The organism is Xanthomonas sp. (genome assembly GCF_017163755.1).
Lineage (GTDB): Bacteria > Pseudomonadota > Gammaproteobacteria > Xanthomonadales > Xanthomonadaceae > Xanthomonas_A.
Genome location: NZ_JAFIWC010000005.1, coordinates 56,366 through 114,036 on the forward strand (window position 1 = coordinate 56,366; position 57,671 = coordinate 114,036).

General features: G+C 69.2%; 44 protein-coding genes, 2 tRNA genes and 1 pseudogene (2 of these 47 running past the window's edge). 42 read left to right on the plus strand and 5 right to left on the minus strand.

The genetic code is table 11. From position 1 onward, the window contains the following. From aroC to JR065_RS04885, 6 genes are all read left to right on the plus strand, one after another. Window positions 1-842 carry the 3' portion of a chorismate synthase gene (gene aroC, locus JR065_RS04860; RefSeq protein WP_206232623.1) on the plus strand. Its footprint begins 262 nt before the window's first position, so 842 of the gene's 1,104 nt are visible here — the last part of the coding sequence; its start codon lies off the left edge, out of view; its stop codon occupies window positions 840-842. Further along, a complete protein-coding gene (locus JR065_RS04865; protein WP_206232625.1) occupies window positions 835-1,887 on the plus strand; it encodes a 2-hydroxyacid dehydrogenase in 1,053 nt (350 codons plus the stop codon). Before aroC ends, JR065_RS04865 begins: the two co-directional genes overlap by 8 nt. Window positions 1,888-1,987: 100 nt before the next feature. After that, window positions 1,988-3,010 (plus strand): aspartate-semialdehyde dehydrogenase, encoded by a 1,023-nt coding sequence (locus JR065_RS04870; protein ID WP_206232627.1) that lies wholly within the window; start codon window positions 1,988-1,990, stop codon window positions 3,008-3,010. Between the two features lie 392 nt (window positions 3,011-3,402). Further along, window positions 3,403-5,247: a FimV/HubP family polar landmark protein gene (locus JR065_RS04875; protein WP_206232800.1), complete on the plus strand. Its 1,845-nt coding sequence runs from the start codon at window positions 3,403-3,405 to the stop codon at window positions 5,245-5,247. A 325-nt stretch (window positions 5,248-5,572) separates the two neighbouring features. Next, a complete protein-coding gene (gene truA / locus JR065_RS04880) occupies window positions 5,573-6,346 on the plus strand; it encodes a tRNA pseudouridine(38-40) synthase TruA (protein ID WP_206232628.1) in 774 nt (257 codons plus the stop codon). Next, entirely contained in the window at window positions 6,343-7,005 is a 663-nt protein-coding gene (locus JR065_RS04885) for a phosphoribosylanthranilate isomerase (RefSeq protein ID WP_206232630.1), read from the plus strand. Before truA ends, JR065_RS04885 begins: the two co-directional genes overlap by 4 nt. A gap of 556 nt (window positions 7,006-7,561) precedes the next feature. Here JR065_RS04885 and JR065_RS04890 read toward each other — a convergent pair. Next, a complete protein-coding gene (locus tag JR065_RS04890) occupies window positions 7,562-8,455 on the minus strand; it encodes a LysR family transcriptional regulator (protein WP_206232632.1) in 894 nt (297 codons plus the stop codon). 96 nt (window positions 8,456-8,551) lie between these two features. Here JR065_RS04890 and trpB point away from each other — a divergent pair, with 96 nt between their 5' ends. The 6 genes from trpB (at window position 8,552) to JR065_RS04920 (ending at window position 14,773) form a co-directional block, all read left to right on the plus strand. Further along, a complete protein-coding gene (trpB, locus tag JR065_RS04895; protein ID WP_206232633.1) occupies window positions 8,552-9,769 on the plus strand; it encodes a tryptophan synthase subunit beta in 1,218 nt (405 codons plus the stop codon). Window positions 9,770-9,772: 3 nt separating this feature from the next. Beyond that, window positions 9,773-10,006 carry a hypothetical protein gene (locus JR065_RS04900; RefSeq protein WP_206232634.1) on the plus strand — a complete coding sequence of 78 codons (234 nt, stop codon included), beginning with the start codon at window positions 9,773-9,775 and terminating at the stop codon, window positions 10,004-10,006. A 29-nt stretch (window positions 10,007-10,035) separates the two neighbouring features. Beyond that, complete coding sequence (gene trpA, locus JR065_RS04905; RefSeq protein WP_206232636.1) at window positions 10,036-10,839, plus strand: tryptophan synthase subunit alpha; 804 nt, start codon at window positions 10,036-10,038, stop codon at window positions 10,837-10,839. Between the two features lie 466 nt (window positions 10,840-11,305). After that, window positions 11,306-12,196 (plus strand): acetyl-CoA carboxylase, carboxyltransferase subunit beta, encoded by an 891-nt coding sequence (gene accD / locus JR065_RS04910; RefSeq protein ID WP_206232637.1) that lies wholly within the window; start codon window positions 11,306-11,308, stop codon window positions 12,194-12,196. Window positions 12,197-12,374: 178 nt separating this feature from the next. Continuing rightward, on the plus strand, window positions 12,375-13,718 hold the full coding sequence (gene glmM, locus JR065_RS04915; protein WP_206232639.1) for a phosphoglucosamine mutase: 1,344 nt from the start codon (window positions 12,375-12,377) through the stop codon (window positions 13,716-13,718). A 116-nt stretch (window positions 13,719-13,834) separates the two neighbouring features. Beyond that, on the plus strand, window positions 13,835-14,773 hold the full coding sequence (locus JR065_RS04920) for an isopenicillin N synthase family dioxygenase (protein ID WP_206232641.1): 939 nt from the start codon (window positions 13,835-13,837) through the stop codon (window positions 14,771-14,773). A gap of 62 nt (window positions 14,774-14,835) precedes the next feature. Here JR065_RS04920 and JR065_RS04925 read toward each other — a convergent pair whose 3' ends face one another. After that, window positions 14,836-15,681, minus strand: coding sequence for an SDR family NAD(P)-dependent oxidoreductase (locus JR065_RS04925; RefSeq protein WP_206232643.1), 846 nt, complete (start codon window positions 15,679-15,681; stop codon window positions 14,836-14,838). A 108-nt stretch (window positions 15,682-15,789) separates the two neighbouring features. On the opposite strand from JR065_RS04925, the gene tpiA reads away from it, so the two are divergent. The 25 genes from tpiA to pnp all read left to right on the plus strand — a co-directional run bounded on the left by tpiA (window position 15,790) and on the right by pnp (window position 42,359). Then, a complete protein-coding gene (tpiA, locus tag JR065_RS04930) occupies window positions 15,790-16,542 on the plus strand; it encodes a triose-phosphate isomerase (RefSeq protein ID WP_206232644.1) in 753 nt (250 codons plus the stop codon). Window positions 16,543-16,608: 66 nt separating this feature from the next. After that, on the plus strand, window positions 16,609-17,055 hold the full coding sequence (gene secG / locus JR065_RS04935; protein WP_206232646.1) for a preprotein translocase subunit SecG: 447 nt from the start codon (window positions 16,609-16,611) through the stop codon (window positions 17,053-17,055). Window positions 17,056-17,103: 48 nt separating this feature from the next. Beyond that, window positions 17,104-17,188, plus strand: a tRNA-Leu gene (locus JR065_RS04940). A gap of 113 nt (window positions 17,189-17,301) precedes the next feature. Then, the gene (locus tag JR065_RS04945) at window positions 17,302-17,658 is read left to right on the plus strand and encodes an NADH-quinone oxidoreductase subunit A (RefSeq protein WP_206232648.1); all 357 of its coding nucleotides are present in this window, start codon (window positions 17,302-17,304) and stop codon (window positions 17,656-17,658) included. Then, entirely contained in the window at window positions 17,649-18,203 is a 555-nt protein-coding gene (locus JR065_RS04950) for a NuoB/complex I 20 kDa subunit family protein (RefSeq protein WP_064539336.1), read from the plus strand. Before JR065_RS04945 ends, JR065_RS04950 begins: the two co-directional genes overlap by 10 nt. A gap of 32 nt (window positions 18,204-18,235) precedes the next feature. After that, window positions 18,236-18,985, plus strand: a complete 750-nt coding sequence (locus tag JR065_RS04955; protein WP_206232651.1) for an NADH-quinone oxidoreductase subunit C — start codon at window positions 18,236-18,238, stop codon at window positions 18,983-18,985. Window positions 18,986-19,062: 77 nt separating this feature from the next. Further along, on the plus strand, window positions 19,063-20,292 hold the full coding sequence (locus tag JR065_RS04960) for an NADH-quinone oxidoreductase subunit D (RefSeq protein ID WP_241093395.1): 1,230 nt from the start codon (window positions 19,063-19,065) through the stop codon (window positions 20,290-20,292). A 157-nt stretch (window positions 20,293-20,449) separates the two neighbouring features. After that, window positions 20,450-20,977, plus strand: a complete 528-nt coding sequence (gene nuoE / locus JR065_RS04965; RefSeq protein WP_206232654.1) for an NADH-quinone oxidoreductase subunit NuoE — start codon at window positions 20,450-20,452, stop codon at window positions 20,975-20,977. An 8-nt stretch (window positions 20,978-20,985) separates the two neighbouring features. Beyond that, window positions 20,986-22,323 carry an NADH-quinone oxidoreductase subunit NuoF gene (gene nuoF, locus JR065_RS04970; RefSeq protein ID WP_206232656.1) on the plus strand — a complete coding sequence of 446 codons (1,338 nt, stop codon included), beginning with the start codon at window positions 20,986-20,988 and terminating at the stop codon, window positions 22,321-22,323. Window positions 22,324-22,489: 166 nt separating this feature from the next. Further along, a complete protein-coding gene (gene nuoG / locus JR065_RS04975; RefSeq protein ID WP_206232658.1) occupies window positions 22,490-24,724 on the plus strand; it encodes an NADH-quinone oxidoreductase subunit NuoG in 2,235 nt (744 codons plus the stop codon). Then, entirely contained in the window at window positions 24,721-25,812 is a 1,092-nt protein-coding gene (gene nuoH, locus JR065_RS04980) for an NADH-quinone oxidoreductase subunit NuoH (protein WP_206232659.1), read from the plus strand. The genes nuoG and nuoH overlap by 4 nt, the downstream gene beginning before the upstream one ends. Window positions 25,813-25,815: 3 nt before the next feature. Continuing rightward, window positions 25,816-26,304 (plus strand): NADH-quinone oxidoreductase subunit NuoI, encoded by a 489-nt coding sequence (gene nuoI / locus JR065_RS04985; protein ID WP_206232661.1) that lies wholly within the window; start codon window positions 25,816-25,818, stop codon window positions 26,302-26,304. Between the two features lie 8 nt (window positions 26,305-26,312). Then, window positions 26,313-26,969 carry an NADH-quinone oxidoreductase subunit J gene (locus tag JR065_RS04990; RefSeq protein WP_206232662.1) on the plus strand — a complete coding sequence of 219 codons (657 nt, stop codon included), beginning with the start codon at window positions 26,313-26,315 and terminating at the stop codon, window positions 26,967-26,969. Beyond that, window positions 26,966-27,271 (plus strand): NADH-quinone oxidoreductase subunit NuoK, encoded by a 306-nt coding sequence (gene nuoK / locus JR065_RS04995; protein ID WP_206232664.1) that lies wholly within the window; start codon window positions 26,966-26,968, stop codon window positions 27,269-27,271. Before JR065_RS04990 ends, nuoK begins: the two co-directional genes overlap by 4 nt. Before the next feature lie 7 nt (window positions 27,272-27,278). Next, window positions 27,279-29,450 (plus strand): NADH-quinone oxidoreductase subunit L, encoded by a 2,172-nt coding sequence (gene nuoL / locus JR065_RS05000; protein WP_206232666.1) that lies wholly within the window; start codon window positions 27,279-27,281, stop codon window positions 29,448-29,450. A 20-nt stretch (window positions 29,451-29,470) separates the two neighbouring features. Then, window positions 29,471-30,973, plus strand: coding sequence for an NADH-quinone oxidoreductase subunit M (locus JR065_RS05005; protein ID WP_206232668.1), 1,503 nt, complete (start codon window positions 29,471-29,473; stop codon window positions 30,971-30,973). Window positions 30,974-31,010: 37 nt separating this feature from the next. Then, entirely contained in the window at window positions 31,011-32,486 is a 1,476-nt protein-coding gene (nuoN, locus tag JR065_RS05010) for an NADH-quinone oxidoreductase subunit NuoN (protein WP_206232802.1), read from the plus strand. Between the two features lie 197 nt (window positions 32,487-32,683). Continuing rightward, window positions 32,684-32,760 (plus strand) — tRNA-Met (locus JR065_RS05015). A 207-nt stretch (window positions 32,761-32,967) separates the two neighbouring features. Then, window positions 32,968-33,615 carry a ribosome maturation factor RimP gene (rimP, locus tag JR065_RS05020; protein ID WP_206232670.1) on the plus strand — a complete coding sequence of 216 codons (648 nt, stop codon included), beginning with the start codon at window positions 32,968-32,970 and terminating at the stop codon, window positions 33,613-33,615. Beyond that, window positions 33,612-35,123: a transcription termination factor NusA gene (nusA, locus tag JR065_RS05025; RefSeq protein WP_206232672.1), complete on the plus strand. Its 1,512-nt coding sequence runs from the start codon at window positions 33,612-33,614 to the stop codon at window positions 35,121-35,123. Before rimP ends, nusA begins: the two co-directional genes overlap by 4 nt. Before the next feature lie 92 nt (window positions 35,124-35,215). Continuing rightward, window positions 35,216-37,906 (plus strand): translation initiation factor IF-2, encoded by a 2,691-nt coding sequence (gene infB / locus JR065_RS05030; RefSeq protein WP_206232673.1) that lies wholly within the window; start codon window positions 35,216-35,218, stop codon window positions 37,904-37,906. A 115-nt stretch (window positions 37,907-38,021) separates the two neighbouring features. After that, window positions 38,022-38,429, plus strand: coding sequence for a 30S ribosome-binding factor RbfA (gene rbfA, locus JR065_RS05035; protein WP_206232675.1), 408 nt, complete (start codon window positions 38,022-38,024; stop codon window positions 38,427-38,429). Between the two features lie 244 nt (window positions 38,430-38,673). After that, the gene (gene truB, locus JR065_RS05040) at window positions 38,674-39,600 is read left to right on the plus strand and encodes a tRNA pseudouridine(55) synthase TruB (protein WP_206232677.1); all 927 of its coding nucleotides are present in this window, start codon (window positions 38,674-38,676) and stop codon (window positions 39,598-39,600) included. Window positions 39,601-39,825: 225 nt separating this feature from the next. Beyond that, window positions 39,826-40,086 (plus strand): 30S ribosomal protein S15, encoded by a 261-nt coding sequence (gene rpsO / locus JR065_RS05045; protein ID WP_206232679.1) that lies wholly within the window; start codon window positions 39,826-39,828, stop codon window positions 40,084-40,086. 164 nt (window positions 40,087-40,250) lie between these two features. Next, on the plus strand, window positions 40,251-42,359 hold the full coding sequence (pnp, locus tag JR065_RS05050) for a polyribonucleotide nucleotidyltransferase (RefSeq protein WP_206232680.1): 2,109 nt from the start codon (window positions 40,251-40,253) through the stop codon (window positions 42,357-42,359). Window positions 42,360-42,775: 416 nt separating this feature from the next. Here pnp and JR065_RS05055 read toward each other — a convergent pair whose 3' ends face one another. Together JR065_RS05055 and JR065_RS05060 are read right to left on the minus strand one after the other, a co-directional pair. Next, entirely contained in the window at window positions 42,776-44,146 is a 1,371-nt protein-coding gene (locus JR065_RS05055) for a sensor domain-containing phosphodiesterase (protein WP_206232682.1), read from the minus strand. Window positions 44,147-44,254: 108 nt separating this feature from the next. Continuing rightward, on the minus strand, window positions 44,255-44,584 hold the full coding sequence (locus JR065_RS05060; RefSeq protein WP_206232684.1) for a DUF3175 domain-containing protein: 330 nt from the start codon (window positions 44,582-44,584) through the stop codon (window positions 44,255-44,257). A gap of 592 nt (window positions 44,585-45,176) precedes the next feature. Between JR065_RS05060 and JR065_RS05065 the strand changes: the two are divergent. The 3 genes and pseudogenes from JR065_RS05065 to JR065_RS05075 form a co-directional block, all read left to right on the plus strand. After that, window positions 45,177-49,490: pseudogene (locus JR065_RS05065) on the plus strand (DEAD/DEAH box helicase); the annotation flags it as partial. 575 nt (window positions 49,491-50,065) lie between these two features. Beyond that, window positions 50,066-51,733 (plus strand): methyl-accepting chemotaxis protein, encoded by a 1,668-nt coding sequence (locus JR065_RS05070; protein WP_206232687.1) that lies wholly within the window; start codon window positions 50,066-50,068, stop codon window positions 51,731-51,733. Window positions 51,734-51,743: 10 nt separating this feature from the next. Further along, window positions 51,744-52,286 carry a chemotaxis protein CheW gene (locus JR065_RS05075; RefSeq protein WP_429001840.1) on the plus strand — a complete coding sequence of 181 codons (543 nt, stop codon included), beginning with the start codon at window positions 51,744-51,746 and terminating at the stop codon, window positions 52,284-52,286. Window positions 52,287-52,366: 80 nt separating this feature from the next. Here the strand turns inward: JR065_RS05075 and JR065_RS05080 are convergent, their stop codons facing one another. Next, on the minus strand, window positions 52,367-53,830 hold the full coding sequence (locus JR065_RS05080; protein ID WP_206232689.1) for a glycoside hydrolase family 30 protein: 1,464 nt from the start codon (window positions 53,828-53,830) through the stop codon (window positions 52,367-52,369). A gap of 523 nt (window positions 53,831-54,353) precedes the next feature. On the opposite strand from JR065_RS05080, the gene JR065_RS05085 reads away from it, so the two are divergent. Next, window positions 54,354-57,374: a TonB-dependent receptor gene (locus JR065_RS05085; RefSeq protein WP_206232691.1), complete on the plus strand. Its 3,021-nt coding sequence runs from the start codon at window positions 54,354-54,356 to the stop codon at window positions 57,372-57,374. 97 nt (window positions 57,375-57,471) lie between these two features. Beyond that, window positions 57,472-57,671 carry the beginning of a tryptophan 7-halogenase gene (locus tag JR065_RS05090; RefSeq protein WP_206232693.1) on the plus strand. The gene runs 1,354 nt beyond the window's last position, so only the first 200 of its 1,554 coding nucleotides appear in the window; its start codon is at window positions 57,472-57,474; its stop codon lies beyond the right edge, outside the window.

Below are 57,671 nucleotides of genomic sequence, written 5' to 3' on the forward strand. Positions count from 1 at the left end.
CCGACCAGCGCAGCAAGGACTACACCGACATCGCCCGCCAGTTCCGTCCCGGGCATGCCGACTACACCTACTGGCAGAAGTACGGCATCCGCGACCCGCGCGGCGGCGGCCGCTCGTCCGCGCGCGAGACCACGATGCGCGTGGCCGCCGGCGTGATCGCCAAGAAGTGGCTGGCGCAGCGCCATGGCGTGCGCGTGCGCGGCTACCTGGCCCAGCTCGGGCCGGTGCTGCCGCAGGGCTTCGCCTGGGAGGCGGTGGAGGACAACGCGTTCTTCTGGCCGCACGCGGCGCAGGTGCCGGAGCTGGAAAGCTACATGGACGCGCTGCGCAAGTCCGGCGATTCGATCGGCGCGCGGGTCACCGTGGTCGCCGACGGCGTGCCCCCCGGCTGGGGCGAGCCGATCTACGGCAAGCTCGACGGCGAACTGGCCGCGGCGCTGATGAGCATCAACGCGGTCAAGGGCGTGGAGATCGGCGACGGCTTCGCCGCGGTGACCCAGAAGGGCACCGAGCACCGCGACCTGATCGCGCCCGGCGGCTTCCAGTCCAACCATGCCGGCGGCGTGCTCGGCGGCATCGCCACCGGCCAGCCGGTCGTCGCCTCGCTGGCGTTCAAGCCCACCTCCAGCCTGCGCCTGCCGGGCGCCACCGTCGACGTGGACGGGCAGGCGGTGGACGTGATCACCACCGGCCGCCACGATCCGTGCGTGGGCATTCGCGCCACCCCGATCGCCGAGGCGATGGTGGCGCTGGTGCTGATGGACCAGGCGCTGCGCCACCGCGCGCAGTGCGGCGACGTCGGTGATGTCGCCCCGCGCATCCCCGGCGGTGGCGATGGCTGAGCCGCGGCCACGGGTGTGGGTCAGCCAGCCGCTGTTCGACGACGTCGTCGAACGGCTCGGCGAGCACTTCGCGCTGGCCACCACCGCGGAGGTGACCCGCTATTCGCAGCAGGACCTGGCCGCCGCGCTGGCGCCGCTGGACGGCGCGCTGGTGACCCTCAACGAGAGCATCGGCGCGGCGGAGGTCGCCGGCGCGCCGATGCTGCGCGCGATCGCCAACGTCGGCGTGGGCTACAACAACCTGGACCTGGACGCGCTCAGCGCGGCCGGCATCGTCGCCAGCAACACCCCCGACGTGCTCACCGAGACCACCGCCGACCTCGGCTTCGCGCTGACGATGGCCGCGGCGCGGCGCATCACCGAGTCCGAGCGCTGGCTGCGCGAGGGCCAGTGGCGGCAGTGGTCGTTCCAGGCCATGCTCGGCGTGGACCTGCACGGCAGCACCCTGGGCATCCTCGGCATGGGCCGCATCGGCCAGGCCATCGCGCGGCGCGCGGCCGGGTTCTCGATGCGCGTGCTGTACCACAACCGCAGCCGCGTGCCGGCCGAGGTGGAGCGCGCGCACCGGGCCAAATACGTCGGTTTCGACGAGCTGCTGGCGCGCGCCGACCATCTGCTGCTGGTGCTGCCCTACACCGCGCAGTCGCATCACCTGCTCGACGCCGCGGCGCTGGCGAAGATGAAGCCGACCGCCACCGTGGTGAACATCGCGCGCGGCGGCCTGATCGACGAACTGGCGCTGGCCGACGCGCTGGCCAACGGCCGCCTGGCCGCCGCCGGCCTGGACGTGTACGAGGGCGAGCCGGCGGTGCGCCCGGAGCTGCTGGCGCTGCGCAACGTGGTGCTGACCCCGCATATCGGCAGCGCCAGCGAGGCCACCCGCCGGGCGATGGTGTCGCTGGCAGTGGACAACCTGCTCGCCGCGCTGGGCGTCGGCGCCGATGCCGGGCGCCCGCCGAACGCGCTGAACCTGGAGGCGATCGCCGCTGCGGCGCCACATGGGCGCCGCGGCGCCGAGCGCGCCACCGCGGGCAAAAAACGCTAGGGAACCCCCGGCGGGCTGGTGCGCGCTCGGGCGGTTCCCCGAATCCAGCTTGCGGTGCGGCTGTCCTTCCTCCTCATTCCTACCCGATCGAAAAACTCCCATGAGCAACGAAACCCGTCGTTTCAACATCGCCATCGTCGGTGCCACCGGCGCCGTCGGCGAAACCATGCTGAACATCCTGGCCGAGCGCAATTTCCCGGTCGCCACCCTGTACCCGCTGGCCTCCGAGCGTTCGGCCGGCGGCGAAGTGCAGTTCAACGGGCAGAAGGTCACCGTGCTCGACCTGGCCACGTTCGACCCGACCGGCGTGGACATCGCGCTGTTCTCCGCCGGTGGCGGCATCTCCAAGGAGTACGCGCCGAAGTTCGCCGCCGCCGGCGCGGTGGTGATCGACAACTCCTCGGCGTTCCGCTACGACGACGACGTGCCGCTGGTGGTGTCGGAAGTGAATCCGGAACAGGTCGCCAACCGCCCGCGCGGCATCATCGCCAACCCCAACTGCTCGACCATGCAGATGCTGGTGGCGCTGGCGCCGCTGCACCGCGAATTCGGCATCGAGCGCATCAACGTCGCCACCTACCAGTCGGTGTCCGGTGGCGGCCGCTCGGCGCTGGAGGAGCTGGGCAAGCAGACCGGGCAGCTGCTGAACTTCCAGCAGATCGACCCGCAGCGCTTCCCGGTGCAGATCGCGTTCAACCTGATCCCGCACATCGACGAGTTCCTCGACAACGGCTTCACCAAGGAGGAGATGAAGCTGGTCTGGGAGACGCGCAAGATCCTCGGCGACGACAGCATCATGGTCAATCCCACCGCGGTGCGCGTGCCGGTGTTCTACGGCCATTCCGAGGCGGTGGCGATCGAGACCCGCAAGAAGGTGACCGTGGCGCAGGCGCGCGCGCTGCTGGAAGCGGCGCCGGGCGTGGAAGTGGTCGACGAGCACAAGGCCGGCGGCTATCCGACGCCGGTGACCCACGCCTCGGGCAACGACGCGGTGTACGTGGGCCGCATCCGCGAGGACATCTCGCATCCGCGCGGGCTGAACCTGTGGATCGTCTCGGACAACATCCGCAAGGGCGCCGCGCTCAATGCGGTGCAGCTGGCCGAGCTGGTGGCACGGGAATAGGGACGGGACTCGGGACTCGGGACTCGGGACCTCGGGACCTCGGGACCTCGGGAATCGGGAATCGGGAATCGGGAATCGGCGCGGCTTGGCATCGCCACGTCAAAGCGCGCGCATATCTCGCCCTTCGCCTTTGCTCTTCCGAGTCCCCAGTCCCAGTCCCGGCCTCACGCATCGCACGTCAAAAGCGCGCGCATATCTCGCCCTTCGCTTTTGCCCTTCCGGGTCCCGAGTCCCCAGTCCCCAGTCCCGGCTTCATATATATTGCACGCCATGAAACCTTGGGCAATGGCGTGATGCGCCTACAACCACGCTTGTTCCATCGCCGCCGCCATGGCGCTGGCGGTCTTTCCATCGCCGCCGCTGCCGGCCGCGCCTGGCGCGTGGCATGCGCGGTGCTGTTGCTGGCCTGCAGCCAGGCGGCGCTGGCGCTGGGCCTGGGCGACCTGCGCGTGCTGTCCAAGCCCGGGCAACCGTTCCTCGCCGAGATCCCGGTGATCTCCAACGAGCCGGGCGAACTGGAGAACGCGCGCGTGGCGCTGGCCTCGCCGGCGACTTTCGCCCGGGTCGGGCTGGAGCGCCCGCAGGGCCTGGTCGGCGACCTGCAGTTCCAGTTCGCGCAGGACAGCCGCGGCCGCGCGGTGATCCGCGTGACCAGCCAGCAGCCGGTGCAGGTGCCGTCGCTGAGCTTCCTGATCGAAGTCGACTGGGGCCAGGGGCGCCTGATCCGCGAATACTCCGCGCTGGTCGACGCGCCCAACACCGCCGCGGCGATCGCCGAGCCGGCGATCGATGCGCCTGCCGCCGCCGCCTCCAACGCCATCGCTCCGGCGGCACCGATCCCGGCACCGGCCGAGGAGCGCCCGGCGCCGGTAGCGATGCCCGCGCCGGCGACGCCTGCACCGCGACCGGCGCCCATCGCGCCCACGCCGGCGCCGGCCGCCGGCGACACGCTGGCGCCGGTGCAGCGCGGCCAGACCCTGTCGCACATCGCCGCGCAGCTGGCGCGCGGCAGCGGGCAGAGCCTGGACCAGACCATGGTCGCGCTGCTGCGCGCCAACCCGGACGCGTTCATTCGCGGCAACCTCAACCTGCTCAAGCAGGGCGCGGTGCTGCGCACGCCGCAGCAGGACGCGCTGGCGCAGATCGACGCCGCCGAAGCGGCCGCGATCGTGCGCGAACAGACCGCGCAGTGGCGCCAGGCGCGCGCGCCGGTACCGCAACCGGCACAGGCGCAGACCGCAGCAGCGGACGCCGGCGCCGCACCGCCGCGTGCGGCGGCAGCGCCCAGCGGCGGCGCCCGGCTGGAGATCGCCCCGGCGGTGGCCGCCGACGGACGCAATGCAGGAACCAAGTCCGGCACCGGTGCCGGCGACGAGGGAGACATGGTGGCGAATCAACAACTGCAGCAGACCCGCGAAGACCTGGCGGCGCGCGATGCCGAGGTCCAGGAGCTGCGCGCGCGGGTCGAGGAACTGGAAAAACTCAAGGCCCAGCAGCAGCAACTGATCGCGCTGAAGGACAGCGACCTGGCCGCGGCGCAGAAGCGCCTGGCGCAGACCCAGGCGCCTGCGCCGGCGCCGGCCGGCGAATCCGGCGGCTGGCCGTTGTGGCTGTGGGGCGGGCTGGCGCTGCTGCTGCTCGGCATTGGCGCCTGGCTGCTGTCGCGCCGGCGCAAGCCCTCGCCGCTGCCGCCGCTGTCGCGCGGCGGCTACGACACCGCGGCGCTGGCCGCGGCGGTGCCGGTTACCGCGCATCGCGACGTCGACGCGCCCGACCTGCCGTCGCTGGACGAGCGCGAGGACAGCGTGCACGACCGCGAAGACGCCTACGAAGACGAAGCCAGCTACGAGCAGGCGCGCGATGCCGACCGCTTCCAGGCGCATCTGGACCCGCACACCGCGCCGGCGCCCGCCTTCGACGAGGAAGCCGACGAGCCGTGGCGCCAGCCCGCGCTGATCGATCCGCCGCCGCCCGAACCGGCGCCTCCGGCACCGGCCACGCTGCCGCCCGCATGGCAGGAGCCGGCGTGGCATCCGGCCGACGCATCGGACGTGGACGCCGCCGACGCGCCCGCGGCACCGGCGCCCAGCGCCGGCCGCGAACGCCTGGAGCTGGCGGTGGCCTACATGGACCTGGGCGACAACGAGACCGCGCGGACCCTGCTGACCGAAGTGGCGACCGGCGGCGATCCGGCCGCACGGGCCGAGGCGCTGCAGTTGCTGGCCCGCCTGGGTTGACCGCGGCGCGGGGCCGGGCGCCGGCCTTTCGTGCCGGCGTCCGCCGCGCGCCAGCGCGGCCATCGCCGCTGAAGCGCGACGCCGGCGCCGGCACGCACCGGCGGCGATGGCGAGCATCGGCCCGGTGGCGCTGCGCTTGGCGGCGCCGCTCCCGCACGACCGCCTCACCCTGACCGTGTCAGGGTCGCCGCCGTCGGCCCGCGTCGGTGGCGATGGCGTCCGCGGTGCCTGCAGCCCGCGCGCCGCCGCCGGGCGTGCGCGGTGCCGTTCTTCGAGGCATGGCCGGTCGAGCCGTCCATGCGCGTACTTTCAGGGTAGGTCGACTATGCGTTATGCACTTGGCGTGGAATACGACGGCAGCGACTTCCAGGGCTGGCAGCAGCTCGGCGAGTCCGGCGGACCGAGCGTGCAGGCGGCGCTGCAGGCGGCGCTGTCGTCGGTGGCCGACGCGCCGATCGGCGTGGTCTGCGCCGGGCGCACCGACGCCGGGGTGCATGGCGAGTGCCAGGTCGTGCACTTCGACAGCGCCGCGCCGCGTGCGCCGCGTGGCTGGATGCTCGGCGCCACCGCGCGGCTGCCGGCGTCGGTATGCGTGCGCTGGTGCGTGCCGGTGGCCGACGATTTCCATGCCCGCTTCTCCGCCCGCGCGCGGCGCTACCGCTACCGGCTGCTCAACCGCCAGGTGCGCCCGGCGCTGTACCGGCAGACGCTGAGCTGGGAGCGGCGGCCGCTGCAGGCCGAGACGATGCACGCCGCGGCGCAGGCGCTGCTGGGCGAGCAGGACTTCAGCGCCTTTCGCAGCATCCAGTGCCAGGCGCTGCACGCGCGCCGCGAACTGCAGGCGATCTCGGTGACCCGGCTGGGCGAGGTGGTCGAGGTCCAGGTGCAGGCCAATGCATTCCTTCATCACATGGTGCGCAATATCGTAGGCTCCCTAATCATGGTGGGGACCGGCGAAAAACCCGTCTCCTGGATCGGCGAGCTGCTCGCCGGGCGCGACCGCACCGTCGCCGGCCCGACCGCGCCGCCCCAGGGGCTGGTGTTCGTCGGCCCGCTCTACCCCGACAACTGGCAGCTGCCTGCCGAGGTCACTCAATGAATCGAACCCTGTATCGCACCCGGATCAAGTTCTGTGGCATGACCCGCGCCGGCGACATCCGCCTGGCCGGGGAGCTGGGGGTGGATTCGATCGGGTTCGTGTTCGCCCACGGCAGCTCGCGCCGGGTGGCGCCGGCCGAGGCGCGCGCGATGCGCCAGGCGGCCGCGCCGATGGTGGACGTGGTCGCGCTGTTCCGCGACAACCCCAAGGACGAAGTGCGCGAAGTGCTTCGCACCGTGCGCCCGACCGTGCTGCAGTTCCATGGCGAAGAGGACGACGGCTTCTGCCGCAGCTTCAACCTGCCGTACCTGAAGGCGGTGCCGATGGGCGGCGGCGAGATCAACGCGCGCACCTTGCAGCTGCAGTATCCGAATGCGGCCGGCTTCCTGTTCGACAGCCACGCGCCGGGCGAGAGCGGCGGCTCCGGCAGGACCTTCGACTGGACCCGGCTGCCGACCGGCCTGCACCGGCCGTTCCTGCTCGCCGGCGGCATCACCTCCGACAACGTGTTCGACGCGATCGTCGCGACGCTGCCGTGGGGCGTGGACGTCTCCAGCGGCATCGAGAGCGAGCCGGGGGTCAAGGACGGGCACAAGATGCGCAAGTTCGTCGAGGAAGTGCGCCGCGCCGATTGCCACGAGCTCGCCAACGGCTGCTGAGCCCTCGCTGCCGGCGCCCGCGCCGCGCTCGTTCTTCGCTTCACGTCGCGCGGTCGCTGCGTTCGCCTTGGATGGTCGCGCCGCTGATTCGTGATGCATCCCGGTGCTAGCGGGTTGCTCGATGTTGCCAGCAGCCAACCAGGGCGTGCAGAACGTGCCCATGCATTGGGTTGATCCACACGGCCGTGCGATCGCGTTGCGCGGTCGGAATGCGCAACGCGTCGCAATCGCCGTCCCTGCAGAACTTGAGATGTCTACCGTGGGAGCGGCTCCGGTGGCCTCGGGCCATCGGTCGCGACGCGTTGCCGACAACGCCATCGGCGCGGGTGGCCGCGAGCCGGCTCGTGATCGCTTCCGCGTGCATGTGTTTACGCTGAGAATCCTCGTGTGCCGCTGCAGCCGCTGCCCGTGGCGAGCGCAGCAGCGATGCATCTGTCGACGCCGGTACCACGACTGCGGAGCCATTTCGGGTCCGAAACCAGTCATGCCTGGCACTGGCCGGCGCCTTTTCGTGCCGCCGCGGTCCGTGCGGCGCCAGTGCGCATGGATCGCGCGATCAGCTCAGCTGCCCGCGCAGCCATGCGGCCAGCGCGGCGATGCGGCCGTCGTCGTGGCGATCGGCGGGCGCGCACAGCGCCCATTGCCCGCCGGTGTCGGCGAAGCCCCATGGCGCCAGCAGGCGCCCGCTGGCCAGGTCGTCGGCGACCAGCGGCTGCGGCGCGATCGCCACGCCGATCCCGGCCAGCGCGGCTTCGAGCAGGTAGTACAGGTGTTCGAAGCCGGCGCCGTAGCGCAGCGCGGCCGGGTCCAGCGCATGCGCCTGCGCCCAGGCCGGCCACGCCTGCGGGCGCGATGCGGTATGCAGCAATGCCTGTTCCAGCAACGCGCTTGCCGGGCGCTGCAGCAGCGCCTGCGCCTGCGCCAGCGCCGGGCTCAGCACCGGGCCGATCCGCTCCGGCGCCAGCACGTGCACCCGCCAGCCACCGGGCCAGGGCGCCTGGCCGAGCAGCAGCGCCGCGTCCAGCCCGTCCAGGTCGGGCGCGAATTCGCCCTCGTGCGCGGACAGGTGCAGGGTCAGCTGCGGCAGGTCGCGCTGCAGCGCCTGCAGCCGCGGGATCATCCAGCGCGCCAGGATGCTGCCCGGGCAGCCGAGTACCAGTGCGCTGGCGCGTGGCGGGCGGCGCAGGTCGGCGACCGTGTCCTGCAAGCGGGCGAAGGCGGCGCCGGCCGCCTCGCGCAGGCGCTCGCCGGCGGCGGTCGGGCGGATGCCGCGGCCCTCGCGCCGCAGCAGCGCCACGCCCAGTTCCTCCTCCAGCAAGCGGATCTGGCGGCTGACCGCGCCATGGGTGACATGCAGCTCGGCCGCCGCGCCGCCGACGCTGCGCAGCCTGGCGGCGGCCTCGAAGGCGCGCAGCGCGTTCAGCGAGGGCAGGCGCGAGGCGGGCGACATGTGAGATTTCCTGACGATAAAGGTCAGACTTTATCGATTTTTATGCGCGCACGCGTGCGCTAAAGTGCAGCCCTGTCCGCTGCCGTGCCTTTCGCCATGTCCTCCGTACCCATTAGCGACTTCCACGCCTATCCCGACGCCAGCGGCCATTTCGGCCGTTATGGCGGCCGCTTCGTCGCCGAAACCCTGATCGGTCCGTTGCAGGAACTGGCCGCGGCCTACGACCAGGCGCGCCAGGACCCGGCGTTCATCGCCGCCTACGACAAGGACCTCAAGCACTACGTCGGCCGGCCCAGCCCGATCTACCACGCCGAGCGGCTGAGCCGCGAGGTCGGCGGCGCGCAGATCCTGCTCAAGCGCGAGGACCTGAACCACACCGGCGCGCACAAGATCAACAACACCGTCGGCCAGGCGCTGCTGGCCAGCCGCATGGGCAAGACCCGGATCATCGCCGAGACCGGCGCCGGCCAGCACGGCGTGGCCTCGGCCACGGTCGCCGCGCGGCTGGGCCTGGAATGCGTGGTGTACATGGGCGCCACCGACATCGAGCGGCAGAAGATCAACGTCTACCGGATGAAGCTGCTCGGCGCCACGGTGGTGCCGGTGACCTCCGGCTCGGCCACGCTCAAGGACGCGCTCAACGAAGCGATGCGCGACTGGGTGACCAACGTGCGCGACACCTTCTACATCATCGGCACGGTCGCTGGCCCGGATCCGTACCCGCGCATGGTGCGCGACTTCAACGCCATCGTCGGCCGCGAGGCGCGCGCGCAGATGCTCGAGGACTACGGCCGCCTGCCGGACGCGATCAGCGCCTGCGTCGGCGGCGGCAGCAACGCGATCGGCCTGTTCCATGCCTTCCTCAACGATGCGCAGGTGAAGATCTATGGCGCCGAGGCGGCCGGCGACGGCATCGCCAGCGGCCGCCACGCCGCCTCGATCGCCGCCGGCCGTCCCGGCGTGCTGCACGGCAATCGCACCTACGTGATCTGCGACGACGACGGCCAGATCACCGAGACCCATTCGGTCTCCGCCGGCCTGGACTATCCGGGCGTGGGCCCCGAGCACGCCTTCCTGTCCGACAGCGGCCGCGCGGTCTACCAGGGCATCACCGACGACGAGGCCCTGGCCGCGTTCCACCTGCTGGCGCACACCGAGGGCATCCTGGCCGCGCTGGAGTCCAGCCACGCGGTGGCGCAATCGATCAAGCTGGCGCGCGACCTGCCCAAGGACGCGCTGGTGCTGTGCAACCTGTCCGGGCGCGGCGACAAGGACGTGCACACCATCGCCGCGCGCGAAGGCGTGCAGGTCTGAACGATGCGCTGGGCGCGCGCGACGCTGACCGCCGAGACCGACGCGCCGGGCGAGCAGGACCTGCTGCTCGACTGGCTGGATCGCTGGCGCGGCGAACTGCGCGCCTGTTCCGAGAACGCCGGCTGCGGCTGCTGCGTGGACAGCTTCCAGGTGGAGGCGCCCGAGCACGCGCTGGCGGAACTGCCGCCGCACATGGTGGGCTCCCGCGCCTGGGCCGATCCGCCTTCGACCGATTGATCCCCATCCCCACCCCGCCTGGACCCGACATGCGTCGTATCGACGAAACCTTTGCCCGCCTGCGCACGCAATCGCGCAAGGCCCTGATCCCCTTCCTCACCGCCGGCGATCCTTCGTTGCAGGCGACGGTGCCGGCGATGCACGCGCTGGTCGAGGCCGGCGCCGACGTGATCGAGCTCGGCGTGCCGTTCTCCGACCCGATGGCCGACGGCCCGACCATCCAGCGCAGTTCCGAGCGCGCGCTGGCGCGCGGCGCCGGCCTGGCCTACGTGCTGGAGACGGTCAGTGCGTTCCGCCACGACGACGCGACCACGCCGGTGGTGCTGATGGGCTACCTCAACCCGGTCGAGATCCACGGCACCGCGCGCTTCGCCGAAGAGGCCGTCGCCGCCGGCGTGGACGGGGTGCTGCTGGTCGACCTGCCGCCGGAGGAATCGGCCGAGACCCTGGAGATCTTCACCGCGGCCGGCCTGGACCTGATCGTGCTGGCGTCGCCGACCACCAGCGACGAACGCATCGGCCTGCTGTGCGACGCCGCGCGCGGCTACCTGTACTACGTCAGCTTCGCCGGCGTCACCGGCGCCGACCATCTCGACACCCGTGCCGCCGGCGAGCGCCTGCGCCAGCTGCGCGCGCGCTCGACGGTGCCGGTGGTGGCCGGTTTCGGCATCAAGGACGCGGCCAGCGCCAAGGCCATGGCCGCCGATGCCGACGGCGTGGTGGTCGGCAGCGCGCTGGTCGCGGCACTGGCCGGGGCCGACGGCACGCAGGCGGTACGCGAACGCGCGATCGCGTTCCTGGCGCCGCTGCGCGCGGCACTGGACCAGGCCTGACAAGCGCGGCGGATACGGCCAGTGCGCGGCGGCGCGGAGCCGCGGCCGTCGTGAGGCGGTTCATGGGCGCGACTGCGGCCCGGCGTGCTCAAATGGCGAGGCGCGGCGCCAGCAGGACGTAGCCCCCTGTGAATATGCTCGGCGCGAGGTTCCGCACGCCCCAGCCGGGAAGGGGCCTCAGCCCCGACGCTTCTCTTGTCTCGGGTCGCAGCCGGCGGCGAGGGCGCCACTCTGCGATGCAGCTCGCTTCCGCAGGTGAGGGATCCGCTCGCTGCGGCGTCTCGAAACGGCGAAGCGGCCGTGCCCGGCGCGCGTGCGGCCGCCTCCGGATTGCTGCGGCGCAACGTGTGGCGGCCGCGCCCGCTGCGTCGGCATCCGGGCCTGCCTGCGGCGCCGTTTGCCGCGGCGCGCTAGACTGTCGCCCCTTGGCGGCCCGGTGGGCCGCGCGACTGGATCGTCATTCCGCATGAGTTGGCTCAGCAAATTGATGCCCTCCGGCATCCGCACCGACAACACGCCCAGCAAGAAGCGCAGCGTCCCCGAAGGCCTGTGGGAGAAATGCCCCAACTGCAGCGCCGTGCTGTACCGGCCGGAACTGGAGGAAAACCTGGAGGTGTGCCCGAAGTGCGGCCACCACATGGCGATCCGCGCGCGCGCGCGGCTGGCCTCGCTGTTCGATCCGGACACCACGCCGGTGGAGATCGGCGCGCGCCTGGGCCCGGTCGACGCGCTCAAGTTCAAGGACCAGAAGAAATACGGCGAGCGCATCAAGGCCTCGCAGAAGAACACCGGCGAGTACGACGCGCTGATCGCGATGCAGGGACTGCTCAAGTCCAATCCGCTGGTCGCCGCCTCGTTCGATTTCGCCTTCATGGGCGGCTCGATGGGCTCGGTGGTCGGCGAGCGTTTCGCGCTGGCCGCGGAAACCGCGCTGCAGATCGGCGCGCCGTTCGTGTGCTTCTCCGCCAGCGGCGGCGCGCGCATGCAGGAAGGCCTGTTCTCGCTGATGCAGATGGCCAAGACCTCGGCTGCGCTCGGCCGCCTGCGCGAGGCCGGCCTGCCGTACGTGTCGGTGCTGACCCATCCGACCACCGGCGGCGTGTCGGCCAGCTTCGCGATGCTCGGCGACATCAACATCGCCGAGCCGCACGCGCTGATCGGCTTCGCCGGCCCGCGGGTGATCGAGCAGACCGTGCGCGAGACCCTGCCCGAGGGCTTCCAGCGTTCGGAATTCCTGCTCGAGCACGGCGCGATCGACCAGATCTGCGACCGCCGCGAACTGCGCGACCGCCTGTCCGAGCTGCTGGCGATGATGATGCGCCAGCCGGCGCCGGCCAAGACCGAGGTGGTGGCGTGAGGGCCGGGACTCGGGACTCGGGACTCGGGACTCGGAAAGCCGGGATCCGGGACTCGGGACTCGGGACTCGTGGTCCGGCGCGACGGATGTATTGCGTGGCAAGTGCGCGTTTTTCGGGATCCCTGGGTGTCTCCGGCTTTGACCGGGTCCCGAGTCCCGAGTCCCGAGTCCCGCAGCGATGAGCGCGCGCAAGTATTTCGGCACCGACGGCATCCGCGGCCGGGTCGGGCAGGGCGTGATTTCCGCCGACTTCGTGATGCGCCTGGGCAATGCGCTCGGCCGCGTGCTTGGCGCCGGCGGCGCCGCGCGGCCGACGGTGGTGATCGGCAAGGACACGCGCATCTCCGGCTACATGTTCGAGTCGGCGCTGGAGGCCGGGCTGGTCGCCGCCGGCGCCAACGTGCAGTTGCTGGGGCCGATGCCGACCCCGGCGGTGGCGTTCCTGACCCGCACCCTGGGCGCCGATGCCGGCATCGTGATCAGCGCCTCGCACAACCCGCACTACGACAATGGCATCAAGTTCTTCTCCGCCGAGGGCGAGAAGCTCGACGACGCCACCGAGAGCGCGATCGAGGCCGCGCTCGACGAACCCTTCGCCACGGTGGAATCCGAGCGCCTGGGCAAGGCGATGCGCGCGCGCGACGCGATCGGTCGCTACATCGAATTCTGCAAGGCCAGCGTGCCGCGCGGCTTCGACCTGCGCGGGCTGAAGGTGGTGCTGGATTGCGCGCACGGCGCGACCTACCACATCGCACCGTTGCTGTTCCGCGAGCTCGGTGCCGAGGTGGTCGCCATAGGCGCCGCCCCGGACGGGCTGAACATCAACGCCGGGGTCGGCTCGATGCATATCGACAACCTCGCCGCCAACGTGCGCAGCCACGGCGCGCAGCTGGGCATCGCCTTCGACGGCGACGGCGACCGCGTGCTGATGGCCGACGACCAGGGCGATCCGGTCGATGGCGACGACCTGCTGTACGTGCTGGCGCGCGGCTGGCAGGCCAGCGGCCGGCTGAAGGGCACGGTGGTGGGCACGCTGATGACCAACTACGGCCTGGAAAAGGCGCTGGCCGCGCTGCAGGTGCCGTTCGTGCGGGTCAAGGTCGGCGACCGCTACGTGCACCAGGCGCTGGTCGAGAACGGCGGCGTGCTCGGCGGCGAGGCCTCCGGGCACCTGCTGTGCCTGGACCGCGCCACCACCGGCGATGCCATCGTCAGCGCGCTGCAGGTGCTGGAAGTGCTCAAGCGCTCCGGGCAGACCCTGCGGCAGGCGCTGCAGGGCCTGAACAAGGTCCCGCAGCAGACCGTCAACGTGCGCCTGCACGAAGGCGCGCGCCCGGCCGAGGCGGCCAGCGTGCAGGCCGCGCTGGCCGCGGCGCAGGCGGCGGTGCAGGGGCGCGGCCGCGCGTTCCTGCGTCCGTCCGGCACCGAGCCGGTGGTGCGGGTCACGGTCGAGGCCGACGACGCCGCGCTGATGCAGGCGACCCTGGAAAAGCTCGCCGGGGCGGTGCGTGACGCGGCGTGAGCCGGTGCTGATCGGCATCGCGGTGGTCGCCGCCAAGGCGGCCTCCTTGTATCTGTTGTACCGCCTGCTGGCCTGAGCCGCGGCGTTTCCCTCCATCGAACTTCCGGTTCCAGCCCATGACTGCGCGCATCCCGACCCTCGACATCACCCGTTTCGACAGCGACCGCGACGCCTTCGTCGCCGAGCTCGGCGCGGCCTACCGCGAATGGGGCTTCGCCGGCATCCGCAACCACGGCATCGCCCAGGCGCAGATCGACGCGGCCTACGCGGTGTTCAAGGACTTCTTCGCGCTGCCCGAGCCGGTCAAGCGCAAGTACCTGGTGCCGGGCAGCGGCGGCGCGCGCGGCTATACCGCCTTCGGCGTGGAGACCGCCAAGGACTCCAAGCATTTCGACCTGAAGGAGTTCTGGCACATCGGCCGCGAGATCGCGGACGATTCCAAGTACCGCCCGGTGATGCCGCCGAACCTGTGGCCGAGCGAAGTGCCCGGCTTCCGCGAGCACGGCTACGGCCTGTACCAGGCGCTGGACAAGCTCGGCGCGCGCGTGCTGGCCGCGTTGGCGCTGCACATCGGCCTGCCCGAGCACTACTTCGCCGACAAGACCGACTCGGGCAATTCGATCCTGCGCCCGATCCACTACCCGCCGATCACCGCCGACGACATCCCCAACGTGCGCGCCGGCGCGCACGAGGACATCAACCTGATCACCCTGCTGGTCGGCGCCAGCGCCGCCGGGCTGGAGGTGAAGTCCAAGCAGGGCGAGTGGGTGCCGTTCACTTCCGACGCCGACACCATCGTGGTCAACATCGGCGACATGCTGCAGCGCCTGACCAACCACGTGTACCCGTCGACCACGCACCGGGTGACCAACCCGCCGGGCGAGCAGGCGCGGCAGCCGCGCTACTCGGTGCCGTTCTTCCTGCATCCGAACCCGGACTTCCTGATCGACGTGCTGCCCTCGTGCGTCAGCGCCGACAACCCCAGCCGCTATCCCGAGCCGATCACCGCGCAGGGCTACCTGGAAGAGCGGTTGCGCGAGATCAAGCTGAAATAATCGGGACTCGGGACCCGGGACTCGGGACTCGGAAAAGCAAACTCTTCGCAGCCGACCTGGCTTCAGCTCGAGTGATCCTCGGGTCCCGAGTCCCGAGTCCCGAGTCCCGGCTCCACAGGCCTGATCCGCCGCGAGCCGCGCCGCATCACTGCTAGCAGCAGGGCGTTGGGCAGCAGCGCGACCAGGCCCAGTAGGGCGCGGTAGAACAGCCCCGGTACCACCCGTACCCGGCCGCGTTCGGCGCCGTCGATGCCGGCGCGGGCCACCGCGTCGGCGTGCAGCCAGGCCCAGCGCGGCAGCCTGTCCATCTGCGCGCGGGTGCCGGTGACGTCGTGGAACTCGGACCAGGTGAAGCCCGGGCACAGCGCGGTGACGTGGACGCCGCGGTCCGCGTTCTCCAGCGCCAGCGATTCGCTCAGCCGCAGCATGAAGCCCTTCGCCGCCGCGTACAGGGTCTGCCCGTCCGCGCCCGGCACCAGCGCGGCGAACGAGGCCACGTTGAGGATGCGGCCGTGGCCGCTGGCGCGGATCGACGGCAGCAGCCGCCAGGTCAGCTCACACACCGCGCCGACCATCACCTGCAGGAACGCGGCATGGGTCGCCCAGTCGCTGCCCAGGTAGCGGCCGGGCACGCCGTAGCCGGCGTTGTTGACCAGGATCCGCACCGCCAGGCCGCGGCGCTCGATCTCGGCGGCCAGCGCGGCGGGCGCGCCCGGCTCGGCCAGATCGGCGACCAGCACCTGCACCGGTACCTGCGCGCGCAGTTCGTCGGCCAGGCCGTGCAGCAGCGCCTCGCGTCGCGCGCTGAGGATCAGCGGCACCCCGCGGCGCGCGTACTCGCGCGCGATCTCGCGGCCGATGCCGCTGGAGGCGCCGGTGATCAGGGCGTAGCCGGGCGGATCGGACATGGGGCCTCGCGGTCGCTGGGGAACAGGGTGCGGCGCCGGCGGCGGCAGACCCGGCGGCGACGGCCCATCGGCTATCCTTCCGGCTCTTTACAGCCGGAGAACGCGCCGATGCGTCGCAAGATCGTAGCCGGAAACTGGAAGCTGCACGGCAGCCGCCACTTCGCCACCGGGCTGGTGCAGGAAGTAGCGTCGGGCCTGCCGGCGGGCGTGGAGGTGGTGATCCTGCCGCCGTTGCCGTACCTGGGCGACCTGATCGAGGACTTCGAGGAGCACGCGCTGCATTTCGGCGCCCAGGACGTCAGCAGCAACGAGAAGGGCGCCTATACCGGCGAGGTGTCGGCGGCGATGCTGGTGGACGTCGGCGCCCACTATGGCCTGGTCGGGCACTCGGAGCGGCGTCAGTACCACCACGAGAGCAGCGAGCTGGTCGCGCGCAAGGTCGCCGCCGCGGTGCATGCCGGGCTCAGGCCGATCCTGTGCGTGGGCGAGACCCTGGAGCAGCGCGAGGCCGGGCAGACCGAATCGGTCATCGCCGCGCAGCTGCGGCCGGTGCTGGCGACGGTGGGGGTGCAGGGCCTGGCCACCGCGGTGGTGGCCTACGAGCCGGTCTGGGCGATCGGTACCGGGCGCAACGCCACCCCGGCCCAGGCACAGGCGGTGCACGCCTTCATTCGTGGCGAAGTGGCCGCGCACGATGCTAGAATTGCTGATTCGCTGCCGATCCTGTACGGCGGCAGCGTCAAGCCCGACAACGCCGCGGAACTGTTCGCTCAGCCGGACGTCGATGGAGGGCTGGTAGGCGGCGCCTCGCTGGTCGCCGAAGACTTTCTGGCCATCGCGCGAGCGGCGGCCGCCCGTTAACCGAACGGCCGCCACGCAGGCGGTGCGCTCGCTAAATCAAGCAGTACTGTCCGGACGGATTTCGAAATGCTGATGGTCATCCTCAATGTGGTGTACGTGCTGGTCGCGATCGGAATGATCGCGCTGATCCTGATGCAGCGCGGTTCCGGCGCGGCGGCGGGTTCGGGCTTCGGCGCGGGCGCGTCGGGCACCGTGTTCGGTTCGCGCGGCGCGTCCAACTTCCTGTCCAAGTCCACCAAGTGGCTGGCGGTGGTGTTCTTCGGCATCAGCCTGTTCATGGCCTGGTACGCGGCGCACAACGCGCGTCCGACCGCCGAGGCCGGCCTGGGCGTGATGTCGCAGGCCGCCACCCCGACGCCGACCGCGCCGGCCGGCGAGATGCGGGTACCGCAGGCGCCGTCGGCGACCACGCCGGCCGCGACCGTGCCCGCCGCCGCTCCGGCGGCGACGCAGCCGGTGGAAACGCCGGACGAGGCGCAACAAAAGTCGCCGGTGCCGTCGCAGAAAGACTGAAGACGGTTACAATATGCTGCGCAGCGGGATGCCGCGCACGTAACGCAAGCCCAGGTGGCGGAATTGGTAGACGCACTACCTTGAGGTGGTAGCGACGAGAGTCGTAGGGGTTCGAGTCCCCTCTTGGGCACCATTATTGTTTGGCTGCGGTTTCCCTCACACAGGCGTCTCGCCTGGGTCCGGAAAATCGCCTATCCCATGCCCCCGCCGCGATGGCGCGCGGGCAGAGGCAAGAGAGAATCGCTAGTGCTGGCCGAATATTTGCCGACCCTGCTGTTTCTGATCGTGGCCACCGGTATCGGCATCACGCTGATGCTGGTGGGACGGTTCCTCGGTCCCCGTCGTCCCGACCTGAAGAAGCTCTCGCCTTACGAGTGCGGCTTCGAGGCATTCGAGGACGCGCGCATGAAGTTCGACGTGCGCTACTACCTGATCGCGATCCAGTTCATCGTCTTCGATCTGGAAATCATCTTCATCGTGCCGTGGACGCAGGTGTTCATGGACCTGGGCGCCCGCTCCCTGGTCACCATGGGCCTGTTCGTCGGCATGCTGTTCCTCGGTTTTATCTACGTGTGGAAGAAGGGAGCGCTGGAATGGGAGTGATTCAGACCCTGGATCGCCTGATGACCAACCCGATCCCGGAAGGGCGGGTCGACGACATCCTGCGTCCCGAAGGCGAGAACCCGCTGCTCGACAAGGGCTACGTGACCACCAGCGTCGATGCGCTGCTGAACTGGGCGCGCACCGGCTCGATGTGGCCGATGACCTTCGGCCTGGCCTGCTGCGCGGTGGAGATGATGCACGCCGGTGCCGCGCGCCTGGATCTGGACCGCTACGGCGTGGTGTTCCGCCCGTCGCCGCGCCAGTCCGACGTGATGATCGTCGCCGGCACCCTGGTCAACAAGATGGCCCCGGCGCTGCGCAAGGTCTACGACCAGATGCCCGACCCGAAGTGGGTGATCTCGATGGGCAGCTGCGCCAACGGCGGCGGCTACTACCACTATTCGTATTCGGTGGTGCGCGGCTGCGACCGCATCGTGCCGGTGGACATCTACGTCCCGGGCTGCCCGCCGACCGCCGAGGCGCTGGTCTACGGCATCCTGCAGCTGCAGAAGAAGATCTGGCGAACCCAGACCATCGCGCGCTGATTCCTCATCTTTTCGAGAGCAGCCAAGCCCCCATGGCAGAGCAAGCATCTTCCTTTAGCGATCGACTCGGCGCCCGCTTTGCCGGCGCCCAGGTGTTCGTGGCCTTTCCGCGCGGCGAAGTGACGCTGGAAGTGCCGGCCGACGCCTGGCATGCCACGTGCCTGGCGCTGCGCGACGAGTTCGGTTTCGAACAGTTGTCCGACCTGTGCGGCGTGGACTACCTCGGCTACGGCAGCGACGAGTGGGACACCGACGACGTGTCCTCGCAGGGCTTCAGCCGCGGCGTCGAAGGCAAGGGCATGGGCCGCTTCGGCTGGGGCGAATTTCCCAGCTCCGAGGCGAGCACCCGCACCCAGCCGATGCCGATACCGCTGCAGCGCTACGCGGTGGTGGCCAATCTGATTTCCTACCGGCACAACCAGCGCCTGCGCGTGCGCTGCTATGCGCCCAACGAAGACCTGCCGGTGGTGGCCTCGGTCACCGACATCTGGCCGGGCGCGAACTGGTTCGAGCGCGAGGCGTTCGACCTGTTCGGCGTGGTCTTCGCCGGCCATCCGGACCTGCGCCGCATCCTCACCGACTACGGTTTCGTCGGCCATCCGTTCCGCAAGGATTTCCCGCTGATCGGCAACGTCGAAGTGCGCTACGACGAAGAAAAGCAGCGCGTGATCTACGAGCCGGTGACCTCGGTCGAGCCGCGCGTCAGCGTGCCGCGCGTGATCCGCGACGATGCGCGCTACCAGACCGCCGCGGGCGAAGCACAGAAGGAACCCGCCAAGTGAGCACCCAGTTCCACCAGGCCCATGACGGCTTCGCCAGCGACCTGGCCGAAAGCAAGCAGGAAATCCGCAACTACACGATGAATTTCGGCCCCCAGCATCCGGCCGCGCATGGCGTGTTGCGCCTGATCCTGGAGATGGACGGCGAGACCGTGGTCCGCGCCGATCCGCACATCGGCCTGCTGCATCGCGGCACCGAGAAGCTGGCCGAATCCAAGCCGTTCAACCAGTCGATCGGCTACATGGACCGCCTGGACTACGTGTCGATGATGTGCAACGAGCACGCCTACGTGCGCGCGATCGAGACCTTGATGGGGATCGAGGCGCCGGAGCGCGCGCAGTACATCCGCACGATGTTCGACGAGATCACCCGCATCCTGAACCACCTGATGTGGGTCGGTTCCAACGGCCTGGATCTGGGCGCGATGGCGGTGATGCTGTACGCGTTCCGCGAGCGCGAAGAGCTGATGGACTGCTACGAGGCGGTCTCCGGCGCGCGCATGCATGCCACCTACTACCGTCCCGGCGGCGTGTACCGCGATCTGCCCGACCGCATGCCCAAGTACAAGGAGTCGCGCTGGCACAAGGGCGCGGCGCTGAAGCGCCTGAACGCGGCGCGCGAAGGCTCGCTGCTCGACTTCCTGGAAGACTTCACCAACACCTTCCCGAGCCGCGTCGACGAGTACGAGACGCTGCTCACCGACAACCGCATCTGGAAGCAGCGCACCGTCGGCATCGGCGTGGTCACGCCGGAGCAGGCCTACGCCTGGAGCATGACCGGGGTGATGCTGCGCGGTTCGGGCATCGAGTGGGACCTGCGCAAGAAGCAGCCCTATGCCCGGTACGACGCGGTCGATTTCGACATCCCGGTCGGCACCAACGGCGACTGCTACGACCGTTACCTGGTGCGCATGGCCGAGATGCGCGAATCCAACCGCATCATCCAGCAGTGCGTGAAGTGGCTCAAGGCCAATCCGGGCCCGGTGATGGTCGAGAACTTCAAGGTCGCGCCGCCCAAGCGCGCGGACATGAAGGACGACATGGAAGCGCTGATCCACCACTTCAAGCTGTTCAGCGAAGGCTACTGCGTCCCCGCCGGGGAGACCTACTGCGCGGTCGAAGCGCCGAAGGGCGAGTTCGGCTGCTACCTGGCGTCCGACGGTGCCAACAAGCCGTTCCGCGTGCACCTGCGCGCGCCGGGCTTCGCGCATCTGTCCTCGATGGACGCGATCGTGCGCGGCCACATGCTGGCCGACGTGGTGGCGATGATCGGTACCTACGACCTGGTGTTCGGCGAGGTGGATCGATGAAGCCGGGACTGGGGACTCGGGACTCGGGACTCGCCAACAGCGGGTGCGCGGCTTCCTTTTCGGTAAACACGGTTGTTCTTTTCCACGGTCCGGGAATTGGCGGACGCGGGCTTTTTCGAGTCCCGAGTCCCGAGTCCCGAGTCCCGGAGTTCCACGCATGAAAGCGACAGGTAATTTCGAAGCGGCGCGCGACGTCGATCCGATGGTGGTGCTGAGCGACAAGACGCGCGCCCATATCGAGCATTGGCTGGCCAAGTTCCCGCCGGACCGCAAGCGGTCGGCGGTGCTGCAGGGCCTGCACGCGGCACAGGAGCAGAACGGCGGCTGGCTGACCGACGAGCTGATCGCCGGTGTCGCCAAGTACCTGGACCTGCCGCCGGTGTGGGCCTACGAGGTCGCCAGCTTCTATTCGATGTTCGAGACCGAGAAGGTCGGCCGCCACAACGTGGCGATCTGCACCAACATCAGCTGCTGGCTCAACGGCGCCGAGGACATCGTCGCGCACGCGGAGAAGAAGCTCGGCTGCAAGCTGGGCCAGTCCACCGCGGACGGGCGCGTGTACCTCAAGCGCGAAGAAGAATGCCTGGCCGCGTGCTCGGCGGCGCCGATGATGGTCATCAACGGTCATTACCACGAGCACCTGACCTTGGAAAAGGTCGACGAGCTGCTGGACGGGCTGGAGTAATAACGGCAATGGCACATCATCCCCACGCATCCACCGGCCCGGTCGGCCCGGCGCCGCAGCCGCACCAGGTGGTCTACACCACGCTGCACTACGACACCCCGTGGTCGTACGACAGCTACCTGAAGACCGGCGGCTATGCCGCGTTGCGCAAGATCCTCGAAGAGAAGATCCCGCCGGAGCAGGTCGTAGAAATGGTCAAGCAGTCGAACCTGCGCGGCCGCGGCGGCGCCGGCTTCCCGACCGGCCTGAAGTGGAGCTTCATGCCCAAGGGCACGATGCAGAAGTACATCCTGTGCAACTCCGACGAATCCGAGCCGGGCACCTGCAAGGATCGCGACATCCTGCGCTACAACCCGCATTCGGTGGTGGAGGGCATGGCGATCGCCTGCTACGCCACCGGCAGCACGGTGGGCTACAACTACCTGCGCGGCGAGTTCCACCACGAGCCGTTCGAGCACTTCGAGCAGGCGCTGGCCGACGCCTACGCCAACGGCTGGCTGGGCAAGGACATCCTCGGCAGCGGCGTGGACATCGACATCTACGGCGCGCTGGGCGCCGGCGCCTACATCTGCGGCGAAGAGACCGCGCTGATGGAATCGCTGGAAGGCAAGAAGGGCCAGCCGCGCTACAAGCCGCCGTTCCCGGCCAATTTCGGCCTGTACGGCAAGCCGACCACGATCAACAACACCGAGACCTACGCCTCGGTGCCGGCGATCATCCGCAACGGCCCGGAATGGTTCCTCGGCCTGAGCAAGACCAAGAACGGCGGCCCGAAGATCTTCTCGGTCTCCGGCTGCGTGCAGAAGGGCGGCAACTTCGAGGTGCCGCTCGGCACCACCTTCGACGAGCTGCTGGAAATGGCCGGCGGACTGCGCCCGGGGCGCAAGCTCAAGGCCGCGGTTCCCGGCGGCGTCTCCATGCCGGTGCTCAAGGCCGACCAGCTGGCCGGCCTGCAGATGGACTACGACACCCTGCGCGCACTGGGCACCGGCCTGGGCTCGGGCGCGATCGTAGTGCTGGACGACAGCGTGTGCTGCGTGCGTTTCGCCTGCCGCATCTCGCAGTTCTTCCACAAGGAATCCTGCGGCCAGTGCACCCCGTGCCGCGAAGGCACCGGCTGGATGCACCGCGTGCTCGAGCGCATCGTCGCCGGCAAGGCGACGATGGACGACCTGCACCAGCTGCGCACCGTCGCCGGGCAGATCGAAGGCCACACCATCTGCGCGTTCGGCGAAGCGGCGGCGTGGCCGATCCAGGGCTTCCTGCGCCAGTTCTGGGACGAATTCGAGTACTACATCGTGAATGGGCGATCCATCGTCGATGCCCGGTTGGGAGTGGCGGCATGAGTGTGTTCAGCGCGGGACTCGGGACTCGGGACTCGGGACTCGAAAACTCGTTCTTGCCGCAGGCGGCGATCATCGCGGTTTATCCCATCATCAACACGGGAAGCGTGCGCACCTTTGTCGCCCGAGTCCCGAGTCCCGAGTCCCGAGTCCCGGCGGGAGCAGCCGCATGAGCGCCCAACCAGTCAATCCCAACGTCCCGCCCGACCACGTCACCGTCGAGATCGACGGCCAGAATCTGGTCGTGCCGAAGGGCTCGATGATCATCCAGGCCGCCGACCGGGCCGGTATTCCGATTCCGCGCTTCTGCTACCACGAGAAGCTGCCGATCGCGGCCAACTGCCGCATGTGCCTGGTGGACGTGGAGAAGTCGCCCAAGCCGGCGCCGGCCTGCGCCACGCCGGTGATGGACGGCATGAAGGTCACCACGCGCAGCGAGAAGGCGCTGAAGTACCAGCGCAGCGTGATGGAATTCCTGCTGATCAACCACCCGCTGGACTGCCCGATCTGCGACCAGGGCGGCGAATGCGAGCTGCAGGACGTGTCGCTGGGCTACGGCCGCTCGGTCAGCCGCTTCAACGAGCGCAAGCGCGTGGTGGCGGACGAGGACATCGGTCCGCTGGTCGCCACCGAGATGACCCGCTGCATCCAGTGCACGCGCTGCGTGCGCTTCACCGCGGACATCGCCGGCACCTACGAGCTGGGCGGCATGTACCGCGGCGAGAACCTGCAGATCGGCACCTACGACGGCAAGCCGCTGACCACCGAGCTGTCCGGCAACGTGGTCGACGTGTGCCCGGTCGGCGCGCTGACCAACAAGGTGTTCCAGTTCCGCGCCCGCCCGTGGGAGCTGGTGGCGCGCGAGTCGGTGGGCTACCACGACGCGATGGGCTCGAACCTGTTCCTGCACGTGCGCCGCGGCGAAGTGCTTCGCACCGTGCCGCGCGAGAACGATGCGGTGAACGAGTGCTGGCTGTCCGATCGCGACCGCTACTCGCACCAGGGCCTGTATGCCGAGGACCGTGCGCTGCGTCCGCTGCGCAAGGTCGACGGGCAATGGCGCGAGGTGCCGTGGGCCGAGGCGCTCGGCGCCGCCGCGGAGATCCTCAAGTCCAATGGCGGCGACGCGCTCGGCGTGCTCGCGCACCCGGCGACCTCGAACGAGGAGGGTGCGCTGCTGGCGCGCCTGGCCGGCGGGCTGGGCAGCGGCAACATCGACCACCGCGTGTACAACCGAGATTTCTCCGACGCCGCGCCGGCCGAGCCGTTCGCCCTGCCGCTGGCCGAGATCGAGCAGGCCGACGTGGTGGTGATCCTGGGCAGCAACCTGCGCCATGAGCTGCCGCTGCTGCATGCGCGCATCCGCAAGGCGCAGCTGCACAAGCGGACCCGGGTGTATTCGATCAACCCGGTCGACTTCGACTTCGCCTTCGACCAGGTCGCGCGCCACACCGTGGCCCCGTCCCGGTTCGCCGAGGCGCTGGCCGACGGCGCGCTGCGCGAAGCGGTGCAGGGCGGCGGACGTGCGGTGCTGATCGTCGGCGCGCTGGTCGAGAACCATCCGCAGGCCGCCACGCTGCGTGCGGCCGCGCGCGAGTTCGCCGCGGCCACCGGCGCGGCGCTGTGCCGCATCCCGCAGGGCGCCAACGCGCTGGGCCTGTCGCGCTACGGCGTGCTGCCGAGCGCGCGCAACGCCTCGGCGATGCTGGCCGAGCCGCGCAGCGCCTATGTGCTGTACGGCCTGGAACCGGGACTGGACTTCGCCGATGCCGCGGCGGCGCGTACCGCGCTGGCCGGCGCCAAGGTGGTGGCGTTCAGCCATTTCGCCTGCGCGTCCACCCGCGAGGTGGCCGACGTGATCCTGCCGATCGGCGCGCTGCCGGAAATCGAGGCGACGCTGACCAACCTGGGCGGCGACGACCAGACCACGCGTCCGGGCGGCAAGCTGCCCGGCGAGGCGCGCGAGGGTTGGCGCGTGCTGCGCGCGCTGGGCGGCGAACTGGGCCTGGCCGGTTTCGAGTTCACCGACCTGGCCGGGCTGCGCGCCAGCCTGCAGCCGAGCGACGTCGCCGCCGCGGCGTCGGCGCAGCCTGCGCGGCAGGACGAGGGCCTGGAACTGGCGGCGAGCCCGGCGATCTACCGCACCGATGCGGTCGTGCGCCGCGCGCAGGCGCTGCAGGCGCATCCGCTGAACCAGGCGCCGAGCCTGGCGCTGCATCCGGACGAAGCCGCGCGGCTCGGCCTGGGCGCGGGGCAGATGGTCAAGGTCGGCACCGCCGCGGGCAGCGCCACGCTGCCGCTGGTGCTGGACAAGCGGGTCGCGCCGGGCGCGGCCTGGGTTGAAACGGGCCACGGTGCGACCGCACCGCTGGGCGCTGGCCGGGTGACGGTGGTGGCGGCATGAACGAGATGTTGTTGAACGCGGTGGACCCGTTGCACCAGTGGCTGGCCGGGCTGGGCGCGATCGGCGTGATCCTGTGGATCGTGCTCAAGATCCTGGTGATCGCGGTGCCGGTGATCGTCGCGGTGGCGTTCTACGTGGTCTGGGAACGCAAGCTGATCGGCTGGATGCACGTGCGCCACGGGCCGATGTACGTGGGCATGGGCATCTTCCAGGCCTTCGCCGACGTGTTCAAGCTGCTGTTCAAGGAGATCATCCAGCCCAGCAGCGCGCACAAGGCGATGTTCGTGATCGCCCCGCTGATCACCCTGGCGCCGGCGTTCGCCGCCTGGGCGGTGGTGCCGTTCGACGCCAGGCTGGTGCTGTCCAACGCCAACGCCGGCCTGCTGTATCTGCTGGCGATGACTTCGCTGGGCGTGTACGGCATCATCCTGGCCGGCTGGGCGTCCAACTCCAAGTACGCGTTCCTGGGCGCGATGCGCTCGGCCGCGCAGGTGGTCAGCTACGAGATCGCGATGGGCTTCGCGCTGGTCGGGGTGATGATCGCCGCCGGCAGCCTGAACCTGAGCAGCATCGTGATGGCCCAGGCCGGCAGCTCCGGTTTCTTGGACTGGTTCCTGGTCCCGCTGTTCCCGTTGTTCATCGTGTACTGGGTGTCCGGCGTGGCCGAGACCAATCGCGCGCCGTTCGACGTGGTGGAAGGCGAATCGGAAATCGTCGCCGGGCACATGGTCGAGTATTCGGGCGGCGCGTTCGCGCTGTTCTTCCTGGCCGAATACGCCAACATGATCCTGGTCAGCTTCCTGGTCTCGATCTTCTTCCTCGGCGGCTGGCTGAGCCCGATCCAGGGCTGGGTCACGGCGGACATCTCGCCGTGGGTCAACTGGATCTGGACCGGCGGCTGGCCGTGGCTGCTGATGAAGGTGCTGTTCTTCGCCAGCGCCTACATCTGGTTCCGCGCCAGCTTCCCGCGCTACCGCTACGACCAGATCATGCGCCTGGGCTGGAAGGTGTTCATTCCGCTGACGATCGTGTGGATCGCGGTGACTGCGTTGATGGTGTTCTACGGCGTGATCCAGAAGGGCGTGTAAGCGATGAATAAAGTCACCCATTACTTCAAGAGCCTGCTGCTGCTCGAGCTGCTCGGCGGCCTGTGGCTGACCCTGAAGTACACGTTCCGTCCCAAGTACACCGTGATGTACCCGATGGAGAAGTTCCCGCAGTCGCCGCGCTTCCGCGGCCTGCACGCGCTGCGCCGCTATCCCAACGGCGAGGAGCGCTGCATCGCCTGCAAGCTGTGCGAAGCGGTGTGCCCGGCGCTGGCGATCACCATCGACTCGACCAAGCGCGAGGACGGCACCCGCCGCACCACGCGCTACGACATCGACCTGTTCAAGTGCATCTACTGCGGTTTCTGCGAGGAAAGCTGCCCGGTGGATTCGATCGTGGAGACCCACGTGCTGGAGTACCACTTCGAAAAACGCGGCGAGAACATCGTCACCAAGCCGCAGCTGCTGGCGATCGGCGACCGGCTCGAGGCCGAGATCGCCGAGCGCCGCAGCGCCGACGCCGCCTTCCGCTGAGGTCCGAGATGGATTGGGTAAATATCGCTTTCTGGATTTTCGCCACCATCGCCGCGGTCTCCGCCGGCGCGGTGATCAGCGTGCGCAACCCGGTGTACGCCGTGCTGTGCCTGATCCTGACCTTCTTCTCGATCGCCTGCGTGTGGCTGCTGGTGGGCGCCGAGTTCCTCGGCGTGACCCTGGTGCTGGTCTACGTCGGCGCGGTGATGGTGCTGTTCCTGTTCGTGGTGATGATGCTCGACATCGACACCTCGCGGCTGCGCGAGGGTTGGGTGCGCTACCTGCCGGTGGGGCTGGTGGTCGCGGTGGCGATGCTGGTGCAGATGGTCACCCTGATCGGGGTCAAGGCCCGCACCGCCACGCCGCTGCCGGCCGACAACGCCGCCGCGCTGGCCGCCGACACCTCCAACATCACCTGGCTGGCCAAGACCCTGTTCACCGAGTTCCTGCTGCCGTTCGAGTTCGCCGCAGTGATCCTGACCGTGGCGGTGGTGGCCGCGGTGATGCTGACGCTGCGCAAGCGCACCGGCATCAAGACCCAGAACCCGGGCGAGCAGTCGCGGGTCAAGGCCGGCGACCGCCTGCGCATCGTCAAGATGGACGCCGAGCAGCCCACGATCCACACCCAGACCCAGGCGCCGACCTCGCAGGAGGGCCAGCCATGATCACCCTAGGCCACCTGCTGGCGCTCGGCGCGGTGCTGTTCTGCGTCAGCCTCGCCGGGATCTTCCTCAACCGCAAGAACGTCATCGTGCTGCTGATGTCGATCGAGCTGATGCTGCTGTCGGTGAACATCAACTTCGTCGCCTTCTCGCGCGAGCTCGGCGATCCGGCCGGCCAGCTGTTCGTGTTCTTCATCCTGACCGTGGCCGCGGCCGAGGCCGCCATCGGCCTCGCGATCCTGGTGACGCTGTTCCGTACCCGCCACACGATCAACGTGGCCGAAGTCGATTCGCTGAAGGGCTGACCCGCAGATGGAAATCACTCTCTCCAAGGGTCTGCTGATCGCGGTGGTGCTCGCACCACTGGTCGGCAGCATCATCGCCGGCCTGTTCGGCCGCCAGGTCGGGCGCGTGGGCGCGCAGCTGGCCACCATCCTCGGCGTCGCGGTCAGCTGCGCGCTGTCGTGCTGGGTCTTGTACCAGCTGGTCGGGCAGGGCGCGGCGCCGTTCAACCAGAACCTGTACACCTTCTTCGAGGTCGGCCAGTACTCGGCCCACGTCGGCTTCATGGTCGACCGGCTGACCGCGATGATGATGGTGGTGGTGACCTTCGTGTCGCTGCTGGTGCACGTGTACACCATCGGCTACATGGCCGACGACCCGGGCTACCAGCGCTTCTTCAGCTACATCTCGCTGTTCACCTTCTCGATGCTGAGCCTGGTGATGAGCAACAACTTCCTGCAGCTGTTCTTCGGCTGGGAAGCGGTGGGCCTGGTGTCGTACCTGCTGATCGGGTTCTGGTTCAAGCGCCCGACCGCGGTGTTCGCCAACATGAAGGCGTTCCTGGTCAACCGCGTCGGCGACTTCGGCTTCCTGCTCGGCATCGCGCTGGTGCTGTACGTGTTCGGCAGCCTGGACTACTCGCTGGTGTTCGCCAACGCCACCGGCATGGTCGGCGGCAGCATCACCGTGTGGACCGGCACCATCACCATCCCGGTGATCGACTACGCGATCCACCTGAGCCAGCCGTGGGTCTGGTCGGTGCCGACGATGATCTGCATCTGCCTGTTCATCGGCGCGATGGGCAAGTCGGCGCAGGTACCGCTGCACGTGTGGCTGCCCGACTCGATGGAGGGCCCGACCCCGATCTCGGCGCTGATCCACGCCGCCACGATGGTCACCGCCGGCATCTTCATGGTCGCGCGCATGTCGCCGCTGTTCGAGCTGTCCGAGACGGCGCTGAACTTCGTGCTGTTCATCGGCGCCACCACCGCGTTCTTCACCGGCCTGATCGGCATCGTGCAGAACGACATCAAGCGCGTGGTCGCGTACTCGACCCTGTCGCAGCTGGGCTACATGACCGTCGCGCTCGGCGTGTCGGCGTACTCGGCGGCGGTGTTCCACCTGATGACCCACGCCTTCTTCAAGGCGCTGCTGTTCCTGGCCGCCGGTTCGGTGATCATCGGCATGCACCACGAGCAGGACATGCGCAAGATGGGCGGCCTGCGCAAGTACATGCCGGTCACCTACTGGACCAGCGTGATCGGCACCCTGGCGCTGGTCGGCACGCCGTTCTTCTCCGGCTTCTATTCCAAGGACAGCATCATCGAGGCGGCCGCGCACCACGCGCACGCCTCGCACAGCTGGATCGCCACCTACGGCTACTGGGCGGTGCTCGGCGGCGTGCTGGTCACCAGCTTCTACAGCTTCCGCCTGCTGTTCCTGACCTTCCACGGCAAGGAGCGCTTCCGCGACGCCCACGCCCACGACGCCCATTCGCACCACGACAGCGCGCATACCGACGCCGAAGCGCAGGTGCATGCGCACGACGACCACCACGGCCACGGCGCGCACGAGCCGCACGAGTCGCCGTGGGTGGTCACCGTGCCGCTGGTGCTGCTGGCGATCCCGTCGATCGCGATCGGCTTCTTCACCATCGGCCCGATGCTGTTCGGCACCGACTGGGCCGGCCACCACGCCGCCACCGCGATCAAGGGCCAGGCGCTGACCTTCTTCACCGGCATCGTGGACTTCTACGACCCGGCGCGCGACACCGTCGCCGCGCTGGCCGAGGAGTTCCACGGCCCGGTCGCCTTCGCGCTGCACGGCCTGACCGCCGCGCCGTTCTGGCTGACCGTGGGTGGCTTCGCCCTGGCCTGGGTCCTGTACCTGTGGAAGCCCGAGCTGGCGGCAAAGGCGCGCAGGACGTTCGCGTGGCCGGTGTCCATCCTCGAGAACAAGTACGGTTTCGACAAGCTCTGGATCGACGGCTTCGCCGGCGGCGGCGTCGGCCTGGGCAAGGTGTCGCGTGCGCTGGACACGCATGTCGTGGACGGCGTCATGGTCAACGGCACCGCGCGCGTGATCGACCTGGCGGCCAACCTGCTGCGTCGCACGCAATCCGGTTTCCTCTATCACTACGCCTTCGCGATGATCATCGGTCTCATTGCCCTGTTGGGCGTGCTGATGCATTTCTGGCGTTGACCTGTACGGAATAAGAAGACGTGTCGAACTGGCCTCTACTAAGTATCCTGATCTGGCTGCCGATCGTCGGCGGCGCGCTGATCCTCGCGCTGCGCGACGCACGGGCGGCGCGCTGGGCGTCGCTGCTGGTCGCGTTGCTGACCTTCGTGCTCAGCGTGCCGCTGCTCACCGGCTTCGACTACGCCAGCGACGCGCTGCAGTTCGTCGAGACCCATGCGTGGATCCCGGCCTACGACATCGGCTACAACCTCGGCGTGGACGGCATCGCGATCGCGCTGATCGTGTTGACCACGCTGGTCACGGTGCTGGCGCTGATCGGGGCCTGGAGCTCGATCGAAAAACGCGTCAACCAGTACGTGGCCGCGTTCCTGATCCTGGAAGGCGTCACCGTCGGCATCTTCGCCGCCACCGACGCGATGCTGTTCTACGTGTTCTTCGAGGCGATGCTGATCCCGATGTTCCTGATCATCGGCATCTGGGGCGGCCCGCGCCGCATCTACGCCGCGGTCAAGTTCTTCCTGTACACCTTCCTCGGCTCGGTGCTGATGCTGGTCGGGCTGATCTACCTGTACCTGAAGGGCGGCAGCTTCCAGCTCGCCGACCTGTACCAGCTGTCGCTGACCGCCAAGGAGCAGACCTGGCTGTTCTTCGCGTTCCTGATCGCGTTCGCGGTCAAGGTGCCGATGTTCCCGGTGCACACCTGGCTGCCCGACGCGCACGTGGAGGCGCCGACCGCCGGTTCGGTGATCCTGGCGGCGATCGCGCTGAAGATCGGCGGCTACGGCTTCCTGCGCTTCAACCTGCCGATCCTGCCGGACGCCAGCAACCAGCTGGCCTGGCTGGTGATCGCGCTGTCGCTGATCGCGGTGGTCTACGTCGGCCTGGTGGCGCTGGTGCAGGACGACATGAAGAAGCTGATCGCCTATTCGTCGGTCGCGCACATGGGCTTCGTCACCCTGGGCGCCTTCGTCGCCTTCGCCCTGGTCGGTTCCGGCAGCGGCGACGCCGCGCGGCTGGCGCTGCAGGGTTCGATGGTGCAGATGATCTCGCACGGCTTCGTGTCCGGCGCGATGTTCTCCTGCGTCGGCGTGCTGTACGACCGCATGCACACCCGCCGCATCGCCGACTACGGCGGCGTGGCCAACGTGATGCCGTGGTTCGCCGCGTTCGCGATGCTGTTCTTCATGGCCAACGCCGGCCTGCCCGGCACCAGCGGCTTCGTCGGCGAGTTCATGGTGATCCTGGCCAGCTTCCAGTCGCATCCGCTGCAGGCCTTCGCCGCGGCGACCACGCTGGTGATCGGCGCCGCGTACACCCTGTGGCTGTACAAGCGCGTGTTCTTCGGCGAAGTGGCCAACGCGCATGTCGCCGAACTGAAGGACATCAACGGCCGCGAGGCGCTGGTGCTGGGCGTGTTCGCGGTAGGCGTGCTGGCCCTGGGCCTGTACCCGAAACCGCTGACCGACCTGATGGAACCCTCGATCGCAAAGCTGGCGGCGCAGATCGCCACCAGCAAGCTGTAATCGGGCCGTCGAGCGTATTGATTCCAGAGATTTGATGATGACCACCCCTGCGCTGCTGCCCCTGACCGCCGTCGACCTGCCGCCCCTGCTTCCCGAGCTGGTGCTGACCGCAGGCGCCTTCGCCCTGTTGATGCTCGATCTGTTCGTCAGCGAGCGCAACAAGGTGTGGACCCACATCGTCTCGGTGGCGATCCTGGTCGCGGTGTTCGCGATGCTGCTCGCCGGCGTGGGCGGGCAGGGCGAGGTGTTCAACGGCATGTTCGTGCGCGACGCCGCCGCCGACGTGATGAAGACGGTGATCGTCGGCCTCAGCGCGTTGACCCTGATCTACGGCTGGAGCTACCTGCGCGAACGCAAGCTGTACCAGGGCGAGATCCCGGTGCTGGTGCTGTTCGCCACCGTCGGCATGATGATCCTGGTCTCGGCCGGCAGCCTGCTGATGGTCTACCTGGGCCTGGAGCTGCTGGCGCTGTGCTCCTACGCGCTGGTCGCCTCCAACCGCGACAACGGCCTGGCCACCGAGGCGGCGATGAAGTACATCGTGCTCGGCTCGCTGGCCTCGGGCCTGCTGCTGTACGGCATGTCGCTGATCTACGGCGCCACCGGCACGCTGAGCCTGAGCGGCATCCACGAGGCGATCGGCTCCAGCCAGGAACGCACGCTGCTGCTGACCGGCACCATCTTCATGATCGCCGGCGTGGCGTTCAAGCTGGGCGCGGCGCCGTTCCACATGTGGCTGCCCGACGTGTACCAGGGCGCGCCGGCGCCGATCGCGCTGTTCATCAGTTCGGCGTCGAAACTAGCCGCCTTCGGCATGGCCTACCGGCTGCTGGAGATCGGCGTCGGTCCGCTGGCCGAGCAGTGGCATTGGGTGATCGGCGGGCTGGCCGCGTTGTCGCTGGTGATCGGCAACCTGATGGCGGTGGCGCAGAGCAACCTCAAGCGCATGCTGGCGTACTCGACCGTCTCGCACATCGGCTTCCTGCTGCTGGGCGTGGCCGGCGGCGGCGAGCGCGGCTACGCGGCGGCGCTGTTCTATGCGATCTGCTACGCGGTGATGTCCACCGCCTCGTTCGGCGCGATCATCGCGATGTCGCGCAAGGGCTTCGAGGCCGAGCACATCGACGACTTCAAGGGCCTGAACGCGCGCAATCCGTGGATGGCGCTGTTGGTGCTGTGCATCATGGCCTCGCTGGCCGGCGTGCCGCCGTTCCTGGGCTTCTGGGCCAAGCTGGCGGTGCTCGGCGCGGTGGTCGCGGTGCCGACCGACAACGTATGGTGGACCGGCCTGGCGATCCTGTCGGTGCTGTGCGCGGTGATCGGCGCGTTCTACTACCTGCGCGTGATCAAGGTGATGTACTTCGACGAGCCGGTCGGCGAGCCGTTGCCGGCCAACGACGATCGCGTGCTCGGCGTGGTGCTGGGCGTCAACTCGATCGGCTTGCTGGCGCTGGGCCTGGCCTGGAGCCCGCTGATGGCATGGTGCCAGCGCGCGTTCGCGCACCTGGCCTGACACGCTCGCGCACGGTTTCCCGCAACGCCGCCCGGCAGCGCGGCGTTGCCGTTTCGAATCGATCGCCCCTATCGGTATTCCGCAAACCCTCGCTTGCGGTTATCATGTCGCTCGAAGACCGGTGGCCTCGCCACCGGGTCGGATGAAAAATCAGGGCTTGCAATAATCGCACTGGTTCTTCATAATTCCGCTTCTGCTGCGGGGTGGAGCAGTCTGGCAGCTCGTCGGGCTCATAACCCGAAGGTCGCAGGTTCAAATCCTGCCCCCGCTACCACATTTGTCTACAGCGGCAACCAGTTCAGCGGTTGCCTGCGGTAGGGAAATTTGGGCTTCGCGAAGACGCATGTTCCCGTCTTTGCAACCGGAATCCAGCTTTACCGGAGTCGTACCGGACAAGGGGCCCAACGGGCCCTTTGTCGTTTCCGGGGTCCGGGAAACCGCAGAACGGATTTCTTCATTTCATTCAAATGCAAGGCAGGCTGTGAGCGACAAGGCAAACGAAATCGCGAATCTGCTGGGCCCGACCGTGGACGCGTTGGGGCTGGAACTGCTGGGGGCGGAGTATCTGCCGGCCTCGGGCGGCGCCACCTTGCGCCTGTACATCGACGTGCCGCTGGCCGAACAGCCCGAGCGCATCGTCAACATCGACGACTGCGAGCGGGTCAGCCGCGAGGTGTCGGCGCAGCTGGACGTGGAGGACCCGATCAGCGGCAACTACACGCTGGAAGTGTCCTCGCCCGGCGTGGACCGCCCGCTGTTCACCGCGGCCCAGTTCGCCCGCCACCAGGGCGAGTCGGCCAAGGTGGTGCTGAAGTTGCCGCAGCAGGGCCGTCGGCGGCTGCAGGGCCGTATCCTGCGGGTCGAGGACGCCGAAGGCCGCATCTTTTTCGAGGTCGACGGCGCCGAACTGGCAGTGGAGTTCGACAACATCGACAAGGCGCGGATCCTGCCCGACTGGGCGGCCCTGGGCCTGGCCCCGACCAAGCCGGGCAAGAGTCCCAAGCAGTCGGGCATCACCCCCAAGTCGCCGGCCAAGCGCCCCAAGCCGGCCGGCAAGACCGCAAAATCCAATAAGAAACCATCCAACGAACCGGCGGCCGGCAAGGCTGCGCGCGGAGTGAAAGAATGAGCAAGGAACTGTTGCTGGTAGTCGACGCGGTGGCCAACGAGAAGGGCGTGCCGCGCGAAGTGATCTTCGATGCGATCGAGGCCGCGCTGGCGTCGGCGGCGAAGAAGCGCTACCCCGATCAGGACGTGCTGACGCGCGTCACCATCGACCACAAGGACGGCAACTACGAAACCTACCGCCGCTGGGAAGTGGTGGCCGACGACGTGGTGATGGAATCGCCGGACCGGCAGATCCGCCTGATGGACGCGATCGACGAAGCCGAAGGCGTGGACGTCGGCGACTACATCGAAGAGCAGATCGAGAATCCGGACTTCGGCCGCATCGCCGCGCAAGCCGCCAAGCAGGTGATCGTGCAGCGTGTGCGCGAGGCCGAGCGCCAGCAGGTGGTGGACGCGTGGAAGGACCGGGTCGGCGAACTGATCACCGGCGTGGTCAAGCGCGCCGAGCGCGGCAACATCTACGTCGACCTGGGCGGCAACGCCGAAGCCTTCATCCCCAAGGACAAGGGCATCCCGCGCGACGTGCTGCGCGCCGGCGACCGCGTCCGCGGCTACCTGGCCGAGGTGCGTTCGGAGCCGCGCGGTCCGCAGCTGTTCATCAGCCGCGCCGCGCCGGAATTCATGATCGAGCTGTTCAAGCTGGAAGTGCCGGAAGTGGGCCAGGGCCTGGTCGAGATCAAGGCCTGCGCGCGCGATCCCGGCGACCGCGCCAAGATCGCGGTGCTGGCGCACGACACCCGCACCGATCCGATCGGCGCGTGCATCGGCATGCGCGGCTCGCGCGTGCAGGCGGTGTCCAACGAGCTCAACGGCGAGCGCGTGGACATCGTGCTGTGGAACGACAACCCGGCCAACTTCGTCATCAACGCGATGGCCCCGGCCGAGGTGCAGTCGATCATCGTCGACGAAGAGAAGCATTCGATGGACCTGGCGGTGGCCGAGGACCGGCTGGCGCAGGCGATCGGCAAGGGCGGCCAGAACGTGCGCCTGGCCAGCCGCCTGACCGGCTGGCAGCTCAACGTGATGACCGCCGACCAGGTGGCCGCCAAGTCCGAGGCCGAGCAGGGCGTGGCCCGCCAGCTGTTCATGGACAAGCTGGAAGTGGACGAGGAAATCGCCACCATCCTGGTGTCCGAGGGCTTCAACACGGTCGAGGAGATCGCCTACGTGCCGGTCGGCGAGCTGCTGGCGGTGGAAGGCTTCGACGAGGACATCGTGGAAGAGCTGCGCGCCCGCGCCCGCGACGCGCTGCTCAACGAGGCGCTGGCCGCCGAGGAGGGCGCCGACGACAGCGTGCCCGCCGCGGACCTGCTGGCGCTGGAAGGCATGGACGAAGCCACCGCGTACGCGCTGGCCAGCCATGGCGTGCGTACCAGCGAGGACCTGTCGGATCTGGCCGCCGACGAAATCCTCGAGTTCGGCATCGAGGACATGGATCAGGAGCGCGCCGCTGCGCTCATCCTGGCCGCCCGTGCCGAGGAGATCGCCCGCTTGGAGCGCGGCGAATGAGTCAGCGATGAATGCCGCCCTGAACCGATCAGGGCTTAGAATCCGCGCTACCTTCGCACGCGAGGGGGCGCCAACCAGATCATAGGATCCGAATGTCGCAGCAAACCACCATCCGCAAGCTGGCCGAACTGGTGAACACGCCGGTCGATAAACTGCTGGTTCAACTGGCCGAGGCCGGGATGAAGTTCAGCGGTCCCGACCAGGTCGTGACCAGCACCGAAAAGATGAAGCTGCTCGGCTTCCTGCGCCGTACCCACGGCAAGACCGAGAAGCCGGCCGAGGAAGCGCAGGCCGCGCCGAAGAAGATCACCCTGAACCGGCGCAAGCTGCAGGAAGTGACGGTCAGCGCCGGGCGCAGCAAGACCACGGTCAACGTCGAGGTCCGGCAGAAGCGCACCTACGTCAAGACGGCCGAGGACCTCGCCGCCGAGCGCGGCGGTGCGTCGTCGGGCGGGCGGGTGGATGACGAGCGCGCCGAGATCCTGCGCAAGCTGGAGGAATCCAAGCAGCGCAATCTGGCCGAACAGCAGAAGCTCGCCGAGCAGGACCGCGCGCGCGCCGAGGAAATCGAGCGCAAGCGCAAGGCCGAGCAGGACGCGCGCGACCGCGCCGAAGCCGAACGCCAGGCCGCCCAGGCCGTGGTCGCGACCGAAACGGCAGCGCCCGCCACGGCAGCGCCTGCGTCCGCCGGGGCCGCCGCGCCGTCCGGCGCCGCCGCGCCGCGCCCGGCACGCCCAGCTGCCGCGCCGCATCACGCGCCCAAGCCGGCCGCGCCGCGCAGCGACGACCGCAACGCCGGCAACAAGCACAAGACCCGCGGCTCGCACGTGATGGTCGCCGGGGTCGAGGACGACGACAGCACCAGCCGCTTCGCCGGCCAGCTGCACCTGTCCGCGGCCGATCGCGCGCGCCGTTCCAACGTGCGCGGCAAGCCGCGCGGCGGCAACAGCGGCGGCCGCCGCCAGGCCGAGCCTGCGCGCAGCGGCGGCGGCTCGCACGGCTTCGAACGCCCGACCGCGCCGGTGGTGCGCGAAGTGGCGATCGGCGACACGATCACCGTGGCCGACCTGGCGCAGAAGCTCGCGCTGAAGGGCGGCGACGTGGTCAAGGCGCTGTTCAAGATGGGCGTGATGGCCACCATCACCCAGTCCATCGACCACGACACCGCGGCGCTGATCACCGAGGAGCTGGGCCACAAGCCGGTTCGCGCGGGCAGCGCCGACGCCGAGGACGCGCTGCTGGCGCACACCGAGGACATGCAGGGCGAAAGGCGCCCGCGTCCGCCGGTGGTCACCATCATGGGCCACGTCGACCACGGCAAGACCTCGCTGCTGGACTACATCCGCCGCACCAAGGTCGCCTCCGGCGAAGCCGGCGGCATCACCCAGCACATCGGCGCCTACCACGTCGAGACCGACCGTGGCGTCATCAGCTTCCTGGACACCCCGGGCCATGCGGCCTTCACCTCGATGCGCGCGCGCGGCGCCAAGCTGACCGACATCGTGGTGCTGGTGGTGGCGGCCGACGACGGCGTGATGCCGCAGACGATCGAGGCGGTCAAGCACGCCAAGGCGGCCGGCGTGCCGCTGATCGTGGCGGTCAACAAGGTCGACAAGTCCGGCGCCGATCCGCTGCGGGTCAAGAACGAGCTGCTCTCGCAGGACGTGGTCGCCGAGGAATTCGGCGGCGACACCCAGTTCGTCGAGGTCTCGGCCAAGACCGGCCAGGGCATCGACACGCTGCTGGACGCGATCTCGCTGCAGGCCGAAGTGCTGGAGCTGAAGGCGGTGTTCGATGGCCGCGCCAGCGGCGTGGTGATCGAATCCTCGCTGGACAAGGGCCGCGGCCCGGTGGCCACGGTGCTGGTGCAGCAGGGCAGCCTGAAGAAGGGCGACTACCTGGTGTGCGGCGTGCAGTACGGCCGCGTGCGCGCACTGTTCGACGAGACCGGCGGCCAGCCGGCCGAGGCGGGTCCGTCGATCCCGGTGCAGGTGCTCGGCCTGTCCGGCGTGCCGGATGCCGGCGACGACTTCGTCGTGGTCGACGACGAGCGCCTGGCCAAGGACGTGGCGCAGCAGCGCGAGACCAAGCGCCGCGAATCGCGCCTGGTGTCCTCGGCGGGCAGCCGCATGGAAGACATCATGTCTCAGCTTGGCAAGGGCGAGGGCCAGCTGTCGCTGAACCTGGTGATCAAGGCCGACGTGCAGGGTTCGGTGGAAGCGCTGAAGCAGTCGTTGGTGGCGCTGTCCAACGAGCAGATCCGCATCAACGTGATCCACTCCGGCGTGGGCGGCATCACCGAGTCCGATGCGAACTCGGCGCTGGCCTCCAAGGCCACGGTGATCGGCTTCAACGTGCGTGCGGACGCCTCGGCGCGTCGCATCATCGAGACCAACGGCATCGACCTGCGCTACTTCTCGATCATCTATGACGTGATCGACCAGGTGAAGCAGGTGGCGTCCGGTCTGCTCGGCGTGGAGATCCGCGAAGAGATCATCGGTACCGCCCAGGTGCGCGACGTGTTCCGCAGCTCCAAGTTCGGCGCCGTGGCCGGCTGCATGGTCGTGGAGGGCGTGGTCAAGCGCAACAAGCCGATCCGCGTGCTGCGCGACAACACCGTGGTGTTCGAAGGCGAGCTGGAATCGCTGCGTCGCTTCAAGGAGAACGTCGACGAGGTGCGCAACGGCACCGAGTGCGGCATCGGCGTGAAGGCGTACAACGACGTCAAGCCGGGCGACCAGATCGAGTGCTTCGAGCGCATCGAAGTGCAGCGCACGCTGTGATGTAGCCGGGACTCGGGTTCCGGGACGCGGGACTCGGAAAAGCAAAGCGACAGCTCTTGCTTTCCGAGTCCCGAGTCCCGAGTCCCGAGTCCCGCATCAAAGAGATTCCGGACCCATGGCAACAAAATCCTTCCACCGTACCGATCGCGTGTCCGCGCAGATCCGTCGCGACCTGGGCACGATCGTGCACTCGGCCGTGCGCGATCACGGTCTGCCGTCGGTCAGCGTTTCCGATGTCGAGGTCACCCGCGACCTGGCCCATGCCAAGGTGTTCGTCACCGCACTGCTGCCGGAGCGCTCGGCCGAGGCGGTCAAGGGCCTGAAGGAGCTGGCGCCGCAGCTGCGCAGCGAACTGGCGCGGGCGATGAAGCTGCGCCACGTACCCGAGCTGCATTTCCACTACGACGATTCGGTCGATCGCGGCGAGCGCATCGACAACCTGCTGCGCGACATGCCCGAGCTGCAGCAGTCCGAAGACGGCGACAGCGACAGCGATAGCGAGCCGGCTCCGTCCAAGGAGTGAACGGGCGCACGATGCGCAAGCATCGATGTCGTACGCAAGCCGCATTGGCGAACGGCAAGCAGGTTTTTGCATCGATAGACGTGCTTTTCCAGCGTCGTAGCCTGCGATAGTCGTATCCGCTGTCCGCTAACCATTCGGCAGCTATTACCAAGTCTGGCCTGCACCATCGCAGGCTTTCACCGTCCGACTCCCGACTGCGCCTTTCCGAGTCCCGAGTCCCGAGTCCCCGGTCCCGATTGCCCCCATGCCCGTCTTCGGCCCCCGCCTGCCCCGCATCTCCTTCCGCCGCCTCGACGGCATCGTGCTGCTGGACAAGCCGGCCGGCATGAGTTCCAACGCGGCGCTGCAGGCGGCGCGGCGGCTGTTCCGCGCCGAGAAGGGCGGGCATACCGGCAGCCTGGACCCGCTGGCCACCGGCCTGCTGCCGCTGTGCTTCGGCGAGGCGACCAAGCTGGCCGGGCTGCTGCTCGGCTCGGCCAAGGCCTACGAGGCCGAGGTGGTGCTCGGCACCAGCACCGATACCGACGATGCCGACGGCACGGTGCTGCGCACCCGGCCGGTGCCGCCGATCGATGCGGCGGCGCTGCAGGCGGCGCTGGCGCCGCTGCGCGGGCGCATCCGCCAGCGCGCGCCGATCTATTCGGCGCTCAAGCAGGGCGGCGAGCCGCTGTACGCGAAGGCGCGGCGCGGCGAGGCGATCGAGGCGCCGGAGCGCGAGGTCGAGGTGCACGCCATCGATGTGCTGGCCCACGAGGGCGCGCACCTGCGCCTGCGCGTGGCCTGCGGTTCGGGCACCTATATCCGCAGCCTGGCGCGCGACCTGGGCGAGGCCCTGGGCTGCGGCGCGCATATCGCCGGGCTGCGGCGGCTGTGGGTGGAACCGTTCCGCAGCCCGCGGATGCTGACCCTGGAGCAGTTGCAGGCGCTGGCGCAGGACGACCCGGCCGCGCTCGAGGCGCAGGTACTGCCGCTGGCCGCCGGCCTGGCCGGGTTCCCGTCGCTTCGCCTGGACGAGCCGGCGGCGCGGCGGTTCCGCATGGGCCAGCGCCTGCGCGACCCGGCTTGGCCGTCCGGCCTGGCGGCGGTGTTCGATGCGCAGGCGCAGCCGCTGGGCCTGGGCCAGGTCGATGCCGGCGGGCTGCTGTCGCCGCAGCGGCTGTTCAACCTCTAGCGCCAGGGCCGCGTGGCGCGGGGCTCCTGGCCACGTCTCGCGCCTGGGTCCGGGTGCCGTTGGTCGTGACGCGGCGTTAACGCCTTGTCCGCCAGGGCCTGGGCCGGTACAATTCCGCGGCCTTTCAGGCATCCCTGCGCTCCGGCGCAATCCTTCGCAATCGGCGAGCCAGGCGGTGCGTCATCAGCACGTTCCTGCCGGCCCCGCATCTTTAGAGAAACCACCATGTCCATCGACACCCAGAAAGTCATCGAAGAAAACAAGCGCGGCGCCGCCGACACCGGCTCCCCGGAAGTCCAGGTCGCGCTGCTGACCGCCCGCATCGAGATGCTGACCGGCCACTTCAAGACCCACAAGAAGGACCACCACAGCCGCCGCGGCCTGCTGCAGATGGTCAACCGCCGCCGCAGCCTGCTCGACTACCTGAAGAAGAAGGACGGCGAGCGTTACAAGGCGTTGATCGAGAAACTCGGCCTGCGTCGCTGAGCCAACGAACCCCACCGCGGCGCAGGAATGCGCCGCGGTTTTGTTTTGGGTAACACCGTGGTCCGGGGAATGCTCCGCGCCACCGGCCGGATCCTCCCGGCCACCCGCCAGCGGCATGGGCCGTCAGCGGTCCATTCGAAGACAGCATCATCCAAGGAAACCCCGTGGCAAAAATCACCAAAACCTTCCAGTACGGCAAGCACACCGTCACCCTCGAGACCGGCGAGATCGCCCGCCAGGCCGGCGGCGCCGTCATCGTCAAGATGGACGACACCGTACTGCTGGTCACCGCCGTCGCCGCCAAGAGCGCGCGCGAAGGTCAGGACTTCTTCCCGCTGACGGTCGACTATCAGGAGAAGTTCTACGCCGGCGGCCGCATCCCCGGCGGCTTCTTCAAGCGCGAGGGACGTGCGACCGAGAAGGAGACGCTGATTTCGCGTCTGATCGACCGTCCGATCCGTCCGCTGTTCCCGGAGGACTACAAGAACGAAGTGCAGATCATCGCCACGGTGATGTCGATGAACCCGGACATTGACGGCGACATCGCCGCGCTGATCGGCGCCTCGGCCGCGCTGTCGCTGGCCGGCACCCCGTTCAACGGCCCGATCGCCGCCGCCAAGGTCGGCTACAAGAACGGCGAGTACATCCTCAACCCGACCGTGTCGGAGCTGAAGGACTCGCAGCTGGAGCTGGTCGTGGCCGGTACCGCCAACGCGGTGCTGATGGTCGAGTCCGAAGCGGCGCTGCTGTCCGAGGAAGTGATGCTCGGCGCGGTCACCTTCGGCCATCGCGAGATGCAGAAGGTCATCAACATCATCAACGAGCTGACCGTCGAAGCCGGCACCAAGCCGTCGGACTGGGTCGCCCCGGCGAAGAACGAAGGCATGATCGCCGCGCTGAAGGAAGCGGTCGGCGACCAGCTGGCGTCGGCGTTCCAGGTGCGCGACAAGCTGCAGCGCCGCGACGCTATCTCGGCGATCAAGAAGGACGTGCTGGCGCAGCTGACCCCGCGCGCCGCGGTCGAGGGCTGGGCCGTGGCCGACCTGGCCAAGGAATTCGGCGAGCTGGAATACCAGACCATGCGCGGTTCGGTGCTGAGCACCAAGGTGCGCATCGACGGCCGCGCGCTGGACACGGTGCGTCCGATCAGCGTCAAGGCCGGCGTGCTGCCGCGTACCCACGGCTCGGCGCTGTTCACCCGCGGCGAGACCCAGGCGATCGTGGTCACCACGCTGGGCACCGCGCGCGACGGCCAGGTCATCGACGCGGTCTCGGGCGAGTACAAGGAAAACTTCCTGTTCCACTACAACTTCCCCCCTTATTCGGTGGGCGAGTGCGGCCGTTTCGGCGCGCCGAAGCGCCGCGAGATCGGCCACGGCCGCCTGGCCAAGCGTGGCGTGCTGGCGGTGATGCCGAGCATGGAGGAGTTCCCGTACACGATCCGCGTGGTCTCGGAGATCACCGAGTCCAACGGTTCCTCGTCGATGGCCTCGGTGTGCGGCAGCTCGCTGGCGCTGATGGACGCCGGCGTGCCGGTGAAGGCGCCGGTCGCGGGCATCGCGATGGGCCTGGTCAAGGAAGGCGACGACTTCGTGGTGCTGTCGGACATCCTGGGTGACGAAGACCACCTCGGCGACATGGACTTCAAGGTCGCCGGTACCGCCGAAGGCGTGTCCGCGCTGCAGATGGACATCAAGATCGAAGGCATCACCGAGGAGATCATGAAGCAGGCCCTGGCGCAGGCCAAGGCCGGCCGCCTGCACATCCTCGGCGAGATGGCCAGCGCGCTGACCGGTCCGCGTTCGGAGCTGAGCGATTACGCGCCGCGCCTGCTGACGATCAAGATCCACCCGGACAAGATCCGCGAAGTGATCGGCAAGGGCGGCTCGACCATCCAGGCGATCACCAAGGAGACCGGTACCCAGATCGACATCCAGGACGACGGCACGATCATCATCGCCTCGGTCAACGCCATCGCCGCGCAGGCCGCCAAGGCGCGCATCGAGCAGATCACCTCGGACGTGGAGCCGGGCCGCATCTACGAAGGCAAGGTCGCCAAGATCATGGACTTCGGCGCGTTCGTCACCATCCTGCCGGGCAAGGACGGCCTGGTGCACGTGTCGCAGATCTCCAGCGACCGCGTCGAGAAGGTCGGCGACGTGCTGAAGGAAGGCGATCTGGTCAAGGTCAAGGTGCTGGAAGTGGACAAGCAGGGCCGTATCCGCCTGTCGATGAAGGCCGTCGAGGAAGGCGAGGGCGTGACGGCCGAGTAAGCCGTCGGCGCACAGCGCACCAAAAAAAGCGGGCTTCGGCCCGCTTTTTTCTTGCGCGCGGGGTCGGCGCGGAGCGCGCTTCGTGGGAGGTCGGGACGCGGCAGGCACGATCGATTCCTGTAGAAGCGGCTTCAGCCGCGACCGAGGCCTTCCCGGGGAATGCCCGGTCGCGGCTGAAGCCGCTCCTACACACCGCTCCAGATGTTCTGGCGAGGTTGCTGCGCTTGGGTCTTATGAGCGGAGTGGTGCGCATGTTGGCTCGGCGATCGAGGCGACAAGAGGCGATGAGCATTGTGGGAGCGACTTCAGTCGCGACGGGCATTACCGGTACAGCCCGTGCGACTGAAGTCGCTCCCACAACGCCGTGCCAGCTGCAACGTCTTGGCCGACTACCCTGCGAGGCGTTGCAGCGGATTTCAGCCCGGCTCGTCGCCGATCGCCGGATACCGCGCCAGGTGCACCGACAGCGGGCCCGGGTGGGCCAGCTGGTAGCCCTGGCCATAGCGCGCGCCCAAGGCCTTCAGCGTCTCCAGTTCGGCCTCGGTCTCGATGCCTTCGATGGTCACGCTGGCATTGGTCTCCTCGGCGAACGACAGGATCGCCTGCGCCAGCCGTTGGCGCCGCGGTTCGGCGTCGATGCCGCGGGTCAGGGTCAGGTCGAGCTTGATGATGTCCGGCGACAGGTGCAGCAGATGGCGCAGGCTGGCGAAGCCGGTGCCGGCATCGTCGAGCGCGATGCGCAGGCCCTGCCGCTGCAGCGCGAGGATGTGCTCGGACAGCCGCGGGTAGTCGAACGCCTGCACCTGCTCGGTGATCTCCAGCACGATCCGCGAACCGTCGAACGGCTGCAGCAATGCCGCCAGCTGCGGATGCATCAGTGTCGCCGGCGACACGTTGATCGCCAGGTACAGCGGCGCCGGCAATTGGTCGAGCGTGGCCAGCGCCTTCCGCGCGGCGGCCAGTTCCAGCTCCAGCGACAGCCCGACGGTGGTCGCGTCGGCGAACCAGCGCAACGGCGGCAGCGCAGGATTGGACGGGAAGCGCGACAGCGCCTCGACGCCGACGATGCGCTGCGTGCCCAGCGCCAGCACCGGCTGGAACACGATGTCCAGGCGCTGGGCCTCGATCACCTCGCGGATCCGCGTGGCGGTGGCGGCGCGTTCGCGGAACGCGTGTTTTTCCGCGTCCTGGCGCCGCGCGATGTCGGTCTTCAGCGCCACCCGGTCCATCGCCAGCGCCAGCGTCGCGCCGACCAGCGTCGCCAGCATCTCCAGCGTGCGTACGTCCTGCGGCTGGTAGCAGCAGCGGTACGGCGACATCACCTTGAGCACGCCGATGCCGCGGTCGGCATAGCGCAGCGGCACCACCAGCATCGAGCGCAGCCCGACCTTGCGGCACGCCTCGCGGTTGACCCGCGGGTCCTCCTCCGAATCGTCGCACTGCAGCACCTGGCCGGTACGCATGCACAGCCCGGACAGGCTGTTGTGGCTCGGCAGGCGCAGGCCCAGGTGGTTCTCGGCGATGCCGCTGGCGGACCAGTACAGCATGTCGCCGCCGTCGCTCATTTCCACCACCGCACCGCTGGAGCGGGTCAGCTCCTGCGCGCGGCGGGTGACCACGTCGACCACCTGCAGCGGATCGCTTCCGGCGGCGGCGATCTCGCCCTGGGCGAGGATGATCCGCGACAGCAGCACCGCGTCTTCGCTCAATGGCGCCGGCGCGGCGTCGCGGCCTTGCGCCGGCGTCGCTGCGTCGGCGCGTTCCGAAACGTCCGGCTCCCTGATCATGGCTGGATCATGCGCCAGCCGTTCGGCGGCCGGCAACCGCAAATCGCCGCAGGCCAGCGCGAGCCGCCGAATCCGCCAGCGGCGTCACGCTTCCGCGGCCGGCGGGACTCAGCCGATCGGCGGGTCCCTGCGCGGCTTGCCGTACAGCGCGCGCAGCTCGTCCTTGGCGCGCTCCAGCACCTGCCGCCGCTGCTCCGGGAGCTGCTTGCCGGCACGGTTGATGTAGAACGTGAGCATCGACATCGCCGAACGATAGGGGCCGGTACGGCGGCGTGCGCTCTGGTCGGCGGAATGCTTCAGCGAACGCGCGATGTCGACCGGGTCGTCGCGCTCGAACACACCGGGGGTGAGGTCGAGCGCGCTGCTGCTGTCGGCGACGTGGTGCGACCAGCGCGAAGGGGAAACGTTCGTGGAGTTGGTGTTGGTGTCGTGCGCCATTGCTGGTGCTCCTTGGCCAGGGTGGACAACGGAATTGGTGCGGTTTCCTGCTGCGTCTGCGCGAGGCAGGGTCGGAACGCGAGGGGTCAGGTGCCACGAGAAATCCGCCAGACCACCGCGTCGCTAGGTGGCGGAGCCGGCCCTCATTGCCGGCGGTGCGCGGGGACGTGGTCGCAGTCCTAGCTCTTGCTTCACCAGTGGACACGGTGTTCTTGAGCGAGACGGCGGCGTGCGTGTTGTGCGCGCATCCATGCGGCGTGGATCGTGATGCGAGCGCTCCATCGTGATGTGGCTCTGACATGCAGTGGCTCCCGCGTGACATGTCCGCACCGGCTATCGAACCGAGCTGCCGGTGTGAACTCACCGCCAACATAACCGTGAGCGCGGGCACATGTGGTAGACAGTCGTCGCGCCGCCGCGGGCCATGAATCGTTTACGCCGAACGCGGGAGAAACCCGTATTCCTTCACGCGGGCTTGGCTACGCGGCGGTGCGACACCATGTAGTGCACAACCACACCACGTACCGGATAACCGCACCGGACCACCACGATTGCGATGCCTGCCGATCTTTTCCGCCGACCCGCTCCGCACATGCCCGCGCGTTTCCATCCCGCGCTGGCGCGCTGGTTCGAACGCCGTTTCGCTGCGCCCACGCCGGCGCAGGCGGCGGCGTGGCCGGCGATCCAGGCCGGGCGGCATACGCTGGTCGCCGCACCCACCGGCTCGGGCAAGACCCTCACCGCGTTCCTCGCCGCGCTGGATACGCTGCTGCGCGAAGGACTGGCGCAGGGCGGGCTGCAGGACCGCACCCAGGTGCTCTACGTATCGCCGCTGAAGGCGCTGTCCAACGACATCCACCTGAACCTGGAAGCGCCGCTGGCCGGCATCCGCGCCGAGCTGGCCGCGCTCGGCCTGCCCGACGTTGAGATCCGCACCGCGGTGCGCACCGGCGACACCCCGCAGCGCGAGCGCGCGCAAGCGCGGCGGCGGCCGCCGCATGTGCTGGTCACCACGCCCGAATCGCTGTACGTGCTGCTCGGTTCCGAGTCCGGGCGAGCTTCACTGCGGCACGTGCGCACGGTGATCGTCGACGAGATCCATGCGGTCGCCGCGAGCAAGCGCGGCAGCCACCTGGCGTTGTCGCTGGAGCGGCTGCAGCACTTGTGCGAAACCCCGCCGCTGCGCATCGGCCTTTCGGCCACGCAGAAACCGATCGACGAGGTCGCGCGGTTCCTGGTCGGCGCCGGGGCGGTGCGCGACGGCGTGCCCGATTGCGAGATCGTCGACATCGGTTACGACCGCGAACGCGATCTGGCCCTGGAGCTGCCGCCGACGCCGCTGAGCGCGACCATGTCCAGCGATCAGTGGCAGCAGGTCTACGAGCGCGTGGCCGCGCTGGTGCGCGCGCACCGCACCACGCTGGTGTTCGTCAACACCCGGCGCATGGCCGAGCGCGCCGCGCGGCACCTGGGCGAACTGCTCGGCAAGGACGCGGTCGCCGCGCACCACGGCAGCCTGGCGCGCGAGGCGCGGCTGCTCGCCGAGCAGCGGCTGAAGGCCGGCGGGCTGCAGGTGCTGGTCGCCACCGCCTCGCTCGAGCTGGGCCTGGACATCGGCGACGTGGACCTGGTCTGCCAGCTCGGTTCGCCGCGCTCGATCGCCACCTTCCTGCAGCGCGCCGGACGTTCCGGGCACGCGGTGGGCGGAACGCCGAAGGCGCGGCTGTTCCCGCAATCGCGCGACGAACTGGTCGAATGCGCGGCGCTGCTGGACTGCGTGCGCCGCGGCGAACTGGACGCACTGCGCATCGCGCCGGCGCCGCGCGACGTGCTGGCGCAGCAGATCGTCGCCGAGACCGCCTGCCAGGAGTGGGACGAGGACGCGCTGTACGCGCTGGTGCGGCGCGCCTGGCCGTATGCGGCGCTGCCGCGCGCGCAGTTCGACGCGGTGGTGCGCATGCTCTGCGACGGCTTCAGCACGCGGCTGGGGCCGCGCGCCGGCTACCTGCATCGCGACGCCGTGCACCGCCGCCTGCGCCAGCGCCGCGGTGCGCGGATGACCGCGCTGACCTCCGGCGGCACCATTCCCGAGAGCGGCGACTACAGCGTGATGCTGGAACCGCAGGCCGAGAACATCGGCACGGTCAACGAGGACTTCGCGGTCGAGAGCCTCAGCGGCGACGTGTTCCAGCTCGGCAACGCCAGCTATCGCATCCTGCGCGTGGAGCCGGGCAGGGTGCGGGTGGAGGACGCGCACGGCGCGCCGCCGAACATCCCGTTCTGGCTGGGCGAAGCGCCCGGGCGCAGCGACGAGCTGTCGGCGGGCGTGGCGCGGCTGCGCGCGCAGGTCGAGCGCTGCCTGGAAGACGGCGGCGCCGCCGCGGCGCTGGCCTGGCTCGGCGGCGAGCTGCGGCTGGACGCGGCGTCGGCGCAGCAGATCGTCGACTACCTGGGCCGCGCGCGCAGCGCGCTCGGCGCGCTGCCGACCCAGCAGTGCATCGTGATCGAGCGCTTCTTCGACGCCAGCGGCGGCACCCAGCTGGTGATCCACAGCCCGTACGGCAGCCGCGTCAACCGCGCCTGGGGCCTGGCGCTGCGCAAGCGCTTCTGCCGCACCTTCAATTTCGAACTGCAGGCGGCGGCGACCGAGGACGCGATCGTGCTGTCGCTGTCCACCAGCCACAGCTTCGCGCTGGACGATGTCGCCCGCTACCTGCATTCGTCCTCGGCGCAGCAGGTGCTGGTGCAGGCCTTGCTGGACGCGCCGCTGTTCGGCGTGCGCTGGCGCTGGAACGCGACCACCGCGCTGGCGCTGCCGCGCTTCAGCGGCGGGCGCAAGGTGGCCCCGCAATTGCAGCGGATGAAGTCCGAGGACCTGCTGGCCACGGTGTTCCCGGACCAGGTGGCCTGCGCCGAGAACCTGGCCGGCGAGCGTGAGATTCCCGAGCATCCGCTGGTCGCGCAGACGCTGGAGGACTGCCTGCACGAGGCGATGGACAGCGACGGCTGGCTGCGCCTGCTGCGGCGCATAGAAAGCGGCGAGGTGCGGGTGCTGGCGCGCGACCTTGCCGCGCCGTCGCCGCTGGCGGCCGAGGCGCTGGACGCGCGGCCGTATGCCTTCCTCGACGACGCGCCGCTGGAGGAGCGCCGCACCCAGGCGGTACAGAGCCGACGCTACGCCGACCCGGAAAGCGCCGACGACCTGGGCCGGCTCGATCCGCAGGCGATCGCCGCGGTGCGCGAGGAGGCCTGGCCGCAGGCGCGCAGCCGCGACGAAATGCACGAGGCGCTGGTCGCGCTGGGCGCATTGACCGGCGCGGAGGCGGCCGCGGGCGAGGGCTGGCGCGGCTGGCTCGACGAACTCGCTGCCGACGACCGCGCCACCCGCTTGTGCGGCATCGATGGCGTCGAGCTGTGGGTGGCCGCCGAACTGCTGGCGCTGGTCGCGCCGCTGTACCCGCAGGCGACGCCGCAGCCGCGCATCGGCGTGCCGCAGGGCTACGCCATCGACGACTGGCAGCGCGACACAGCGCTGCGCGAACTGCTGCGGCTGCGCCTGGCCGCGCTGGGGCCGGTGGCCGCGCCGCAGCTGGCGGCGCCGCTGCGCCTGCCGATCGGCGAGGCGCAGGCGGCGCTGCTGGCGCTGCAGCGCGACGGCTACGTGCTGCCGGGGCGCTTCGATCCGGACGCCGGGACCGAGCAATGGTGCGAACGCCACCTACTGGCGCGCATCCACCGCTACACCCTGGGCCGCCTGCGCCGCGAGATCGAACCGGTGGCGCCACGCGACTACGCGCGTTTCCTGTTCCGCTGGCAGCACCTGGACCGCGACGGCCGGGTCAGCGGGCCCGAAGCGCTGACCAGCGTGCTGGCGCAGCTGGAGGGCTACGAGGCGCCGGCGGCGCTGTGGGAATCGGAACTGCTGCCCGCGCGCGTGCAGGACTATGCGCCGGCGTGGCTGGACGAGCTGTGCACCGCCGGGCGCACGCTGTGGACGCGGCTGCGCCCGGCGGCGGGCGCGACCAGCGGCGGCGGCTCGCTGCGCGCCACGCCGATCCTGCTGCTGCCGCGCCGCAGCGCCGCGCGCTGGTCGCAGCTGGCGCCAGCTGCGGCCGAGGACAGCGCGCTGGGCTCGCGCGCGCAACGCGTGGCGGACTACCTGGGCGCGCACGGCGCATCGTTCTTCGACGAGATCCTCGACGGCACCCGGCTGCTGTCGACCGAACTGGAAGAGGCGCTGGCGGAACTGGTGGCGCGCGGCCGCATCCATTGCGACAGCTATGCCGGCCTGCGCGCGTTGCTGGTGCCGGCGTCGAAGCGGCCGTCGGCGCTGTCGCGGCGGCGGCGACGGGTGCCGCTGTTCGGCATCCAGGACGCCGGGCGCTGGGCGCCGGTGCGCGCGCCGGCGCAGTCCGGCACCGACGCCGCCGCGCGCGACGAGGCGCTCGAGCATCTGGCGCGTACCCTGCTGCGCCGCTATGGCGTGGTGTGCTGGCGGCTGCTCGAGCGCGAGGCGGCGTGGCTGCCGCCATGGCGCGAACTGCTGCGGGTCTACCACCGCCTGGAGGCGCGTGGCGAGATCCGTGGCGGGCGCTTCATCAGCGGCTTGTCGGGCGAGCAGTTCGCGCTGCCCGACGCGATCGGCCTGCTGCGCCAGATCCGCGGCCAGCCGCACGACGGCGCCTGGCTGTGCCTGGGCGCGGCCGATCCGGCGAATCTGCTCGGTGGCGTGCTGCCCGGCACGCGCTTGCCGCGGGTGCCCGGTGCGCGCGTGCTGTATCGCGATGGCGTACCGGTCGCCACCTGGTCGGCGGACCGTTTCGAGGCATTGGTCGAGCTGGACGCCGAGGAAACCGCCGTGGCCAAGCAGCGTCTGGCGCAGAGCCCCGGGGCGCGTGCGGCGTCCGGCACGCCGGTGCGCAGCGCGTCCGATCGTTCGACTGGATGAGCCAGCGCGATTTTTCGCGAGCCGGTGCGCAGTACCGCCGCGTGCTGCCGTCAATGGGGAAGAGATGAATGCGCGCCTCGGTTCTCTGCGAATGCCGGCGCACGGTTTTGTCTACGAAGAAACGCAACTTCCATCTCACTAAGAAAGCGCGAACGGCGACAGGAATCGCCCCGGGCCGCACCCGCGCATGCGGATCGCGCTGGCCGCGCGCGCCCGTGCGCTCACTGCCAAACGCCTTGCGATCAATGCGTTGCGAGCGTGGCGCCGTCTTCGCGGCGTGCGCTACGTGGACGCGTTTGTGCCGAATTCGCCCGGTTAAAGCGCGATTGGCGCTTGCCGATAGCTTCCCCACTGCGGGCGGACGACAGCGATGGCTCAGGCCACCGACCAGTCCAGCGCCTTCGACGTCGGCAAAGGCGACAAGCGCCGCCGCCGCGGGCGGCCCATGCCCGACCAGGTGCTGGCAGCGGGAAAGACATCCGGTCGCGCCATACGCTGGCGTGTTCGTCATCAAACAAAATCAGGGAATCACTATGTTCGGCAAAATGAAAATCGGCGTCAGGCTGACGTGCGCGTTCCTGTTCGTGGCCGCGATCGGCGCGTGCATCGGCTGGATCGGCATCCTCAACTCCGGAAAGATCAACCACTACGCGACGCTGCTCTACGAACGCGAACTGCTCGGCCTGTCGAACCTGAAGGAAGCCAACATCAACCTGATCTACGCCGGCCGCGCGCGCTCCAACCTGCAGCTGGCCACCACCCAGGAAGACCGCGCCAAGCACATGGCCAGCATCGACCGGTACACCGCCAGCATGGTCGAGTACATGGACAAGGCCAGGGCCACCTTCGACAGCCCCGAGGCCAAGACCAAGCTGGATCGCTTCGACCAGGTGTGGAAGGAATACCTGGCGCGGCGCAACCAGTTCATCGAGATGGCCACGCAGCAGTCGTTGCCGGAGGCCAATCCGGAACTCATGGAATTGTCCAAGTCGGTGCGCAGTTCGTCCGATGAACTGGATGAGCTGATGACCGAGCTGAGCACGCTGAAGGAAGCCAACGCGGCGGCGGCCAGCGAGCAGACCGATGCGATCTATGCCAACGGCAGCAAGACCCTGATCGCGATCATCATCGCCGGTGTGGCGATCGGCATCGGCCTGGGCTTCGTCATCAGCCGCAGCGTCACCCGCCCCATCGAGCGCGCGGTCGAAGTCGCCAACGGCCTGGCCGAAGGCGACCTGACCATGCAGATCGAGACCCGCGGCACGGACGAAACCGCACAGCTGCTGCAGGCGATGCAGCGCATGCTGGAAAAGCTGCAGCAGGTGGTGGGCGAGGTCAACGCCAGCGCGCAGAATCTCGCCGGCGCCTCGGAGGAAGTCAGCGCCACCGCGCAGTCGCTGAGCCAGGCGGCGACCGAACAGGCCGCCGGCGTGGAGGAAACCAGCGCGTCGCTGGAGCAGATGACCGCCTCGATCGGGCAGAACACCGAGAACGCGCGCATCACCGACGGCATGGCCACGCAGGCGGCCAAGGAAACCGTCGAGGGCGGCGAGGCGGTGGTGGCCACCACCCAGGCGATGAAGCAGATCGCGCAGAAGATCGGCATCATCGACGACATCGCCTACCAGACCAACCTGCTCGCGCTCAACGCGGCGATCGAGGCCGCGCGCGCCGGCGAGCACGGCAAGGGCTTCGCGGTGGTCGCCGCCGAGGTGCGCAAGTTGGCCGAGCGCAGCCAGGTCGCCGCGCAGGAGATCGGCGAGGTCGCCGACAGCAGCGTGGAACTGGCCGACAAGGCCGGGCGCCTGCTGGAGACCATCGTGCCGAGCATCAAGAAGACCTCCGACCTGGTGCAGGAGATCGCCGCGGCGTCGCAGGAGCAGTCCTCGGGCGTGGCGCAGATCAACTCGGCGGTGGTGCAGCTGAGCCAGACCACGCAGCAGAACGCCACCGCGTCCGAAGAGCTGGCCGCCACCGCCGAAGAGATGAGCACGCAGGCCGAATACCTGCAGCAGACGATGTCCTTCTTCCGCCTGTCCATGGCCCCTGGCGCGCCGCGTACGCCGCGCGGCACGGAGAAGCCGAGCCTGGCGGCGCCCAGGGGCGTGAAGCTCGAGCCCAAGCGGATCCGCGCGCGCACGCCGGCGCCGGCCTATGCGATGGCCGAAGGCCCGGACGAATCCCAGTTCGCCAGCTTCTAGGAGAGGCATCATGCGCGACAACACGTTGAGTGCGATGCCTTCGCCGGCGCCGGCCGGCGACGAAACGGCCGCGGCGGTTCCGTCGCAGTTCCTGACCTTCTACCTCGGCCAGGAGCTGTTCGGCCTGAGCATCCTCGGCATCAAGGAGATCATCGAGTACCGTGCGCCGACGCCGGTGCCGTCGATGCCGGCCTGCGTGCGCGGGGTGATCAACCTGCGCGGCGCGGTGGTGCCGGTGATGGACCTGCAACTGCGGCTGGGACGCAGCGCCGGCGGCGTGACCCGGCGCAGCTGCATCGTGATCGTGGCGCTGGAGCAGGAACACGGCGCGCAGGCGATCGGGGTGCTGGTGGATGCGGTCAGCGAGGTGCTGGACATCCCGCTGGAGCAGATCGAGCCGGCGCCTTCGTTCGGCGCCGGCATACGCCGCGAGCTGCTGCACGGCATGGGCAAGCTCGGCGAGCGGTTCGTGATCCTGCTGGACCGGACGCAGATGCTCCGTGTCGACGAGATCGCCGCGATGGCGCCGCACGAGCAGGCGGTGGCCGCGTAGGACGGCGCCCGTGCCGCCGCCGGTACCTGGCCGCGGCGCAGGAAGCAATGCGCCGCATCGCTGCGGCGCACCGGCCCGGGTTAGTGCTGCAAGGTCTGGATCGCGTGCGCGGGAATGGTGACGACGGCCGAGCGGTCGCGCACGTAGAAGTTGTAGGTGACCGCGGCATCGGTGGGGTTCATCACCACCGCGACCAGGCGCTGGTCTTCGTTGACGAAGGCGGTGGCCAGCAGCGTGCTGCGGCTGCTGCTGACCCCGACGCGCCGCGCATTGGGGCGGATGAACTTGGAGAAGTGGCCGATGTAGTAGTAGCTCGGCGTATAGATCAGCTCGCCGGTGGCGGTGTCGGCGTGGATCGGCGCGAAGCACCAGTTGCCGACGTGGTTGGGGCCGCCGTTCTGGTCCAGCAGGATGTTCCAGTCGGTCCAGCCGACCGCGCCGTTGTTGAGGTCGTTGATCATCGCGCTGCCGTAGCGCTCGGCGTTGGGCCAGTACTGGTAGCGCGAACGGTCGAACTTCTCCACCGACGCCTCGGTCAGCAGCACCGGCCTGTCCGGATACGCTTGGCTCACCGCGGCGACGTTGCGGTACATCGGCTCGAAGCCGGCCCAGGTCTCGTACCAGTGGAAGCCCAGGCCCCAGGCGTACTTCGCCGCTTCCGGGTCGTCGAAGATGACCTGCGCGCGGTACGCCATCATGTCCCGGTTGTGGTCCCAGACGATGATCTTCTTGTCGGCATAGCCGGCCGCGTGCATCGTCGGGCCCAGGTGGTTCTTGAGGAAATCGCGTTCCTGCTCGGCGGTGAACAGCATCGACTCCCACTTCTGCACCGCCATCGGCTCGTTCTGCACGGTGATGCCCCAGATCGGCACGCCTTCCCGCTCGTAGGCCTGGATGAAGCGGGTGAAGTACTTGGCCCACGCCGCGGCGAACTCCGGGCGCAGCGCGCCGCCGCGCAGCATGTCGTTGTTGGTCTTCATGAACGCCGGCGCGCTCCATGGGCTGGCGAACAGGGTCAGCCTGCCGCCGGCCTGCTGGATCGCGCGCTTGATCATCGGGATGCGCGCCTTGCGGTCGTGCGCGATGGAAAAGCTGGCCAGCGCGCTGTCGCCTTCGTCGATGTAGGTGTAGCTGGCGGAACTGAAGTCGGAGCTGTGGATGGTGGTGCGCGCGAGCGAGTAGCCGATCCCGCGCTCCTTGTCGTAGTACGCGCGCAGCAGTTCGCTCTGCTTGCGCGGCGACAGCCGCGCGAAGACCTCGGCGCTGGCGTCGGTGATCGCGCCGCCGATGCCGAGCAGCGTCTGGTAGCGGCTGTCCGGCGCGACGAACACCGAGGTCTCCGCTTCGCTGAGCGCGTGCCCGGCGCGCAGCTCGACGCTGCCGCTGCGGCTCAGGCGCTGCTCGCCGCCCTGCGCGGTGGTGAAGATGGTCACCGTGGCGTTCGCGGCGGCGCTGCGCGGCGCGCGGTCGGCGGCGGTGGCGCGCCCGGCGCCGGCAAGCAGCAGGCCCAGCGTGGCGGCGGCAAGAAGCGGGTGGTTGTTCATCGACGGCCTCGGCGAAGACGTGCGGCGGATGGGCCAGCGGCCGCGGCGCGGCCTCGCATGGCCGGTGCGCTGCGCTGCGACGTCGTGGCGTGCGGTGCGTGGATGACGTTGTCTAACGTCGCCGCCTTGCGCTGTCAATGCGCCGCGTGATCGGGCCAGACTGCGCCGACATCGCGCGCCAGGCTCCCTCGATTGTCGCCGCACGGACCCATGCCGGCCGATCGCCGCGGCGCGGACGCCGCCTGCGGCGGACGCGGACGCGTCGATGGTCGCCGCGGGAGGCCGCTTGGGGTGGGGCGTGCGTTCCGGCAGCACGGCCCGGCGGCGCCGCCGCGGCTGCGCTACGCTGCGCTGCAGCAGCGTTTTCAGGCGAATTGCGCCTGCTTTGTGCCGCTTTCTTGCCGCTGGCGCGCGAAGTTTGACAAGTCGTATCGGCGCAGGTCCAATGCCGCCGGAAGTGCCAGGGCGGCGTTGCGCCCACGACGATAGACGCGTTTCGTGAATTTCCGGGGAGGGAAAATCCATGAAGCAGGTGCAGTCCGTTCCGAAGCAGGCCGCATTGGCGTCCGCATTGCTGCTGGCGCTGTACAGCCCGGCCTGGGCGCAACAGACCGCACCGGCGGCGGCCGCCGATGCCGATCCGACCACGCTCGATGCGATCACGGTTACCGGCATTCGCGGCAGCCTCACCTCGTCGATGAACCTCAAGCGCGACGCGCAGGGCATCGTCGACGGCATCGTCTCCGAGGACATCGGCAAGTTCCCCGACACCAATCTGGCCGAATCGCTGCAGCGCATCAGCGGCGTGTCGATCGACCGCTCCAACGGCGAAGGCTCCAAGGTCACGGTGCGCGGCGTCGGCCCGGACTTCAATCTGGTGCTGTTGAACGGGCGGCAGATGCCGACCTCGAGCATCGCCGACACCGGCGCGTCCAGCTCGCGCGCGTTCGATTTCGCCAACCTGGCCTCCGAGTCGATCTCCGCGGTGGAGGTGTACAAGACCGCGCGCGCCAGCACGCCCACCGGCGGCATCGGCGCCACCATCAACATCAAGACCGCGCGCCCGCTCGACACCCCCGGACTGCGCGCCAACGTCGGCCTCAAGGGCGTGTGGGACACCTCCAACGACAACGTGCCCGATTCGCTGCAGGGCGACAGCGTCACCCCGGAAGTGTCGGGCATCTTCAGCAACACCTCGGCCGACGGCCGATTCGGCATCGCGGTCAGCGGCAGCTACCAGGAACGCGACTACGGCTTCAGCCAGGTCGCGGTGGGCAACGGCTGGAAGACCTTCCACGGCGACGAGAACAACTGGGGCACGATCCCGCAGCCGGGCCAGCCCGGCTCGGAGAACATCGTCAACCGTCCCGGCCCGGACGACATCTATTCGGTGCCGCAGAACCTCAACTACAACGTCAACGGGGTCAAGCGCGAGCGCACCAACGGCCAGCTGACGCTGCAATTCAAGCCGACCGACCGCGTCACCACGACGCTGGACTACACCTATTCGGAAAACAAGATCCAGACCCAGCGCAACGAGATGTCGGTGTGGTTCAACTTCGGGCCTTCGTCCAGCGCCTGGACCGACGGCCCGGTCGCCGCGCCGGACCTGTACTCGGAAACCATCCCGTTCACCCAGGACGCGTCCGGGCAGTACTTCGGCAGCGACATGGCCTTCGGCGGCGGCAAGAGCGCCACCAAGAACCAGAACAAGTCGCTCGGCTTCAACGTCGAGTGGGAAGTCACCGACAGCCTGAACATGGCGCTGGACTACCACGACTCCACCGCCACCTCCGGCGCCGACAGCCCGTACGGGTCCAGCGGCGTGCTCGGCACGGCGGGGTTCTTCCGCGGCACCACCAGCGCCGATTTCTCCGGCGATTTCCCGGTGCTCAACGTGCAGCTGCCGCCGGGCATGGACCAGATCGATCCGGCGTACATGCAGGTGACCGGGTCCTCGTTCCGCAACAGCTACATGAAGTCGGAGATCAAGCAGCTCCAGCTCAGCGGCGACTTCCAGTTCGAGAATTATTCCAAGCTGGACTTCGGCGTCGGCTCGACCGAGGTGCGCAACCGCTCGGCGTACTCGGTGGTGCAGCTGGACACCTGGGGCGGCGCCACCAGCCCGGACGACTATCCGGACGAGGTCTGGCAGCTCGACAACATGGGCCGCTACTTCGACCAGTTCGGCGGCCACGACGATCCCGACTTCACCGACGCGTTCTTCGTGTGGGACTTCGACACCGTGCGCCAACTGGCCGAGGACGCCTGGGTGCGCAATGGCGGCGACCCGGCCGACTACCGCGCCTCCAACGTCTTCACCACCGACCGCCGCACCACCGAGAAGTCCAAGAGCGCCTACCTGCAGTGGAGCAACACCTGGGACCTGGCGCTGCCGGTCAGCCTGGCGCTGGGCGTGCGCTACGAGAAGACCGACGTCACCTCCGATGCGCTGGTGCCCAGCGCCACCGGCATCTCCTGGGGCTCGGCCAACGAGCTGTCGATCATCGAGGGGCCGGCCGAGTTCACCCGCCTCACCGGGTCGTACCGCTACTGGTTGCCGAGCCTGGACTTCAGCGTGGACCTGAACGAGTCGATGAAGCTGCGCGCCAGCTACGGCAAGACCATCGGCCGCCCCGGCTGGGCCGACATCCAGGGCGGGCAGACGCTCGACACGCTGGTGCGCGTGGACGGCGGCACCGGCGCGCAGGGCAACCCGGGGCTGCGGCCGCTGCTGTCCAACAACTACGACGTGTCCTTCGAGTGGTACTACGGCGAAGGCAGCTACGTGTCGGCCGGCTATTTCCGCAAGGACATCGACAACTACATCGGCACCACGCAGGTGGTCGGCACGCCGTTCGACCTGCACACGCCGGTCGGCGGCGCGTACTGGAACGAGGCGATCGGCGCCGGCTGCGCCGGCAGCGACGTGGTCTGCATCCGCAACTACATCTTCGACAACCACAACGGCGAAGGCGGGGTCACCCAGACCGGCGTGGATTCCACCGGCAACCGCACCGGCACCATCGTCGGACAGGCCGGCGATCCGCTGGCGCAGTTCCGCATCAACACCCCAGCCAACCAGAAGTCGGCCACGCTCGACGGCTGGGAGTTCAACATCCAGCACCTGTTCTGGGACAGCGGCTTCGGCCTGTCGGCCAACTACACCATCGTCGATTCCGGGCTGACCTACGACAACTACGTGATCGGCGAGCAGTTCGCGCTGGAAGGGCTCAGCGACTCGGCCAACTTCGTCGCGTTCTACGACAAGGGGCCGTGGCAGGTGCGCGCGGCCTACAACTGGCGCGACGAGTTCCTGTCCGGCCGCTTCGACGGTTCCGGCCCCAACCCGAACTACGTCGAGGCCTACGGCCAGCTGGACATGAACGTGAGCTACGCGTTCAACGAACGCCTGACGTTCTCGCTGGAGGGCATCAACCTGACCGACGAGACCCAGCGCATCCACGGACGCCACAGCAACCAGCTGCTGTTCGCGACCCAGACCGGGCCACGCTACATGTTCGGCGTGCGTTACAAGTTCTGAGCAGCGGCCGCGCCGGGTCCCGGGACGCAGGCGCCGTGGGGGATCGCCCACGGCGCGCCCGGCCCGGCCGCCTGGCGCGGCCCATGAAGGTGCACGGGTGAATCCTGCGATCAGGCACGTGGTCATCGTCGGCGGCGGCTCGGCCGGCTGGCTGACCGCGGCGGTCATCGCCGCCGAGCATTGCACCGCGCAACCGCACGGCCTGCGGGTGACCCTGCTCGAATCGCCCGAGGTCAGCACGGTCGGGGTAGGCGAGGGCACCTGGCCGAGCATGCGCGACACGCTGCGCCGGGTCGG

What these genes read in the sequence shown, in the direction of transcription:
- JR065_RS04865 (WP_206232625.1), top strand. Translation starts at nt 835, where the DNA reads ATGGCTGAGCCGCGGCCACGGGTGTGGGTCAGCCAGCCGCTGTTCGAC.
- JR065_RS04870 (WP_206232627.1), top strand. Translation starts at nt 1,988, where the DNA reads ATGAGCAACGAAACCCGTCGTTTCAACATCGCCATCGTCGGTGCCACC.
- truA (WP_206232628.1), top strand. Translation starts at nt 5,573, where the DNA reads ATGCGTTATGCACTTGGCGTGGAATACGACGGCAGCGACTTCCAGGGC.
- JR065_RS04885 (WP_206232630.1), top strand. Translation starts at nt 6,343, where the DNA reads ATGAATCGAACCCTGTATCGCACCCGGATCAAGTTCTGTGGCATGACC.
- JR065_RS04890 (WP_206232632.1), bottom strand. Translation starts at nt 8,455, where the DNA reads ATGTCGCCCGCCTCGCGCCTGCCCTCGCTGAACGCGCTGCGCGCCTTC.
- trpB (WP_206232633.1), top strand. Translation starts at nt 8,552, where the DNA reads ATGTCCTCCGTACCCATTAGCGACTTCCACGCCTATCCCGACGCCAGC.
- JR065_RS04900 (WP_206232634.1), top strand. Translation starts at nt 9,773, where the DNA reads ATGCGCTGGGCGCGCGCGACGCTGACCGCCGAGACCGACGCGCCGGGC.
- trpA (WP_206232636.1), top strand. Translation starts at nt 10,036, where the DNA reads ATGCGTCGTATCGACGAAACCTTTGCCCGCCTGCGCACGCAATCGCGC.
- accD (WP_206232637.1), top strand. Translation starts at nt 11,306, where the DNA reads ATGAGTTGGCTCAGCAAATTGATGCCCTCCGGCATCCGCACCGACAAC.
- glmM (WP_206232639.1), top strand. Translation starts at nt 12,375, where the DNA reads ATGAGCGCGCGCAAGTATTTCGGCACCGACGGCATCCGCGGCCGGGTC.
- JR065_RS04920 (WP_206232641.1), top strand. Translation starts at nt 13,835, where the DNA reads ATGACTGCGCGCATCCCGACCCTCGACATCACCCGTTTCGACAGCGAC.
- JR065_RS04925 (WP_206232643.1), bottom strand. Translation starts at nt 15,681, where the DNA reads ATGTCCGATCCGCCCGGCTACGCCCTGATCACCGGCGCCTCCAGCGGC.
- tpiA (WP_206232644.1), top strand. Translation starts at nt 15,790, where the DNA reads ATGCGTCGCAAGATCGTAGCCGGAAACTGGAAGCTGCACGGCAGCCGC.
- secG (WP_206232646.1), top strand. Translation starts at nt 16,609, where the DNA reads ATGCTGATGGTCATCCTCAATGTGGTGTACGTGCTGGTCGCGATCGGA.
- JR065_RS04950 (WP_064539336.1), top strand. Translation starts at nt 17,649, where the DNA reads ATGGGAGTGATTCAGACCCTGGATCGCCTGATGACCAACCCGATCCCG.
- JR065_RS04955 (WP_206232651.1), top strand. Translation starts at nt 18,236, where the DNA reads ATGGCAGAGCAAGCATCTTCCTTTAGCGATCGACTCGGCGCCCGCTTT.
- JR065_RS04960 (WP_241093395.1), top strand. Translation starts at nt 19,063, where the DNA reads ATGAATTTCGGCCCCCAGCATCCGGCCGCGCATGGCGTGTTGCGCCTG.
- nuoE (WP_206232654.1), top strand. Translation starts at nt 20,450, where the DNA reads ATGAAAGCGACAGGTAATTTCGAAGCGGCGCGCGACGTCGATCCGATG.
- nuoF (WP_206232656.1), top strand. Translation starts at nt 20,986, where the DNA reads ATGGCACATCATCCCCACGCATCCACCGGCCCGGTCGGCCCGGCGCCG.
- nuoG (WP_206232658.1), top strand. Translation starts at nt 22,490, where the DNA reads ATGAGCGCCCAACCAGTCAATCCCAACGTCCCGCCCGACCACGTCACC.
- nuoH (WP_206232659.1), top strand. Translation starts at nt 24,721, where the DNA reads ATGAACGAGATGTTGTTGAACGCGGTGGACCCGTTGCACCAGTGGCTG.
- nuoI (WP_206232661.1), top strand. Translation starts at nt 25,816, where the DNA reads ATGAATAAAGTCACCCATTACTTCAAGAGCCTGCTGCTGCTCGAGCTG.
- JR065_RS04990 (WP_206232662.1), top strand. Translation starts at nt 26,313, where the DNA reads ATGGATTGGGTAAATATCGCTTTCTGGATTTTCGCCACCATCGCCGCG.
- nuoK (WP_206232664.1), top strand. Translation starts at nt 26,966, where the DNA reads ATGATCACCCTAGGCCACCTGCTGGCGCTCGGCGCGGTGCTGTTCTGC.
- nuoL (WP_206232666.1), top strand. Translation starts at nt 27,279, where the DNA reads ATGGAAATCACTCTCTCCAAGGGTCTGCTGATCGCGGTGGTGCTCGCA.
- nuoN (WP_206232802.1), top strand. Translation starts at nt 31,011, where the DNA reads ATGACCACCCCTGCGCTGCTGCCCCTGACCGCCGTCGACCTGCCGCCC.
- nusA (WP_206232672.1), top strand. Translation starts at nt 33,612, where the DNA reads ATGAGCAAGGAACTGTTGCTGGTAGTCGACGCGGTGGCCAACGAGAAG.
- infB (WP_206232673.1), top strand. Translation starts at nt 35,216, where the DNA reads ATGTCGCAGCAAACCACCATCCGCAAGCTGGCCGAACTGGTGAACACG.
- rbfA (WP_206232675.1), top strand. Translation starts at nt 38,022, where the DNA reads ATGGCAACAAAATCCTTCCACCGTACCGATCGCGTGTCCGCGCAGATC.
- truB (WP_206232677.1), top strand. Translation starts at nt 38,674, where the DNA reads ATGCCCGTCTTCGGCCCCCGCCTGCCCCGCATCTCCTTCCGCCGCCTC.
- rpsO (WP_206232679.1), top strand. Translation starts at nt 39,826, where the DNA reads ATGTCCATCGACACCCAGAAAGTCATCGAAGAAAACAAGCGCGGCGCC.
- JR065_RS05055 (WP_206232682.1), bottom strand. Translation starts at nt 44,146, where the DNA reads ATGATCAGGGAGCCGGACGTTTCGGAACGCGCCGACGCAGCGACGCCG.
- JR065_RS05060 (WP_206232684.1), bottom strand. Translation starts at nt 44,584, where the DNA reads ATGGCGCACGACACCAACACCAACTCCACGAACGTTTCCCCTTCGCGC.
- JR065_RS05070 (WP_206232687.1), top strand. Translation starts at nt 50,066, where the DNA reads ATGTTCGGCAAAATGAAAATCGGCGTCAGGCTGACGTGCGCGTTCCTG.
- JR065_RS05075 (WP_429001840.1), top strand. Translation starts at nt 51,744, where the DNA reads ATGCGCGACAACACGTTGAGTGCGATGCCTTCGCCGGCGCCGGCCGGC.
- JR065_RS05080 (WP_206232689.1), bottom strand. Translation starts at nt 53,830, where the DNA reads ATGAACAACCACCCGCTTCTTGCCGCCGCCACGCTGGGCCTGCTGCTT.
- JR065_RS05085 (WP_206232691.1), top strand. Translation starts at nt 54,354, where the DNA reads ATGAAGCAGGTGCAGTCCGTTCCGAAGCAGGCCGCATTGGCGTCCGCA.